Source organism: Membranihabitans marinus (genome assembly GCF_021729155.1).
Lineage (GTDB): Bacteria > Bacteroidota > Bacteroidia > Chitinophagales > Saprospiraceae > Membranihabitans > Membranihabitans marinus.
This window is the reverse complement of the sequence record NZ_JAJQYA010000001.1, coordinates 173,014-230,684: the sequence shown is the minus strand read 5'-3', so window position 1 is coordinate 230,684 and position 57,671 is coordinate 173,014. Positions and strand designations below refer to the sequence as shown.

The 57,671-nt window shown below is 38.3% G+C and carries 39 protein-coding genes (2 of these 39 only partly in view); 15 read left to right on the top strand and 24 right to left on the bottom strand.

Annotated elements, in window-relative coordinates; genetic code table 11:
* The 5 genes from LVD51_RS00820 to LVD51_RS00800 all read right to left on the bottom strand — a co-directional run.
* A protein-coding gene (locus LVD51_RS00820) for a sulfatase-like hydrolase/transferase (RefSeq protein WP_236969268.1) crosses the window boundary here: on the bottom strand, window positions 1-1,459 show its 5' portion. The gene continues 56 nt to the left of window position 1, outside the view; the window shows 1,459 of its 1,515 coding nt (coding positions 1-1,459); its start codon is at window positions 1,457-1,459; its stop codon lies beyond the left edge, outside the window.
* A 25-nt stretch (window positions 1,460-1,484) separates the two neighbouring features.
* Window positions 1,485-2,954: a sulfatase family protein gene (locus LVD51_RS00815; RefSeq protein WP_236969267.1), complete on the bottom strand. Its 1,470-nt coding sequence runs from the start codon at window positions 2,952-2,954 to the stop codon at window positions 1,485-1,487.
* A gap of 313 nt (window positions 2,955-3,267) precedes the next feature.
* The gene (locus LVD51_RS00810; RefSeq protein WP_236969266.1) at window positions 3,268-4,935 is read right to left on the bottom strand and encodes a T9SS type A sorting domain-containing protein; all 1,668 of its coding nucleotides are present in this window, start codon (window positions 4,933-4,935) and stop codon (window positions 3,268-3,270) included.
* A 24-nt stretch (window positions 4,936-4,959) separates the two neighbouring features.
* Entirely contained in the window at window positions 4,960-7,767 is a 2,808-nt protein-coding gene (locus tag LVD51_RS00805) for a TonB-dependent receptor (RefSeq protein WP_236969265.1), read from the bottom strand.
* Between the two features lie 862 nt (window positions 7,768-8,629).
* Window positions 8,630-9,547 (bottom strand): sugar phosphate isomerase/epimerase family protein, encoded by a 918-nt coding sequence (locus tag LVD51_RS00800; protein WP_236969264.1) that lies wholly within the window; start codon window positions 9,545-9,547, stop codon window positions 8,630-8,632.
* 489 nt (window positions 9,548-10,036) lie between these two features.
* On the opposite strand from LVD51_RS00800, the gene LVD51_RS00795 reads away from it, so the two are divergent.
* Entirely contained in the window at window positions 10,037-12,652 is a 2,616-nt protein-coding gene (locus LVD51_RS00795; protein ID WP_236969263.1) for a hypothetical protein, read from the top strand.
* A 172-nt stretch (window positions 12,653-12,824) separates the two neighbouring features.
* Here LVD51_RS00795 and LVD51_RS00790 read toward each other — a convergent pair whose 3' ends face one another.
* From LVD51_RS00790 to LVD51_RS00775, 4 genes are all read right to left on the bottom strand, one after another.
* Window positions 12,825-13,856 carry a dihydrodipicolinate synthase family protein gene (locus LVD51_RS00790; RefSeq protein WP_236969262.1) on the bottom strand — a complete coding sequence of 344 codons (1,032 nt, stop codon included), beginning with the start codon at window positions 13,854-13,856 and terminating at the stop codon, window positions 12,825-12,827.
* Between the two features lie 33 nt (window positions 13,857-13,889).
* A complete protein-coding gene (locus LVD51_RS00785) occupies window positions 13,890-15,626 on the bottom strand; it encodes a SusD/RagB family nutrient-binding outer membrane lipoprotein (protein WP_236969261.1) in 1,737 nt (578 codons plus the stop codon).
* Window positions 15,627-15,637: 11 nt separating this feature from the next.
* Entirely contained in the window at window positions 15,638-19,309 is a 3,672-nt protein-coding gene (locus LVD51_RS00780) for a SusC/RagA family TonB-linked outer membrane protein (protein ID WP_236969260.1), read from the bottom strand.
* 119 nt (window positions 19,310-19,428) lie between these two features.
* Window positions 19,429-20,400, bottom strand: coding sequence for a FecR family protein (locus LVD51_RS00775; protein ID WP_236969259.1), 972 nt, complete (start codon window positions 20,398-20,400; stop codon window positions 19,429-19,431).
* Window positions 20,401-20,772: 372 nt separating this feature from the next.
* Between LVD51_RS00775 and LVD51_RS00770 the strand changes: the two genes are divergently transcribed.
* The gene (locus LVD51_RS00770; protein ID WP_236969258.1) at window positions 20,773-21,315 is read left to right on the top strand and encodes an RNA polymerase sigma factor; all 543 of its coding nucleotides are present in this window, start codon (window positions 20,773-20,775) and stop codon (window positions 21,313-21,315) included.
* Window positions 21,316-21,634: 319 nt separating this feature from the next.
* On the opposite strand, the gene LVD51_RS00765 is transcribed toward LVD51_RS00770, so the two are convergent.
* Window positions 21,635-22,342, bottom strand: coding sequence for a gluconate 2-dehydrogenase subunit 3 family protein (locus LVD51_RS00765; protein WP_236969257.1), 708 nt, complete (start codon window positions 22,340-22,342; stop codon window positions 21,635-21,637).
* Window position 22,343: 1 nt separating this feature from the next.
* Complete coding sequence (locus tag LVD51_RS00760) at window positions 22,344-24,086, bottom strand: GMC family oxidoreductase (protein WP_236969256.1); 1,743 nt, start codon at window positions 24,084-24,086, stop codon at window positions 22,344-22,346.
* 533 nt (window positions 24,087-24,619) lie between these two features.
* Between LVD51_RS00760 and LVD51_RS00755 the strand changes: the two genes are divergently transcribed.
* From LVD51_RS00755 to LVD51_RS00720, 8 genes are all read left to right on the top strand, one after another.
* Window positions 24,620-25,324 (top strand): orotidine 5'-phosphate decarboxylase / HUMPS family protein, encoded by a 705-nt coding sequence (locus tag LVD51_RS00755; protein WP_236969255.1) that lies wholly within the window; start codon window positions 24,620-24,622, stop codon window positions 25,322-25,324.
* Between the two features lie 35 nt (window positions 25,325-25,359).
* Window positions 25,360-26,385, top strand: coding sequence for a zinc-binding dehydrogenase (locus tag LVD51_RS00750; RefSeq protein WP_236969254.1), 1,026 nt, complete (start codon window positions 25,360-25,362; stop codon window positions 26,383-26,385).
* A gap of 2 nt (window positions 26,386-26,387) precedes the next feature.
* Complete coding sequence (locus LVD51_RS00745; RefSeq protein WP_236969253.1) at window positions 26,388-27,185, top strand: SDR family NAD(P)-dependent oxidoreductase; 798 nt, start codon at window positions 26,388-26,390, stop codon at window positions 27,183-27,185.
* A gap of 24 nt (window positions 27,186-27,209) precedes the next feature.
* Window positions 27,210-28,100 (top strand): sugar phosphate isomerase/epimerase family protein, encoded by an 891-nt coding sequence (locus tag LVD51_RS00740; RefSeq protein WP_236969252.1) that lies wholly within the window; start codon window positions 27,210-27,212, stop codon window positions 28,098-28,100.
* A gap of 474 nt (window positions 28,101-28,574) precedes the next feature.
* Window positions 28,575-28,787, top strand: a complete 213-nt coding sequence (locus tag LVD51_RS00735) for a PspC domain-containing protein (protein ID WP_236969251.1) — start codon at window positions 28,575-28,577, stop codon at window positions 28,785-28,787.
* 533 nt (window positions 28,788-29,320) lie between these two features.
* Entirely contained in the window at window positions 29,321-29,635 is a 315-nt protein-coding gene (locus tag LVD51_RS00730) for a DUF3467 domain-containing protein (protein WP_236969250.1), read from the top strand.
* Window positions 29,636-29,655: 20 nt separating this feature from the next.
* Window positions 29,656-30,861 carry a pyridoxal phosphate-dependent aminotransferase gene (locus LVD51_RS00725; RefSeq protein WP_236969249.1) on the top strand — a complete coding sequence of 402 codons (1,206 nt, stop codon included), beginning with the start codon at window positions 29,656-29,658 and terminating at the stop codon, window positions 30,859-30,861.
* 160 nt (window positions 30,862-31,021) lie between these two features.
* The gene (locus tag LVD51_RS00720; RefSeq protein WP_236969248.1) at window positions 31,022-32,662 is read left to right on the top strand and encodes an ABC-F family ATP-binding cassette domain-containing protein; all 1,641 of its coding nucleotides are present in this window, start codon (window positions 31,022-31,024) and stop codon (window positions 32,660-32,662) included.
* Window positions 32,663-32,919: 257 nt separating this feature from the next.
* On the opposite strand, the gene mtaB is transcribed toward LVD51_RS00720, so the two are convergent.
* From mtaB to LVD51_RS00700, 4 genes are all read right to left on the bottom strand, one after another.
* Complete coding sequence (gene mtaB / locus LVD51_RS00715) at window positions 32,920-34,230, bottom strand: tRNA (N(6)-L-threonylcarbamoyladenosine(37)-C(2))-methylthiotransferase MtaB (RefSeq protein ID WP_236969247.1); 1,311 nt, start codon at window positions 34,228-34,230, stop codon at window positions 32,920-32,922.
* A gap of 19 nt (window positions 34,231-34,249) precedes the next feature.
* The gene (locus LVD51_RS00710) at window positions 34,250-34,492 is read right to left on the bottom strand and encodes a ferredoxin (protein WP_236969246.1); all 243 of its coding nucleotides are present in this window, start codon (window positions 34,490-34,492) and stop codon (window positions 34,250-34,252) included.
* A complete protein-coding gene (locus tag LVD51_RS00705; protein WP_236969245.1) occupies window positions 34,485-35,741 on the bottom strand; it encodes a peptidase U32 family protein in 1,257 nt (418 codons plus the stop codon). The genes LVD51_RS00710 and LVD51_RS00705 overlap by 8 nt, the downstream gene beginning before the upstream one ends.
* Window positions 35,742-35,880: 139 nt before the next feature.
* A complete protein-coding gene (locus LVD51_RS00700) occupies window positions 35,881-38,661 on the bottom strand; it encodes an outer membrane beta-barrel protein (RefSeq protein ID WP_236969244.1) in 2,781 nt (926 codons plus the stop codon).
* A 392-nt stretch (window positions 38,662-39,053) separates the two neighbouring features.
* Between LVD51_RS00700 and thrS the strand changes: the two genes are divergently transcribed.
* Together thrS and LVD51_RS00690 are read left to right on the top strand one after the other, a co-directional pair.
* Window positions 39,054-40,985, top strand: a complete 1,932-nt coding sequence (gene thrS / locus LVD51_RS00695) for a threonine--tRNA ligase (RefSeq protein WP_236969243.1) — start codon at window positions 39,054-39,056, stop codon at window positions 40,983-40,985.
* Window positions 40,986-41,178: 193 nt separating this feature from the next.
* A complete protein-coding gene (locus tag LVD51_RS00690; protein WP_236969242.1) occupies window positions 41,179-42,423 on the top strand; it encodes a T9SS type A sorting domain-containing protein in 1,245 nt (414 codons plus the stop codon).
* Window positions 42,424-42,519: 96 nt separating this feature from the next.
* Here LVD51_RS00690 and LVD51_RS00685 read toward each other — a convergent pair whose 3' ends face one another.
* Entirely contained in the window at window positions 42,520-42,846 is a 327-nt protein-coding gene (locus LVD51_RS00685) for a potassium channel family protein (protein ID WP_236969241.1), read from the bottom strand.
* Between the two features lie 436 nt (window positions 42,847-43,282).
* On the opposite strand from LVD51_RS00685, the gene LVD51_RS00680 reads away from it, so the two are divergent.
* On the top strand, window positions 43,283-43,990 hold the full coding sequence (locus LVD51_RS00680) for a DNA alkylation repair protein (RefSeq protein WP_236969240.1): 708 nt from the start codon (window positions 43,283-43,285) through the stop codon (window positions 43,988-43,990).
* 217 nt (window positions 43,991-44,207) lie between these two features.
* Here LVD51_RS00680 and mscL read toward each other — a convergent pair whose 3' ends face one another.
* Window positions 44,208-44,657 carry a large conductance mechanosensitive channel protein MscL gene (mscL, locus tag LVD51_RS00675; RefSeq protein WP_236969239.1) on the bottom strand — a complete coding sequence of 150 codons (450 nt, stop codon included), beginning with the start codon at window positions 44,655-44,657 and terminating at the stop codon, window positions 44,208-44,210.
* 333 nt (window positions 44,658-44,990) lie between these two features.
* Here mscL and LVD51_RS00670 point away from each other — a divergent pair, with 333 nt between their 5' ends.
* A complete protein-coding gene (locus LVD51_RS00670) occupies window positions 44,991-46,268 on the top strand; it encodes a Gfo/Idh/MocA family protein (protein ID WP_236969238.1) in 1,278 nt (425 codons plus the stop codon).
* Between the two features lie 3 nt (window positions 46,269-46,271).
* Window positions 46,272-46,994, top strand: coding sequence for a 3-keto-disaccharide hydrolase (locus tag LVD51_RS00665; protein ID WP_236969237.1), 723 nt, complete (start codon window positions 46,272-46,274; stop codon window positions 46,992-46,994).
* A gap of 157 nt (window positions 46,995-47,151) precedes the next feature.
* Here the strand turns inward: LVD51_RS00665 and LVD51_RS00660 are convergent, their stop codons facing one another.
* The 7 genes from LVD51_RS00660 to LVD51_RS00630 form a co-directional block, all read right to left on the bottom strand.
* A complete protein-coding gene (locus LVD51_RS00660) occupies window positions 47,152-48,525 on the bottom strand; it encodes a purple acid phosphatase family protein (protein WP_236969236.1) in 1,374 nt (457 codons plus the stop codon).
* A gap of 163 nt (window positions 48,526-48,688) precedes the next feature.
* Window positions 48,689-49,786, bottom strand: coding sequence for an acyltransferase family protein (locus LVD51_RS00655; RefSeq protein WP_236969235.1), 1,098 nt, complete (start codon window positions 49,784-49,786; stop codon window positions 48,689-48,691).
* Between the two features lie 303 nt (window positions 49,787-50,089).
* Window positions 50,090-51,313, bottom strand: a complete 1,224-nt coding sequence (locus LVD51_RS00650) for an alkaline phosphatase family protein (RefSeq protein ID WP_236969234.1) — start codon at window positions 51,311-51,313, stop codon at window positions 50,090-50,092.
* A 10-nt stretch (window positions 51,314-51,323) separates the two neighbouring features.
* On the bottom strand, window positions 51,324-52,220 hold the full coding sequence (locus tag LVD51_RS00645; protein ID WP_236969233.1) for a metallophosphoesterase family protein: 897 nt from the start codon (window positions 52,218-52,220) through the stop codon (window positions 51,324-51,326).
* A complete protein-coding gene (locus tag LVD51_RS00640; RefSeq protein WP_236969232.1) occupies window positions 52,220-54,013 on the bottom strand; it encodes a RagB/SusD family nutrient uptake outer membrane protein in 1,794 nt (597 codons plus the stop codon). Before LVD51_RS00640 ends, LVD51_RS00645 begins: the two co-directional genes overlap by 1 nt.
* A gap of 10 nt (window positions 54,014-54,023) precedes the next feature.
* A complete protein-coding gene (locus LVD51_RS00635) occupies window positions 54,024-57,629 on the bottom strand; it encodes a SusC/RagA family TonB-linked outer membrane protein (RefSeq protein WP_236969231.1) in 3,606 nt (1,201 codons plus the stop codon).
* A gap of 12 nt (window positions 57,630-57,641) precedes the next feature.
* Window positions 57,642-57,671 carry the final stretch of a FecR family protein gene (locus tag LVD51_RS00630; protein WP_236969230.1) on the bottom strand. It continues 885 nt past the right edge of the window, so 30 of the gene's 915 nt are visible here — the last part of the coding sequence; its start codon lies beyond the right edge, outside the window; it ends in the stop codon at window positions 57,642-57,644.

The window sequence follows — 57,671 nt, the reverse complement described above, 5'->3', positions numbered from 1 at the left end:
TAAGCGCCTGAAACAATTCATGTTTTAGTGATTGATAAGATTGATCTTCAGCCAAGTTATTCATTTCTTCTGCATCTTTCTCGCAATCGAACAACAAAACCTTATTGATCTTTGGATACACAATTAACTTAAAGCCATCTTTTCGGATCATTCGTTGTACATCGATATAAGCTCCATACATGGCATCGTAATGACTAGGGATGGATTCATTTTGAAGAATATCGGCAAAACTGTGAAATTCCACATAATCCGGTTTTTTAATTTTAGCCAATTCGAGAGAAGTAGCCATAACATCTTGCAAATAGACTTGCTGATTTAGAATTTTTCCTTCTTCGATATCTGGTCCTACGACCAACATTGGAACACGCATACTGTGATCGTACATATTTTGTTTGCCAATTAATCCGTGATGTCCCACCGACAATCCGTGATCAGCAGTAAAGAAAATATAGGTATTATCCATTTCACCGGAAGCTTCCAATTTATCCAATATTAGTCCCATTTGATGATCCAAATGAGATATAATAGCATAGTATTCTTTTATATGACTTTTAACCGCATACTCCGTTCGAGGAAATGGAGCCAATGCTTCATCTCGCAGCCCAGGGCCCACACCAATGCCTTCTTTCCATGGATACTCCGGCAAAAAATTCTTGGGAACCGGTATTTCATCCAATGAATAGAGGTCTAAAAATTCTTGTGGAGACTGCCTAGGATCATGAGGTGCATTGAATGCGATATACATAAAAAATGGATTTTCTTTACCTACTGCATCATCGAGATAATCCAATGCGTCATCACGCAATACTTCACTCCAGTGTTTACCGCCTTGCCAAAATCCCCCAAAACTTGTATCAGAAGCTGACCACGAAATATCTTCTGGCCCCAATGGTCGATTATACCCTATGGGCATAGCTGCCGCAACATCTCCACCATTTTTAATGGCCTCAGCAACTTTTTTACCACCGCCTTTCTTCCCCCATGCATCCCCTGGCATTCCAGGCCTTACATGCCTTACCGTTTGAAAAACATGAGTAGCCGGTGCTTGAACATGCCATTTACCAGACATATAAGTGTTATACCCAGCTGCTTCCATAAGTTTGCCCCAAGTCTGATTGAGAGCAAGACTATCACCTTGTCTCCACCGTTCGTCTTTTTGCTTCGCCCTCCAAATATGTGCGCCTGAAATAATCATAGATCGAGAAGCAACACAGATTGCACCATTCCATCCTCCCATATTATAGGCGTGACTAAACGTCGTTCCTTTAGCTACCAACCGATCTAAATTTGGCGTATGAATAACACGATTCCCCAAGGCTTGTATGGAAGCATAGGTCTGATCATCGGCAAATAAGAATAAAATATTGGGCTGAGAATTTACACTTTCTTCAACTGTAGACTCTGTAGACTGACATCCCCAGCAGAGGCAAAATAAAAAGATATAGAGATAATATTTCATCTTATTTACGTTTTTAAAGTTATTGCTAATAATCCCCACCTTGACTACTGTTTAACACAGATTGATGGCAGGCCTTCCATTTTAGAATTCTATTCTGTTTTTCAATATCAAGATTTAATTCATCCTCTTCCCCATCCAAGTCCGTGATATCGTATAATTTAAAACTTTGACCACCATCCTCACTATATATTTTATACCGCTGATCTACGATAGCCACTTGATCTCTAAGCCAAAAATATATTGGTCCTTTGACATATTCTTGGCCCGACTCCTCCAAAAAGGGCAACCATGTTTGACCATCAAATGGCCTTTGATATTTTTCAATGTCAATATCTAGGATATGGGCTATGGTCACAAAATAATCAGAAGTGGAACACGGTTGATCAATGGTAATACCCCCATCTATTTTATTTGGCCATTCCAATATCCCGGGAACTCTAATCCCACCTTCATACAAACTCCGCTTTCGACCGCGCAACCCATTGGTTATTCCCTGGGTTCTGCCCGAAACTGATTTTCCTTCTGGGCCATTATCACTGGTAAAACTTATGATAGTATTATCACTGATACCACGGCTCTTGAGATAATCCCTCAGTCTTCCGATTTGTTCATCCATGGCGGTAATACTGCCGTAGTAGTGCTGTTGATCTTCTGATAAATCACTGTAAATGGAACGATATTTTTCACCTGTCAATACCGGCAAATGCGGAGTATGAAACCACACTACCGCTAAAAAAGGGGATTGAACATTAATGGAATTACCAATAAATTCAATTGTTCTATCCATAATAACTCTGGAATCATCTCCCTCTAAGTTACCTTCAGCTTTTTGTCCCGGACCAGTCCAATAAGCCGTACCAAAAGGTTGACCTTCTGTAAGTCTTGAACCCACATCGCCTGCAGATGCCGACGGAGTAATCATGGGATTCCAGGTTGGCACCTTTGATTCAGTCACAAAACAAGTGTCGTAACCATGGAGCCACGGGGGTGAAAAATGTTCATCATTCTCCGGCCTTCCCCCTCGATTGGCATCTATTTCGTCCCGGGTAAGAGTTCCCAAATGCCATTTACCAAAATGACCAGTAGCATAACCTTTTTCCTTAACCAATTCAGCAATGGTAACTTCTTCTCTATTTAGATGACCACAATTTGCATAGCAAATACCATATCGCATTGGATGTCGTCCCGTTAAAACACTACCCCTCGTTGGGGAGCAAACAGCCGATCCCGCATAAAATCGAGAAAATACTACACCGTTTGCGGCCATTTTATCGAGATTGGGTGTTTTTAAATAGGGATGACCTTGATAGCCTACATCGCCCCAACCTTGATCATCTGACATTATCAATATAATATTGGGTAATAATGTAGTATCTGCTAACTTAGAAGGAGATAGTAATGAGGTATTGTCAATAAATTTATTGGCGAAGCATTGATAATTCAATGAAAGGAAGACCGACAGCCCAAGATAAATAGACCTGTATTTCCATTTCATCTTCCAAAAGATCAAAAAATTTAGACTAGATCCACGTGACCATACCATAGTTCTATTTTACCTCAAACTTACAAATCCAGTTGATTTTCAACATCAAAAAATATTTCAAGAAATTGATACTCAACTATGGATTTCGTCCTAAAATTACACAATTATATAAACTTTCAAAATATACCATTAGGTAAATATATAGTAATTAAAACTAAATATGCCGTTGACCAAGATCAACGGCATATAATCATTAACAAACTAAAATAAATAATTCTACATTATTAGGAATTAATAACCCTTCATTAAATATCCCAATTTCAATTTATTGAATAATAAGTTTTTCTACCACTATACCCTTATGTGTCTGTAACTGTACAAAGTGCAGACCTGACCTTAAGGAGGCAATATCAATTTTTAAATCATTGCTCTTAATACCCCTTAACGTCAAAACTTCTTTGCCATCCAATTGAAAAATTCTTACTCCTTCTATAGGAAAATCTAACCCTGTAGTCAGCTTTAAATATGCAGATACCGGATTGGGATAAATATTTAATCCAACATCCTGAGCCGTTAGTGCAACGGTATTGGAAGTTGCCAAATCAAGAGCCCGCACAGCACGGGGTGCAAAATAAAAAACACAGGTATCGATATAAGCCAATGATTTTTCTTTCGACATATCGGGATTGTACAAAGAAACCAATTGATGATAACTCGCGCCTCCAAAATTGCTATTCGGTATTCCACTCCAATAATCTACATCCCAAAAATCCCAAGGAGCACTATCTGGATAAGTACCTGAAAATGAACCCGATTGAATTACATTAATTTTGGTATTAAAAGGGAACAAACCCTCAAAATAATCATGACCATTTTGAGTTTCGGGATTACTTCCCGTCGCCCAAATATTATGAGCTTTAGCAGAAGCGTCCTTTGCGGCCTGGGTATACACATCATCAATGCCATCAAAAATATCATTTATACCCAATTCATTCAGTCGTTTCGCTATTAGATAAGAACCTTGCACTTCCACTACTGGCAGAGCATCCATAGCAGTGGGCACCAACAATACACGAGAGTCATAAGGAGCAAATAAATCGGAAGGGACATGAAAAAGAACCATGGGTGGGGTATTTTCATCTATCCAAGACAAATCTCCCATGGCACCAGCCATATTCACTACCATCTGTACTTCTGAAGAATATCCCGGATGATTGATAGTACTCAGACTATCTCCAGCCGGAGGAAAAGCATAACCAGCCGGAGCTACCCCCTTGGTAGTTCCGAAAATATTGCCATTAATGGATGCCGCAACTAAGGGTACAGGATTTCCCATAGCATCGCTACCGATAAATTTATCTTCCGGATAGGAAGTCGTCACTATCTCCACAGCGTCATCCAACGCTGCAGTATTTAGAGCCACATAGCCTCCAGTACCTTGACCCCAAAGTACAATTTTCTCTGGATTGATTCCATATGGATTCCCCATTTCTGCCACGGTTTTCTTAAAATATCGAATACAGGTATGTGCATCTTGAACACCGCGATAGGCGGCATTGATAAGGGAAAAATTTCTAAGAGATTGATCGGGATGTGTTGGTAACCACCCGGATCGATAATCCACTGATGCCACGACATAACCCAATCTTGCTAGTCGTTTGCAAGCAAAAACTACAGACGAATCTCTGGTCGTACCATTGACTCCCCCATTGACTTGAACGGGTAAAAAATTGCCCGCATGAAAATACAGTATCATGGGACGATTTTCATTGTCGTCATTCAATGGCGCATAAATATCTGCCATCAAAGGCAGTTTAAGCGTGTGACCAATTTGAGGGTTGAGAACGGGTAGGGCTGAAAAATTTTGCCCATAAACCACATCTCGAGTTACCGATATTTCACTTTCGTCAAAAATGTATTCCAAGTAACGTTCTTGCCCGTAGACCAAAGTCATCCATAGACTTAATATCAGAGTGATGTATTGCTTTTTCATAATGATGCCGTTTTAATATATCATTTAATTTAATTCATAATTTAAACTGATGTAGGCCAATCGACCTACCCTTGGACCACCATATGCTTGAAATCTACGTTTATCCAATACATTAGTGACCCCTAATTTGATAAGGGTATGCGCCTTAACAAATCTGTAGTTAACTTGTAAATCCAGTAAATCATAGGTGGGGATATAACCGGTAAACTGAGGGGAACCTTCAAAGACATAACCAATGATCCACTTGTAATTAATATTATACCCCAATGGATTGATGTGGTCTCCAATAACGATATCTCGTCCTGAAAACCCAATATTGAACTTATGTTCTGGCGTGTTAAATGCAGGGATAATTGGATCCTCGGTATTGGTTTTCACTAAGTTGTTCCACGAATAATTGCCTTGCAAAGAATAATTCTCTTTAAAAAAGTAATTAATCCCTATCGATGCTCCCTGTGTTTGTACTTCATTTTGTGAATTAGAAGAATAACGCAAAATATCTACTCCTTGAAGCAATCCCGTTGCGGAATTATAATCCAATATTCCTCCAATATTATAACCGATAAAATCTCGATATACACTAAAATAATACCCTGCGTCTATATATATGTTTTTATACAAGGTGGTACGATAACCCAATTCTAGGGTTCTCACCTTTTCAGGCTGAATAGGATCTACATCAAAATACCTTAAAAAAGATTGATTTTGTCCTTCCTCAAAAAACGTGAGCAATGACTCAATGGTTACTAAATTTTGGGCGCCTTCTAGATTGCCCAACAATAGAGCAGGCCCAACATCTAGATATAGATATTGATCGGATAGGGTAGGGTTTCTAATAGCAGAAGAATATGATATCCGGATAAAATTGTTATCTGTGGGCTTGTAGACCAAAGAGGCGGCAGGAGAGAAGAGGTAATCAAAATTTTCATTTTTATCCATTCTCAATGATGCGGATACACGCCATTTGCGATCAAACATCTGATGACTCATTCCACCGTATATTCCGTATTCAAAATTACTGATACTCTCGATTGAATCTTGAAATATCGTCCCCTCAGAATATGGAGTATACAATCTCGCATTGCTTCCTAAGACCCATTCATCAATCCCCCACTTATCTTGAAATTTATATTCACCATGTAAATGATAAAGCACTGATTTGTCGACAAATAAAGTACCTCCATCTACTCGCTTTTGGGAAATCAAGGATTCAAATAATTCATTGTATTCGGCAGTACCTGGTTGAAGATAAGGAGAACCAAAACCAGTATCCTTCTTTTCATCGGCATTGATACGAGCCAAATTATGCCATCGACTTAAGTCATCGTTGTGATCGACTAACCATTGTTCGGCAGCATTGCGATCAAATTCAAAAACTAAATTCCCATTTTCATCTATTTTCCTAATCAATCGGGGATAACCAGCTTGCAACACCGAATCTTGAATAATCTTTGAACTCCAAAATCCTTGATAAGATGCATTCCAACTGGGAGTAGCCCTGGTTTCCTCTAGCATTCTTAAGGCCGTAAAATAAGGATCATAAGACTTTCCAGCATTTTCATGAGTAACATATCCCCTCAGAAAAAAACGGTCTTTTTTTCTCCACTCTACCTTATGCTGAAAGAATCGTATTTCCTTGAGGGCAAATCGATTATCTCCTTGATATATCGTCGTTCCATTGGCAAAAGCAGAACTGAGAACCAGCTCCGATGACTCTTCTTTTTTATCCGGTGACAATCTCCAATAAAGTCCCACATTGGCCTTGGTATTCTTAGTATCGTAATCCACTAGATCTTCCTCCTTATAGCCAGTCCTGTAAAAATTACCCAAGCCTTGAAACTGCCATAGCGGAACAGAAGAAAAATCTCCAGAAGCGGAATATTCATCCCCATAAATATTGACAGCATCATAGCCTCCTGGATTATCAGCAGGCACTCTAGAGTCATCAATGGGATCATAATTATTGGCTACCCAATCATTGGCTCGCAGGACGGCCAAATTTATTTTATATGCAAAATACCCTTGGCCTTCTTTGTTTTTAATGACATCTGCCCATCGCAGTGAAGATTCGAAAAGAGACCGTTCTCCCGCTTTTACACTGGCCGATAAACCATGGTGATAAAATGGGTTTTTTGTTTCTATCGATATTACACCATTAAAAGCATTGGGTCCATAAAAAGCTGATGAGGCTCCGTGAATAATATCAACTTTGAGCACATCTAATTCTGGGGAACCCAAAAAATTGCCCAAAGAAAAATTAAGACCAGGTGATTGATTATCGACTCCATCTATGATCTGAAGGGATCGTACCGGTGAAGTAGAATTAAATCCACGTGTATTAATGACCTTAAATCCCAAACTTGCCGCAGTGAGATCCACCCCTTTAAGATTTCCCAATCCGTCGTAAAAGTTTTCCGAGGTACTTTCTTTTATAGCTCTTAAATCCATGGACTCCACCGTCAGCGGTGCCAATTTTTGCTTTTCCGATATTCTCTGCCCTTGAATCTGTACTACACTTAACTGAATTCCGGCATCTTGGACCATAGCTACCTTAACAGTATTTTCATCTTCGACCATTATTTCCGTCGTCAAATAACCCAAATAGGATACAATAATGGTAACAGGAATTTCATCTACCTTTAACTGAAAATAACCATCTACGTTGGTAAAGTCCCCCCTAGTCGTACCTTTAATGGCTACGTTGGCACCGATTAGAGGTGAACCATCACTCTGATCTGTAACATAACCAGTAATCTGCTGTGCTTCTACGCTGAAACCAACCATACAAAGGATTACCCATAAAATAGAACTAAAATTCTTTATCTCTACCATCTATTCTGTTTTCTACTATAGACCATAGGACTCTACATTCTCATTACGAGTCGTGATCAATAGGAATTAAAATTGTTTGAAACTAATTTTACTGATAACAATCAGCCTATACGGCTGTCTTCAATACCATTTAAGGTTTGTAAAAACAATGTTCTCTGAGTCAATTTTGGGATTTATAAGAAAGCTAGCTTGGAAGTTTAAGCCTATCTTGTCATCGATTTATAGGATTCTTAATAAAATGATACATTTTGCTTTACCTAGTATTTAAACATTAATATAGGGTTTTGTATTTTATAAAACAAATATATTTGTAAATATAATTCCAATTATGAAATTATTATCACATAACAATCCAAAAATTATTTATTCATCCAATAAAATAAACTTGTGATTATAATATGATAAAAACATCACTATTCTTTCTCGTAAAGTCAATGCATTATTACAATCTATACCCAAATTCAAGAAAAAATATTGAATGACCGAGCAAAGTTGCTCCTTAGAGCAACCAAATGTCCTTAATGGACATTTGGCGAGGGAACCGAAGCCACTGGCTTCGGGTGGGTAGGCCACTGTGCCGAGGATATTTAGCCGAAACCTCCGTGTTTCGGTTCCTTCACCCAATCGACGTTAAGTCGATTGGGTACTATATACTGCATTCGGTCATGTCTCTACGTCGAGACGGGTTTGCAACGCAATTCGATAGTGAATTTCATGGAATCTCCTCGCAGCGCATTAACCGCACTACACTTACAAAAACCATTGTAGAATAATGCAAACATTTTCAAAGGTTATTGAATAGAAACCATGGTCTAAATTCAATAACAACTAGTTATAAAATAGAAATTTACCGGCCTAAAATTTATTCAGGAATAATATTAAAAATCTCATCCATTTTTTCATAAATCGTTCTCAATCTCACCTCATCACCTCCAGAAACTTCTGCAGAAGCCCATCCTGAATACCCTATTTTATCCAAAGCATTGATGACAACCGGCCAATTGCAGTCCCCTTCCAAAAGTTCAACCTTAAATCCTTTCCACACCCCTTCTTCCCGTTGCTTTACACGGCTATACTCCTTGACATCGAGTTTCATTATTCTGCGATTAAGGGTTTGGATCCAGTGTTCTGGCCATCCATATCGAACAATATTACCTATATCGAAATACCATCCCACTAGAGGATGATTAAAATCATCTACATATCTAGCCGCCTCTAATGGACTTAAAATAAAGTTGTTCCAAACATTTTCAAAAGCAATTTTCACCCCTGTTTCTTCAGCCACGGGAATCAATTTGCGAATCTCCACCTGTGATCTAATCCATGCCTCTTCATAACTCGTCTCTGCATTCACCACTCCAGGCACGATTAATACCGTATCACCACCGTATAACTTGCAATCCCTCAAAGCTTGCTTACATGATTCAAGACATTTTTCTCTTACCGCTGTATCCGGATGAGACAAGGGATATTTCCAGTGATATGAATTCACTACTCCTGGAATCACCAAGCCCGTCTTTTCCTTGGCATCCAAAATTTCCTTGGCATCCAATCCATTCGGGGAATCCAATTCTACACCGTCAAATCCAATCTCCTTTACAAGTTTAAATTTATCTAAGACCGTATTTCCAGCCTTTATCATTCCATATTTTAAACTCTTCTTAATATTCAGCCCTTGTTTATTGGATATTTCCTCGGACAAATTGTGGGCTGAGACAGATGGCAATCCCAGTGACATTCCCAGGGCTGCGGTGTTCATAACAAATTTTCTTCGATCCATTGAATTCTAGCGATTGTTTACCCAAATCTATAAAACTTTATTCTCAAAATGAGGGAAATGCAATTATAATCTATGCTAGAACTTTATTCCCCCCATTTTGAATTACTTACTTATCATAGATTCACCATATCTAACACTCTCACATTGACACATTCACATTAACTATTCATTTAAATGAGGTCAAGACTCCATGAAGTGACTATCTATAAATTTACCGTCTAAATACGGAAAAAGATCAATAAATATCAACGTGAATTAAATTAAAAAACATGAAACTATCACTTAAAAATATAGTCTTATAATACTCCTCTTAGAGTCTTAATCTATAGACGAGTCTATGTAATCACGATAAATATCGTGCCTATATTTTCGCTACAGTAAAACACAATCAGCTAAGTTATTCCCCTTAAAGTTGCAGAATTCATTCACTCATGCCTTAGACTATCTGTGTGATAGGCAGAGAGTTATTGGTTATGTAAAAAACAAAAAATGAAAAATTTAACTAATTTTATTTTAGTCGTAATAATTATTATTCTGGGCCGACATTCAGTATCGGCTCAACTACAAGGGATAAGCTATACCCTATCCCCCTACGCGGAATACCATTGGCCTGTTAAAAACTCCGGTCTAGACAACGGTATTATGGGTGGAATTCAACTGGGCATAGGTTTTGGCGAATACGTAGAACTGGGCGCCAACTATGCGGAAGGGTTTGGTTTGAGCACTAAATTGGATCAATTTAATTTTGATCCCACTGACGCACAAATATCAAACTATCAAAGTCGAGACGTTAGTTTTAAACGAATGGGTGGTGAATTGAAACTCAATTTATCCAGAGGTGCCCTCCTGCCCTATTTCTCTATAGGGGCTGGTGTTCAATCCATTGGCGCCGATTCTCTTGCCACTAGCGACCAACTATATGTAGTCCCAGGAGTAGGAATAAAATTTTCAGCTGGGGACCGTTACACCATCGGATTTCAAGCTCTGAATTACAACTACAACTACAATTCCAACATATCTCTTCTCAGTCCCTTAGAAAGAGAGTCGTATGGATTAGCTGACCAAAATTTTGACCAAGAAAAAATTTCCAACTGGGCCTTAAGAGCTTCTCTGGCTTTTTATCTCGGCGGAAGAAAACCCGGTCAACTAACTGACATTGATAGAGCCTACCTCGATCAATTTTCTAGTGGATTCCAAGGACTTAGCCTTCCCATAGAATTCCACGTATCCAAGATGGACTTTCACAACGACTTGCCCTATACCGATACTTGGATGGCTGGTGTAAGCACAGGACTTAACTTTGGTCCCCTAATTGGCATACGTGGATTTTATTCCAGAGCCATCGATGACGAGGGTAGTAATTTGGATTTTGATGATTTATCAATGTACGGCGGGGAAGTAAAATTCAAATTAAATGAAGGAAAAGGCATTATCCCTTGGATCACCCTCGGTGGAGGTAACATCCAAGTGGGCGATGAATACACCGGTCTAGCCGACTCCCTTACTTTTGACAAAAATAAAGGATTTGTTCAAGCCGGTCTCGGATTGGAAATTCCCTTTAGCAAGTATGTAAAACTCACCGGCTACGCCAAATCTATTTTGACAACTCAACAAGACATAGAAAATATAAGCCTGCCCGATGAAATCAAATCTTCTTGGAACTACGGTATGAGCCTCAATTTTGTCATGGGCAAGAAGAAAGAAAAAATTGAAGTAGTCAAACAAACAGCTTTTGATGATTACTTAATTACTTCATCAATTGAACAAGAAATAGCCAAAGAAAAATTGATCGCGGAGTACGAAGAAAAATTGGACATACTAGAGTCACAATTGGCTGAAGCGGTAGCCGCCAAAGACTTAGAAGCGGTTAAAGAAATCTCAGAACAAAAATCAAATACTGAAAAAGTCATTGAAGAATTGGACAAAAAATCTTCGGTGGAGGTTGAAAAAGAAATCATTGTTAAAGAAGAGGAAAAAGTTTCCCAAACTACACCAGCTGCGACTCAACCTGTACCGGCAATGCCAACAGCACCAGTCACCCAAGAAATGCCACAAGAAAAGGTTAGAAGTAGTATTCAGATGACTCCTGAAGAATTGAGACTCTTAATCAAGGAAATTATTCAAGGTATGAAAGAACAACAAAGTTCTACCTCAGATGTCAATTCATCCAGTCGATCTATGTCTGATCCTCAAAGAGAAGCCAGAAGAAATGAGATTGAGAACATGCAGAGAAAAATGAGAGAAATAGAGGCCATGGTTGAATATCCTGCTCGAGAGAAAAAGTTGACGGAAATAAGCGAAGACAAATCGTCATTGGATCCTGTAGACGCCGATATATATATGCAGTTGGCTAGATTGGAAAGTAAGATCAATCAACTACTCAACCAACAGAATCTTCCTCCTATGCCCAACAATGTCAATCCTAGTGGCAATCAAGCCAATCCTCCAGTCATTGTTCAACAACCTGTACCAGTAGAATACAATGAAGAACAATTGCAAGAAATCATCGATGTAACCAATAGACGAATGGATGACATGGAATATATGTTGGAGCGCTACCTCAAACAATTAGAAAAATCCACAAAATCAAAACAAGAAAAGGTAGCCAGTGAAAAGCAAGAAAAAATGGTTCCAGCTATGGAAGAAGAGATGATGGATCAAGACAGTAGCAGCAGATGGAGCTTAAATGACAAGGTAAGATACAACGGCATGTCGGGATTTGCTGGATTTGGCCTAGGTGAAAATGCCACTTTCAACCTCGGATATCGAGTACATTACATGATAGGCAAGGAGGGAAGCCCTTTTGAATTTATGCCAGAATCGTTTTTTGGTTTGGGTTCCCCCAGTTCATTTGGAATAAATGCCAACGGCTTATATCACATTCGCATACCATCTATTCCTCCCCATATTAGACCATATGCTGGTCTAGGTGTTGGGCTATTGAAAGCAGCTAAAGGAAGTAGCGAAGACAAGTTATTGGGTGCTTGGAATTTTATTATCGGTACAACACTCGATGTTAATTTCGGTGAAATTTACGTCGATTTTACGGGAAGAAATGCTTTTAAATACAATCAATTAATCGTGGGTTATGTATTCCCTTTTTAATTAAAATTATAATGCTGACTTAGTAAATTGAAAGAGGGAGACAATTTGTCTCCCTTTTTCTTTCATTTTTATAGCAATTAAAAGTCATTCTTATACTCGATTCTAGACTTATACTTCAGTCGATAATCACAGTAAATCATCTTGAATACCAAATGCACTTAGAATAATTCAATTACACCACTGCCAAATCAATCTTAAGATCCTTTGCCAACTTTTGAAGATCCACCCATAAATCCTTCAATCTTTGGATTTCATCTTCAGTAAAAGGTCCTCTATCGCGTCTGGCGTAGTTCTGAATAGGCAGTCCTCGCAAGTTCATAAAACACTTGGCAGATACTGGATATTTCTTGCCGATAATTTTATCGCTTTTCAATAAGAATTCATTGGCCATTGCCACCTCTTTGGCTTTGCGTTTTGAATTGCCATATTTACATATAAATGCGTAAATCTCAGGATAAAAGTTCGCTCCTATAGGAGATAGTCCTTGACCCTTATTTTGGATAGTAAACAATGCATCAGGGGTATGTGCATTATACATACCCATACGAGAATTTTCTATGGTGGCTATTTTGGCTGCTACCTGCTGAGCATCACATGAAGTATCCTTAAGGTAAACAAATCGATCGGTCGCTGTGATTTTCTCAAGAATATCTGTGGACAACAACCTTTTGTACGGACTAGGACATTCATACAGACCGAGAGGTATTCCAGGACTTCCATCTACTATGGCTTTTATGTGTTGCCATAAAGCTTCATCGTCCTTTTCTTTCTCAACCAAAACACTGGTAATCAACACTACTGCATCTACACCAGTATTGTATATTTCCTTGATAAAGGCAATATTTTCATCAACCGAATTAGAAAAACTACCAGTCGACACTACAGGCTTTGAGGTATTTTCGACTACAAACTTAGTGAGCGCAACCCTCTGTTCCGGAGACAATTGATACATCTCACTAGAAGCACAATTGGCGAAGAAGCCAGCTACACCAGCTTCCTCGTACCATTGTATCATCTTTTTTAATGTAGGATAATCTATATTTAGTTTTTCGTCGAAAGGGGTAATCATCACTGCCCACAAGCCTGGAGCCAATGCTTTTCGCTTACCTTTCCCTTCTGTTTCTGATATCAAAAAATTGGGACTAAGCCATGCTGAAGAAATCCCTATACTCGATTGGATTAAAAATTTTCTGCGATTTTGCATTTGACCGTATTTCGTATTAGTTATTATTTCTTTTTACCAAGGCTTACCCGTTCCTTGAAGCAACCACATTTTGGACCATTGATCGTTCTCTGCAGGCTGCAACTTGGATATAGCTGCCTCAACGTTGTCCCCGTTGAGATTGCGTTCATTGTTTCCATAGATAAATCTAACTGGAATTTTATCACCATTTGATCCACTTATAATATTGGATGCCAAATCGGGCATAGCCGTTCTTCGCCAATTTAAATAACCTTCTGGAGTCATCCAAAGACCAACCCACTTTTGTGTCATAATATTTAAATATTGATCGGTTTCTGTACCTGCCTCAAAATCCTCCCTACCTTTGGCTAAAAATTCAGCCCTATCAAAAGATTTCAACTGGTGATTGGTAGAATTGTACACAGAAGTACTTCCGTCTTGGATGTCGAATTGATCCAAACTAGCTTCCATACCAGCAATATAATAATCCACTGCTGAACCATTACTGATCCAACCTTTGTGAAATGCTTCCGCCAACAAAAAATTGACCTCTGTATAAGTCATCAAGATCGATTTCACTAAGGGATGACTATTTTCAGCATACATATCGGCTAAATAAGAAGTATGTGGGTTGGCACCTTGCTCTAAATACATTTTGTCATCTAATGCTTTTACCGCAGCAAAATCCATACTCGGACGTAGGTTCCAAGAATCTGGCTCCTTCATAGCGATATCCAAACCTACATACAAAAAGGTATCAATGCCTTCTTGGTAATTCGGCAAATACCTCTTTACTCTTCCGTCTTCACCAATACCGTATTCACTTCCATTGTCACCGACTACCAACTGTACATCTACTGGTCTGACCCATGTAGTCAATCGAGGATCTTCATTGATTCTCAAGAAATCAACCAATGTTTTGGCTGGTTTTCTACGGTAAAATTCAGATCTATTTGAATATCCTAATGGACCTCCTCTCCATGAGTTATTACTAGCTGTACCCCCATATTCAATGGAAGCATTGTCGTCGGTACTTGTAAAAATCGGATATTGACTAGGGTTATTTACGATTTGAGCAAATTCACTCGCTACATCTAGTCCCAAATCACCGGCTTTATCGGACAATCTCATATAATATCTCAATAAAAGACTGTTGCAAAATTTTTGCCAATTCAAAGCATCTGCACCGTATAGAAGATCAGAGTTTACCAATTCTCCAATCACACCGAGACCGTTCAACATTTGATTGGCCGCTTTAAGATCAGCTATTACACCCAAGAAAATATCCTTTTGTGCATCGTATTTAGGAGTAAAAACACCTTGTTCAGCCATCATTGCTTCAGAATAGGGCATATCTCCCCAAAGTGAAGTATAAAAACCATAGTAAAATGACTTCATTATCAGAGCCGTACCCTGATAGAATTTTTTCAAGTTTTCATCCTCCAAGGTTTCAACGTATTCGTATACGTAGTCCGCATCCTTAAGGGGCTTGTATATACTGGAACCCCAAGACAATTCGCCCCAGATCAAGTTATTGATTTCAAAACCGATATAGTCGCGCTGCAAATACTGAACGGCTTCCAATATCCCCTCCGAATTCCCATAGGCAAATTGTTGCGTATATGCATTCGGTGAATTGGCCAAAATAGAAGAAAACACATATTTGGGATTGATTTTCTCTCCCCCTACGGCATTGGGATTGGTATTTACTTCAGTTAAATCTTCACAAGAAGTAGACAGCAAAAACACCGTTGCCAAATAGAATAAATATTTTAATTTATATAGTTTCATTATATTATAATTTAGAAGTCAACACTTAATTTAATACCGATTGGAGAAGTCCACGGACCACCATTCCATCTATCTACACCTTGAAGAACTGAAGAACTGGTTCTCAAAAACGCCAATTCGGGATCGATGCCAATACCTGCTGCGGTCCAGATAATTAGGTTCTTGGTAAACACAGATACCGAAGCTCCTCTAGAGCCTATCAATTGAGCGACCGAAGTAGGCAATTGATAAGAAATAGCCAACTCTCTCAATTTCACATAGGAAGCATCGTAAATAAACTTATCGGCATGCCCAACATCCCAATATCCACCACCTGGTTCGATGATTTCAAATGAATTCACAAATTGAGTTCCTTCTGCACCAAAATTTTCCACGTATTCACCTTCTGCATTGACATATACACCGGGGAAGAAAACACCGTTGTCGCGACCATTATATGGGAATCCACCCAAGTCAGCTGTTCTTCCTCCAACGTATAAATGATTATATTTTTCTTGATTAGATTTTACTTCTGCAGCAATAGCATCTCTATCGCCGTTGAAATCCAAAGCGCTCAAGATTCCAGTAAAGGTACTTTCTCCTTCTCCTTTACCCCACTTTTCTACTTTGCCAGATCTTGCCAATCGCAACATGGTCATAGAATAAAAATCTCCTCCATTTCTCCAGTCAAAACTGGCCGAAACCGAAATATTTTTATAGGAAATACTGGTTTGACCACCCAATAAAAACTTGTGCAAATAATTACCCACTTTGGTATAGTCATTAGATCGCTGCAATTCACCATTGGCATCCAATAAATTCCATCCAGCATATTCTCCTTCTTCTACCTTAATCGTCTGACGACCGTAAAGATCTCCCAGTGTTTCACCTACTCGAGTGATGGCCTGAATACCTACATTGCTCCAAAACTGAATCTGATCTACACCTTCAGTCAATTCGGTCAACTTACTCTCTTGCCGTGAAATATTTAAATTAACATTCCATTGAAAGTCATCCTTCTTTACTGGAGTAGCAAACAATCCTACTTCCCAGCCCGAATTTTCTACAATACCGGCATTGATCGTCGTCGAATTAAATCCTGTCATTCCGGGGATACCTACACTTAAGATCTGGTTTCTATTTTGAACTGTGTAATAAGTCGCATCCAATCCGAGACGATTGTCCAAGAAAGCCATATCTAATCCTACTTCAAATGAAGTGGCAATCTCCGGCTTTAAATTGGCATTGACCATACTCGAAGGATTGGTATAGTAAACCAAATCACCGTAACTTCCCTGATTCAACCTAGCTTGAATGGCATAAGGATCAGTGTCTTTACCTACTTCAGCCCAGCCTGTTCTCAATTTTGTCACACCCATCCATTCCGGCATTTCGATAAATTCGTTCAACACCAAACTCAATGAAGCCGATGGATAAAAATAAGATCTGTTCTCTATCGGCAATGTACTTGACCAATCATTTCGAGCTGTCAAATCGAGGTAGACCATATCTTTGTAACCGATAGTTGCCATTCCATATACACTGTAAATGGCTTTATTGTAGACACCAGTTTGGTAGTTCAATCCACCGCGCTCTACATTGGACAATGTGTATAGGGCGGGCAATACCAAATTGTCTCCTCCTACGCTCACTAAAGATCTTTTCTGACGCATCAAATTTCCCCCAACTGAAGGTGCGATATAGAAATCTCCCAACTTGGTATTGTATGAAAATAAGAAGTCGGTATTGATTTCCTTGTCGTATTCCGTGTCTTGAAAGTAACCACCTCTTGGACTAGCCACTCGACCGTACAGTGACCACGGATTTAACTCTTCATTCTTCTCGTTTCCACTGATTTGAGAAATTTTAGCCATAAAATTCAATTTAGGAATGATTTCCCAATCCAATTTTATATTTCCAAACCCTCTGTTTCTATCGAATTTCTGAATCTTTTCATTCACTCTAAACCAAGGATTGTTAAAACTTGTATTTACATTGTTTTGCAATTCGTCTTCAACCAACCAATAGTCTTTTAAAGCATTCATATCCACATGGGGAGGTACCATATACAATTCCGTAAATTGATAATCGTTGTGGACTTGAACAGGATAATTATCTGAAAAAGAGTTCGAAAAATTGACATTAGTAGACACGGAAAGATTCGGTGCTAAATTGTACTTAGCGGACAAATTCATCCCCAGTCTTTCCAATTCTGTTTCGGGAGTAGTACCTGTAGCATTCAAATAAGACATTGACAATCTAAAACTTCCCTTGTCATATGACCCATTTATACTCATATCGTTGATATTGGAAACCCCAGTTTGGAAGAAATTTTCCAAGTTATCTGGATGAAAAACCAATGGTGTAGATTCTCCATTGGATCCAAACTGTACCGCACTTTCTCCTTCTTCTGGACCATACCAGTGTTGGTAAGCACCTTCATCAAATATGCCCTGACGTCCAGAGGTAAATCTATTTTGAAGTGGAATATAGCTATAAGGTTGGTTTAAAGTCAAGGCTGTATTTACGGTTACACCCAATCCTTTCTGGGTTGACTTTCCAGATTTAGTAGTGATCAACAATACCCCATTTCCGGCTCTCGACCCGTACAATGCAGCAGCACTTGGCCCTTTAAGTACAGAAACACTTGCGATATCTGCAGGATTGATATCATTCATTATAGTTGGGTCTCCTACAGGAACTCCATCAATGATAACCAATGGATCATCATTACCTGTCAGTGAAGTATTTCCTCGAATTTGCACCCTAGTTTCAGAGTTAATATCGTTGTTGGAACTGCTGATTTTCACCCCTGCTACCCGTCCATTAAGGGCAGACAATGCATTTTCTTGAGGGACTTTTTCTAAATCTTCACTATTTACTTCAGCCACAGAATAACCCAATGATCTTTTATCTCTTTCGATACCCAAGGCCGTAACCACGATTTCGTCTAATGTTTGAGAATCCTCAGCCAAAACTATGGTAAAACTTCCTTTACCAGATACTGGAACTTCTTGAGATACAAAACCAATATAGGAAATAATCAATACCGCATTTTCATCGACGTCTGCAATATTAAAGTTGCCATCAAAGTCAGTAGATGTCCCCTTTGTAGTCCCTTTAACCAATACATTCACGCCGATTAAAGGTTCTCCAGAACGATCGGTTACGGTTCCAGATATATTTAATACAGGCTCAGACAATTTCCTAATTCCACGATTAAATTCATTTTTCGGAAGTTTAGAAACTACTGTTTTACCCGATTTTTTTTCTTGAACATCAATGACGTTGTTCAAGTGTTTTACCATACCTTTCAACGATTGAATCCCCCTATCTGTTTCTTCGTATAAAATCACATAACGCTGATCAAAGATTTTATATTGAAAGGATGTACCGACTAAAATAGATTGCATAGCTTCCTCTACTCCAGAATAATTCTCTGGATTAAAATCCACCTTTACATTGGCTATAGAAGCCTCATCATAACTAAAAAACACCTTGTAATTCACGCTCAATGTCTGCAGGGCTTCAGCCAACAATACGTCATCGGTATGGCTTCTATCGGCGGCATTACCGATAGGCATTTGAATAAATAAGGTCATTAATGACAATACTAAAAACATAAGTTTTTTGCATTTAAAAGACCCCGGGGAAAATTGTAATCCCGGAATTTTCATTTTTCTCGGTAAAAAATTTAATTTCATGGTTGCATAGTTTTAATTTTTCCTTGGTCGAAGTTTTCGATCAAAGATGAATTACATTTTCATTTTCAGTTATTTAAATACGGCTGGGAGGGACGCCAATCATTCCCAGTCGTTTTTTCCTATTTTATATATACTTTCCCTTCCCTATCTTCTAAACTAACACCGAGAATCAACCCCAGTGACTGTTTCACAATGGACCAATCTGTATAGGGCAATCCAGCAGTAATTTTTCTCTGTAATAAGTCCTCATCATCGACCTCAAAACTCAGCCCGAATACCTCGGACAATTGTCTAAATATCTCCCTTACTTCCACACCTTTATATTCCAATGTGCCTTCTTTCCAAGCAGCCAAATTTTGCTCACTAGTTGCTATTCTTTTTAAATCTTTTGATTTCATTGAATAACTCAAGGCTTGGCCAGGACTAAGAAGGATTTCATCAGATGGACCCGGCTTATTTAATTTAAGTCGCACTTCTCCTTCATCGAGCAATACATCAGTCTGATGTCCTCTGTTCTTGATGTTAAACATTGTACCTACAACATTCACTGTCAAGTCATTGGTCAACACTCTAAACGGCAGTTTTTTCTTACTTCTTTGAGCAATCAAACCAGCAACATCAAAATATCCCTCCCCCTCAATTATAACTTCTCTCACCCCAATGTTTCGCCAGTCTTTTTGCCACTTTAGAATAGAATTGGCATTGAGCACGACCTTAGTCCCGTCATCAAGTGTAATATTATTTACTTCTCCGTATCCGGTCTGATATATTTCATATTCAACTTTGGGAGATTGAGGCCAAAAGAAAAGAGAAATTAAAATAAGTACCGATGCCGCGGCCCAATATATCATCCTCCCTTTTATAATATTAGATCGACTGGGTTTTTCATTTATGTTCACCTTCATCTCCTCCCAAGTTAAGGGAGACTTCAGAGGCTGTATTTCCTGCCACTTACCATCCAATTCAGACTTTAATTGATTGAGATTATTCCCATCGAGCAGTAGGTCAAACAACTCCTCATATTCTTGAGAAGAAATTTCCCTGTCGATATACTTATTATATAAAAACTTAATTCGCTCAATCTTATTCATTATTCCCGATTGTGGTATTGAAACGGTTGAAATTCAAAAATAGACTAGTCAAAATTTAAAAAATTAGACACATTGAGCTTAGTTAACATTAATTTTACATTGAAAATCAATCTAATAAGCAAATTTAAGAGGCAAAAAGTCCTATTTTATTATCCAATACCAATACTAAATTACACTATTTGCCCTCTAAAACCTTAGTCAGATCACATTAAAATACTATCCAATTGTTGGAATATTACTAGGTTTTAGCCTTGCTAACCGATTTAAAATCCAGTTAGAAATAACAATTTAGCAACAGTAAGACCTTATGGTGATGTTAAAATTATAGTTTAAATTTACTAGAATTAATAGGATTTAATAAGCGGAAAAGGAATGGAGTCTAAAGTCAATACACCATTAGATATTGAAAAGATATTTCATGATTTCAATGACAAGGTATATGGATTTGTGCTAAAAAACGTTGGGAACGTTGACCTAGCCAAAGACATTACTCAGGAGATTTTTTTAAAGGTCTGCTTACGAAAAGATAGGCTGGCTGAAATAGAAGATGTAAGCAATTACATTTATTTAATGGCGCGCAATTCTATAATAGATCACTTCCGAAAGGCCGCCCACGAAACCGATTATCGAAAAACCCTAAAAGAAGACATTGTCAATCCTGTTGAACAAACAATAAAACAAAAACATTACGCAACCGTACTAGATGATGCTTTAGAATTATTGCCCCCAAGACAAAAAACTATTTTTGTTATGCATCGACAACAAGGGCAATCCTTAAAAGAAATATCCAAGCAACTGGGGATTTCTTATTTCACCGTAAAAAATCACTTGGCAGAAGCGGGTAAAAACTTAAAGAAAGTCATCAATCCTGAAATCATGTATAGTCTTATTGTCATATTCTTTAACTCCTTCTAATAATTGCCCTAATACCATCTATTGAAATTAATATATGAGGAGATAAAATACAAAAACCGCGTTTTCGATGACGAAAACGCGGTTTTTCCATTTTCACTTAAAGTTATTTGTTAAAATACCTCTTTAATATCTAATGCGTTTTTTAATATCGGTTAAGATATGTATATCGATGACCTATGATGTAATTGCAGTAAATCCTATGTAGAAATTATTACTTTCAACTGAATGAATAACCTTCATAGATTACAATTTCTCAGTCTACATAAAGGATATTACCAAATACGTTTATTATTGTCGGTTATAATTCGTATAAATTAATTTACAATTTATAATCCGACCAGTCCATGATTTCATTTCTTGTCGATTGATCGACACATTCTTTCAAGGTCTTTTCATCGTAAGCCAAGTTGTGTTTGTCCAAAACCTCTTGAGGTACCCCATCCCATACATTGGGGACATTACCCATAAAGCCTAGATCTTCTAACCCGGGTTTACTGGTGAAATATCCGGTTAGTACAAGGTCTCTCATGGTTGAGAAAAACTTTACCCCTTGGCTCATCTCTGGCTTGGCATCTTCGGGATAGGCTATATCATCGACAATGGCGATTTGTTGGTCGGCACTAGCATCCTTGAATACTTTGTTGAAGCGAACACTACTTTCGTGATCCAACCACCTCAATCCCCCACTCAATGGCACTTGAAAAGTAGGACGATCCAATGCCATAAAATCGATAAATTCAACAACTCCGGCATTACTCGCAGAGGGATGATCACCGTCGGCAGGCAATATAATATCGGCCAAAACAGTGATAGTCGCCAGATCGTGATCTGAGAAAAACGACTCTTTTACTAGTGCTTTATCACGTACTAACTCTTCGTCTGTACGACCATAGCCCAAATCATTTTCCAAATCTACCTTACTTTGACCAGCATCGGATGAAGTCTTTGGGCTTTCACACCCTGTCAATACCAATCCCGTGGCTGCAGACCCAGCCACCATTAATTTTAAAGTCTTACGTCTATCCATTTTAAATGCTCATTTTCTTTAATTCATCAATCAAATATTCAGAAGATCTCATGGCCAAAGCTAAGATGGTCCATGTTGGATTTTTGTCGGCTTGAGACACAAAAACCCCTCCATCCATTACAAACAAATTGTCTACATCATGGGTCTGACCAAATGAATTGGTCACTGAATCTTTGCTATTATGACCCATTCTAGTCGTTCCGACTTCGTGAATTATTCTTCCAGGTGCTTCCAATCCGTAATTACTCTCTTTACCCGGTTTTTCTCCCATAGGAATTCCACCCATGGTATGAATAATTTCTTCAAATGTATCTTGCATGTGTTTGGCTTGATTGATCTCATCATCAGTCCAATTATAATTAAATCGAAGTACAGGGATTCCGTATTTGTCCACAACGTTGGGATCGATTTCACAATAATTATCTTTTTGAGGGATGGACTCTCCTCTACCCGCAAATCCTATACCTGCTCCCCAAAATCGTTTCACATCTTCTTTTAGGTCCAATCCATATCCACCGGCTTTCTTTTTTTTGCCATCTGGCCCTGGAACCAAACCATTTTTCTTTTCCATGCCCATTCCAAATCCATACAATGGCACATTCATTCCACCACCATACTCAATATGATATCCTCGAGTAAAATCTAAATCCTTTTTATCGTTCAACCACCATGGTGTATATACGTGAATTCCTCGAACCCCATCTTCGTTATAGCGGATTCTATCCATCAAATGAGGCAAGATTGCACTTCTTGAAGCCCCAGTGGAATCGTGAAGGTATTTACCTACCAATCCACTAGAGTTAGCCAATCCGTTGGGATATTTCTCAGATTTTGAATTCAATAGTATTCTGGCCGAACTACAAGCACTGGCAGCCAAAACTACTACCTTGGCTTTGACACTATATTCCTTCATCTCCACTCTATCGACATAAGACACACCGGTTGCTTTTCCATTGTCATCGGTAAGTACTTCCCGCACCATCGCATTGACATAAAGATCTACATTGCCAGTCTCCAAAGCAGGCTGAACCAACACCGAAGAAGATGAAAAATCCGCATAAGCCGTACAAGTTCTATTACACTGTTGGCAATAGAAGCAAACTCCGCGTTTGTTATTTAACTTTTTGGTCAAAACTGATTTTCTGGCTGCAATCACAGGAATACCTATTTTCTTTAAATCCTTCTTTAAATACATTTCATGCAACCTCGGCTTCGGAGGAGGTAAAAAATAGCCATCTGGCTCATTGGGAATATTTTCACGAGTCCCGTAAACTCCGACCATTTTATCGACCCTGTCATAATAAGGAGCTACATCATCGTAGCCAATTGGCCAGTTGTCACCTTTGCCGTCATGATCTTTGCGTTTGAAATCCAATGGTCCAAATCGAAGAGAAATTCGCCCCCAGTGATTCGTCCTTCCCCCTACCATACGAGATCTAAACCAATCAAATTCAGAATTTCCTTTTCTGGTATAGGGCTCACCATTGATCTGCCAGCCCCCATAAGCCATGTCAAAATCGCCGAATGACCGAGTATCGGTACTGGCTCCTCTTCTAGGTGATTCATAAGGCCACTTCATCTGAGTTTGGGTCTCTGGGTCGGCAGGGTCAAAATTGGGACCGGCTTCCAACAATGCCACTTTTAATCCCGCTTCCGCCAAAATCTGAGCGGACATTCCTCCACCTGCACCAGAACCTACGATCAAAACATCGTACTTTTTGGCTTGCTCTTTAATTTGAAACATAGTACTTATTGTATTTTATATTTTAAAATTTTCTTCTGTCTATTTTAATAAATCTATCTAAATGGATTCACTTCTTAATATTAAATTCCAATATCATCAGAATCACCCCAATATATATCTATTCAAACGATCCAATAAAAAAAAAGCACTAGTCCTTATAAAAAAGATAATACTATTTTAACTTATTTCTATTTCTTCATTCAATCTACCTTGAATCGCTAAATAACTTCACTGATATCAAAAAGTAACCACGTAAAAAATCATTAAATTACACATTTTCCCAATAACAAACTTAATATAGAATACTTTGTACTATAAAAAGACAAAATACTACCATCAATGGAAATATTTTACAACACATATTGGCATACAAAACCATGATATTTGCAATCTAATGGGGAGATAGAAATACGGTCACTAATTTTACCAATTTTCAAATCATTTTGACGTTAACTAGTCTAGTTGACCGTTTGAAACGTTCCATATACAATATTGATTTAGGTACAATTCAATAATATAAAATACAAATAAAGATGAAACCAATTGTTCAAATTTCACTTGATTTAACCAATATTGATGAAGCATTAGAAACAGCTGCCATGGCTATGAGAGCTGGTGTAGATTGGCTAGAAGCGGGAACTCCTCTCATCCTAGCAGAAGGACTCCACGGTGTCCGAAAATTGAGAGAAGCATTTCCTGGTGTTCCGATTGTAGCCGATCTAAAAACCATGGATGGCGGATATTTAGAGGCTGAAATGATGGCCAAAGCTGGAGCTACTCACGTAGTAGTCATGGCAAGAGCACACGAAGAGACCATCAAATGTGTTGTTCAAGCGGGTAAAGATTTCGGTGCTGAGGTTATGGGTGACAATCTCGGATGCCCTGACATGGTAGAAGGTGCCAAAAGATTGGAAGATTTGGGTTGCGGATACGTCATTCACCACATCGGCTACGACGAAAGAAGAGGTATCGCCGCCAGAGGTTTGAGAATGCCTAGCCCAATGGATCAATTGAAAGAAGTAGTCAATGCCGTAAATGTACCTGTACAAGCAGTTGGAGGTCTTAGTTTGGAACAAGCTATTCAATGCCCTGAACTAGGTGCCCCTCTAGTAGTACTCGGTGCTCCATTGACCATAGACGCCGATGCCTTTAAAACTGCCGATGGCAATTTGGAAGCATCTTTGCGTATGATTTGTGAAAAAGTACATAGTTATGGCGATGTAAAAGTTGGTCAATAAAAATAATTAAATAAAAACACTTAAATAATAAAGATATGAGTTCACCTGCTGTTGTAAATTTTGCACCAACCAGTGGTTCAGTAGAATTAAGAGAAATAGCCAGACCAGAAATCGGGGATGAAGATGTATTGTTGGCAGTGGCCAATGTAGGCGTCTGTGGTAGTGACCTTCATCAATGGACAGCTGACCACAGTTGGCCGGTAAACTATCCAGTAGTTTTGGGACACGAGTTTGGCGGACATATAGTTGAATTGGGAAGTCGAGTTACTGGCTGGAAAGAAGGGGATAGAGTGGTGAGTGAAACTGCCGCTGTTATCGATACCAACAATCCCATGTCAAGACAAGGTTTATACAACTTAGACCCCACTCGAAAGGGATTTGGCTACGGTGTCAATGGCGCCATGACTAAATATGTAAAAGTACCGGCCAGATGTTTGCACCGCGTACCTGATCATGTACCCTTCGAGCAAGCGTGCTTAACAGAGCCCTGCTGTGTAGCCTTCAATGCCGTAGTAGGCAACGGCCATATCAAGCCGGGTGATCGCGTCATCGTACTAGGACCTGGAACCATCGGCATCCTATGTGCGGCTATGGCCAGACTATGCGGAGCAGAGGTAGCTATTGTGGGTCTAGAAGCCGACAAAGGAAGATTGAATATCGCCAAGCAATATGGCTGTACGCCAATAATTGGTGATGCCACACAATGGGCTATGGAAAGAGATGGACTGGGAGCCGATACCATCATCGATGCGGCTGGAGTAAGCGCTACCTTAAAAGTAGCAATTGATCTAGTTCGCCCCAATGGTAGGATTTCAAAAGTGGGATGGGGTAAAAACCCTATCGGTTTTAGCTTAGATCCATTGGTTCAAAAAAATGTTGCCCTTCAGGGAAGTTTCAGTCACAACTGGCCTATATGGGAAAGATTAATCGCTCTTATGGCCAGCGGACAATTAGACGTAAGACCTATTATAGGTGGCGTTTGGGCTTTTGACGAGTGGGAGACGGCTTTCAATAAAATGCATCACGGAGATGTAGTTAAGAGTGTTTTAAAACCAATATAACTATGCGTTTACAAGACAAAGTAATTATCATTACTGGCTCCACTACCGGTATCGGTAAAGCCATTGCTCAACGATGCGTTCAGGAAGGTGGAAAAGTAGTATTACACGGTAGAGAAAAAGAGGCAGGAGAGAAGGTGTTGGCCGAACTGGGTTCAGACAATGCCATTCTTCACCTAGATGACCTTGCGTCCGAGGGATGTGCCCAAAGGTTGACAAATGCCGCTATAGAAAGCTTTGGTCGACTCGACGCCATAGTGAACAATGCCGCCATGGTTACCTCTTCTGACATTCACACCACCAATGCCGATTTGTTGCATAGGGTTTATGAGGTCAATGCTGTTGCCCCATTCTCTCTTATTCAATCCGGTTTAAAGGAGCTTTCTAAAAACAGAGGTTGTGTTCTGAATATAGGATCGGTAAATGCTTGGGCCGGCGAGCCCAACCTATTGGCCTATAGTATGTCCAAAGGAGCGATGATGACCATGACCAGAAACCTAGGCGACGTACTATTCAGAGATTATGGAGTGCGTGTCAATCAAATCAATCCGGGATGGGTATTGACCGAAAAAGAGATTGAGCGAAAGCGATCGCACAATCTTTCGGAAGACTGGTACAAAGAACTTCCTCGAATGTATGCTCCTGCAGGTAGAATAATCTATCCAGAGGAAATTGCCGCAGCTGTCATATATTGGTTGTCAGACGAAAGCGGTCCTATTACTGCTCAATGTGTAGAATTGGAACAATACCCAATGATTGGGAGAAATGCTCCTAAAGATGAATCGACGATTCCCAATAAATAGTTTTAGAATTTAAAATATAATAATATGCCGAAGTTAGCCGCTTTTCCAAAAGCCTTTATGCAAGAATTATGCAAAGATGGCACCATGAAAGTATCCGAATGGATAGAATTAGCCGTCCAACTAGAAATTGACGGTCTAGAGTGGTATGCTGGATTTTTGGAAATGAAAGACAAGTCGAATTGGTCAGAATTTAGAAAACAAGTGGAAGGCCATGGCAAAACCATTCCCATGATGTGTTGCTCTCCAGATTTCACACATCCAGATCCTGGTTTTAGAGCCAAAGAAATAGAAAAACAAAAGCAGTGGATCGATATGACCTATGCCTTGGGGGGGTCTTATTGCAGAGTCCTTTCTGGACAACGCAGACCTGTATTGACTGTTGAAGAAGGCATCAACTACACCGTTGAATGCATTGAAGCTTGCCTTCCATATGCCGAGGAACGCAATATCACCTTGATCATAGAGAACCATTACAAAGATGACTTTTGGGAATATCCTGAATTTGCTCAGAAAATGGAGATTTTCTGTCCCCTAGTCGACAGAATTCACCACCCCAATTTCGGAGTAAACTACGATCCTTCTAACACTTATTTGGCAGCGGAAGATCCTTTAGAGTTATTGTACAAAGTATCGGATAGGGTAGTGACCATGCACGCTAGTGATCGCTATTTAAAAGAGGGGACTCTCGACGATTTAAGAAAAGAAGAAGGTGGAGCTACTGGTTACGCCAAAAGATTGAGCCACGGTGAAATAGGAAAAGGTCTGAATGACTACGATGCTATTTTTACAGAGTTGGCAAGGGTAGGATTCGATAGCTGGATCAGTATTGAAGACGGTGTGGACGGCATGGATCAACTCGCCCGAAGTGTTGCTTTCCTTCAAAAGAAGATTAAACAATATTGGCCTGAGAACTAATAAGAATTACGTTTATAATTGACGGAAATCGTATAATACCAAATGTATTTCGTATAAAATATGGGGTGATCATTATTGGTCACCCTTTTTTTATTCTATATAATTTACAGAATAGTAAAATGCCTATGTAATTAGGATGTGAGGGGAAATTAGCGATTCTAATATTTTGTAATTTATATTTGGAAATCCCCCTTAATTTCTAATATTTTCATTCCTCACATTCTCCAACACAACAGGATGAAACAATGGCTACATTTCAGTATTACATCCACTATGACTAACACATAGACTTATCTTACAAATACAATCTAAATATTTCACCATGGTCTTAATATTGTAAAAACTCCTTATAATTCAAGAAATGTCACTGGTATTGAGAGTAAAATATTAATAGAATAAAACAAATTGATTAAATTATTATTGTAAATTAGGCAGTGATATAATATTGTGACCATCTACAACGTTAATACAAGCATGAAGTGGAGAGATGTATTTGAAAAACCCGCCTTCGGAGTATGTTCAGCCATATCTGATTATTTTGGCTTTGCAGTAGACAAAGTCAGAATATACTTTGTCTACTTGTCACTACTTACCTTTGGATCTCCTATTATTATATACCTATTTTTGGCATTTTGGATCCATTGGAAAAAATATTTCCAAGGTCGTAGGCCATTACATTATTTATAGCCAGTGTAATTTTTTCCCTAAATCATAAATCAACCTGTATTTCTTGACCATAGGACAAGGTATCCATACGCGTAATCAGCGAGGACGTCGATCCTTTTATAGTGTGAACTAATGGTTGGTATTTTTGTCGACTGCTCAATAGACAAGCATACTCGGGAAAGCATATGCACATTAAGCCTAAACAGCCTGCAAATAATACAATAAATTGTAAAATTTTAAACTTCATATATTGCGGTTTTTGAGATGGTATTGCAAATATATGACAATATTTTATAATTTAAAAAATATTGATTAACAATATATTACGTCAAATATGATGAAGTTTTACTGTAATCAAAAAGATGTTACCCCATTTTGAAACTCAAGTACAAAATGAGAGATTAACATATGAAGGATTAACATATTAATAATATGAATGTAATACTATTGATTACACATAAAAACTACTAAGTCTTGCGAAAAACTCATAAAAGCTAAAAAATTTTATATTCCTAGGAATATTTCAAGTAATTTTGACCCCAAATATTTGCAGAATGGATGACAATAAGAAGGCACAGAATCAAATGAATATAGAAATTACGGAAGAAATAGCCGATGGCATATATGCCAATCTAGCTATTATCTCACATTCTAATCAAGAATTTGTGGTAGATTTTGTGCGAATGATGCCCAACATACCCAAGGCCAAAGTAAAGAGTAGAATTATCCTCAGCCCACAACACGCCAAAAGATTATTATTGGCACTAGAGGAAAACCTTAAGAAATACGAGGCCCAGCATGGCAATATCAACGAAGGTGGAACCAATATGCCACCAATGAATTTCAACATTCCCAATGCGCAAGCATAAGCCACTTAAAAGCAGGTAAAATGAATAGAGTATCACAGCGGAGCCTGAATGCTTACCAATCTCCTATACGCAAACTTTCCGCTTTTGCCGATCAAGCAAAAGCAGAGGGAGTAACTATATTTCATCTCAATATAGGCCAACCCGATGTAGCATCGCCTATACATCCAAAAACGAGTTTGGAAAATTGGTCTAAAGATTATTTGCCCTATGGCAAATCGGAAGGAGAAGACAAGGTTCGCAAAAAATTTCAAGCCTATTATGCGGAGTGGGGAATATCGCTTCGAGAAGAAGATATCTTAGTAACTACTGGTGCCAGTGAAGCCCTTTCATTGACCCTTTATGCCATCATGGATCAAGGCGATGAACTTATTGTTCAAGAACCCTTTTATGCCAACTATAATGGAATAAGTAAAATGGCAGGCGTGTCTATACGTCCTATTTACACTCCATTTGAAGAAGGATTTCCCGTGCCCGATGTACAGAAATTCGAAGAGGTAGTCAATGAACACACTCGTGCTTTGTTGTTGTGCAACCCCAACAATCCTACCGGTAAGGTATATTCTAAAAAAATGCTAATCGAATTGGCTGAACTCGTACTTAAATACGATTTATACCTTATAGTAGATGAAGTATATCGTGAGTTTTGCTATGAGGAAGACTTCTATTCGGTCTTGCATTTAGAACACATCAGAGATCGAGTTATAGTATTGGACTCCATCAGCAAAAGGTATAATGCATGTGGAGCTCGGGTTGGTTGTATCGTAACCCACAATCGATTGGTACAAGAACAAATATTAAAATATGCTCAGCTTCGCCTAAGTCCACCTATGTTGGCTCAAGAATATGCCGAGCAAATTATCAATCCAGGCCCGGAATATTCCAATCGCATCTTATCTATCTATAAGGAACGTCGTAACTACGTCATCAGTCGATTAGAAAAAATTCCAGGTGTAACCATCAATCACCCGGAAGGCGCTTTTTATATTTTCGCCAAATTTCCGGTAGATAGTGCAGAACATTTTTGCAAGTGGTTACTCACCGATTTTAGATCTAACAACAATACCGTGATGCTAGCTCCTGGAAATGGTTTTTACTCTACAGAAGGGTTGGGTCACGATGAGCTGAGAATAGCTTATGTTTTAGAATTGGAACAATTAAAACTGGCCATGGATTGTCTTGAAAAAGCGTTGGTATCATACCCCATGTCGGCTGTTACCGTTTCATAAAACATAGATAAAGACCAGTCTTAAATAAGCTTTATCCTATTATTGCTACTATTCCACATGAATATAGCGGCTTTGCTATAGATTCATTCGATGGTAATATAATATGTGAGGGAAATGCTGTACTTTCGCATTTTATTTAGATCCATAGAAAGATTTTACCATGATCACTGTTAAGAATATCACTTTAAATTTTGGAACAAGAGTACTGTTTGAAGACGTCAATGTCCAGTTTAGTACCGGTAATTGTTACGGCGTTATCGGAGCCAATGGGGCAGGAAAGTCTACATTTCTTAAGATAATTAGCGGAGAGGTAGAATCGACACGAGGATCAGTGGAAATTTCTCCAGGATCTAGAATGGCGGTTCTAAAACAAGATCATTTTCAATTTGATGACCATTCCGTTATCGACACGGTAATGATGGGCCACCAGCCTTTATGGGAAATCACCCAAGAAAGAGCAGCTATTTATAGCAAAGCGGATTTCTCCGAGGCCGATGGTATGAGAGCCGGAGAATTGGAAGTAGAATTCGGAGAAATGGGAGGCTATGAAGCCGAAAGTGATGCGGGAAGTTTATTGAGTAGTTTAGGGGTAAAGGAAGAATTTCACAACAGTTTGATGAAAGACATCCCATCCATTCTCAAAGTAAGAGTTTTATTGGCTCAAGCACTTTTTGGCAATCCAGATATATTATTACTCGATGAGCCTACCAACGGATTGGATATTGAAACCATTACTTGGTTAGAAGACTTTTTGGCCGACTACCCTCATATCGTATTAGTAGTGAGTCACGATAGACACTTTCTCGATGCAGTATGTACCCATGTTGCCGATGTGGATCGCAAAAAGGTAAAAGTATTTAGCGGTAACTATACATTCTGGTATGAAAGTTCAAAACTGATGGCCAGACAAATTGCCGATAAAAACAAGAAAGTAGAAGACAAACGTAAAGCCATGATGGAGTTTATTGCGCGATTTAGTGCTAATGCATCTAAATCACGTCAAGCAACTTCGCGTAAGAAAGCCTTAGAAAAATTAACCATAGAAGATATTGAACCCAGTCATCGCAAATATCCTGGTATTATTTTTCAACCATTGAGAGAACCGGGTAATCAAATCCTCAACGTTAGTAATCTATCTAAAGAAGTCGATGGTCGGATCTTGTTCAAGGATGTAAGCTTTTCCGTAAACAAGGGTGACAAAATCGCTTTCTACAGCCGCGATCCATTAGCTGTTACTCAATTTTTTGAGATATTAGATGGCAATGTAACTCCAGATACAGGAGAAGCCGAGTGGGGTGTAACCATAACACCAGCCTACCTCCCACAGGAAAACGGTGAATTTTTCAACGAAGAACTCAATCTCATGGATTGGTTGAGACAGTGGGTACCACCTCATGTAACCGATGTAGACGAACCATTCCTAAGGGGTTTTCTCGGTAAAATGTTGTTCAGTGGAGAGGAGATCTTTAAAAAGACCAGTGTATTAAGTGGGGGTGAAAAAGTAAGATGTATGCTCAGTAGAATGATGCTACAAAATCCCAACTGTATCGTATTGGATCAACCGACCAATCACTTGGATCTAGAAAGTATTCAGGCATTTAATGAGCAATGCATGGAATACAAAGGAGTAGTGCTTCTTTCGTCCCATGATCATACTTTTATGCAAACCGTTGCCAACAGGATCATCGAATTGACACCGAACGGCATTATCGATAGACTTACCACTGTGGATGAATATCTAGCAGACGATAGAGTAAAAGCCTTGAGAATGGAAATGTACGGCGATGCCGAAACCGTATAGATCAAAGTAATTCTTCATTAGTTTTTAACGATAGTAGAGACATTATAGGATTTCATACTTCGATAGCGAGGCGACTCGTAAATGAAATTAATGTCCTACCATAGTGATTACCCCGTAATTCGTTAGGGTTTTAGCCACTGGCTCCGGTTTTGTATTAATATAATCCACGACAGGAGACGCAAAATCTTGCGCCTCTACTAAAAGACCTGACCCTAATGTAATTCGTTAGGGTTTAGCCAATGGCTCCGATTCCTTCACTAAATATATAGATTGTCCTCGCTGAGGACTACTTCATTCATGGTATTAATAGAATATTCATGGTCGGACAATTTAACCTTAATATAATTATCCGTCCAGCCAGCTACTTGGCCTTCTACTTTGTCCGACTCAATAAGGACTTTGCGTTTTTCACCAATATGTCGATGATAGAATGTCTTTTTCTTTTCGTCACTCAGGAATCGAAGCATTTCATTGCGCTTACGACGCTTATTCATATCGACGACATCGCCCATGTCATAAGCTAAAGTGTTGGGTCTTTCTGAATATGTAAACACGTGTAAATAACTGATGTCCAAGGATTCAATGAAATTATAGGTTTCCATGAAATCTTCATCGGTTTCGCCTGGAAAACCCACGATAACATCCACTCCAATACAGGCGTGGGGCATGGTAGATTTAATATCGGCCACACGTTGAGCATAGAGTTCTCGCTTATATCGGCGCTTCATTTGGGCTAACTGTTTGTTGTTCCCTGACTGCAAAGGCATGTGAAAATGGGGCATAAAATGCTTAGACTGAGCCACAAAATCAATGATTTCACCATTGCATAGATTGGGCTCAATAGAAGAAATACGGAATCTTTCGATTTCATCAATTTCATCCAATTCTTTAATAAGATCGATGAAGAGAGCTTCTTTTTTGGGACGTATACCCTCAATCACTTCAGTTCCATTGCCAAAATCACCAATATTTACTCCGGTAAGGACGATTTCCTTAATACCTTGCTGCCCTATGTTAATGGCATTTTTCAACACCTGCTCTACAGTATCACTTCTACTTCGACCTCTGGCTTGGGGGATGGTACAGAAGGTACACTTGTAATCGCAGCCATCTTGTATCTTTAAGAAAGATCGCGTTCTGTCTCCAAACGAAAATGCATTGTTAAAAGTAGTTAGGGTTTGAACATTAGAGCAGTGAACCATGCCTTTGGACTTGGCACCGTCTAATTGATCGATATAATCCAACATTTGAAATTTCTCAGCAGCGCCCAATACCAAGTCTACTCCATCTATTTCTGCGATCTCTTTGGGCTTTAATTGGGCATAGCATCCTGTGACAATGATTCTACCATCGGGATTGTTTCGAAGTATTTTGCGTACAATTTGCCGACATTTTTTATCTGCAAAATCGGTTACCGAGCATGTGTTTAAGACATATATATCTGCACTATCGTTAAAATCTATAGCCGAATACCCCTTGTCCTCAAACATTCGTTTCAAGGATGAAGATTCAGAGAAATTTAATTTACAGCCTAAAGTATGAAAGGCTACCGTTCGAGGACTTGCCATAATATGAATTTATGTAGAACTACTCTCTTACTTGAATAATATTAACAGGACAGGCGTTTGCTGCTTTTTTATTTTCTTCAATTTCTGAAGGTTGCACTTTTACCGTCCAAAAACCTTTTTTTTCTTTTCCCCCGAGCAATACACTCTTGCCGTCTTTTTTGGACATCCGCCATCTTTCTGGCGCAAATTCTACGCAGTAGTGACATCCTATACATTTATCTCGTTGATGAATGATGGTTACATTGGCTTTGCCCTTAGACATGAACGGCGTCTTTTACTTCAGTAGCGACGAGTTTGTAAAGTTTGTCGGAAGGACGTACTACTTCGCTCACTTGAAAAGAACACATCTCTCCTTTTTTAGCGGAAGATATCGGTCCATTGGCACCATGTAACTCCAAAACTTCGGTTTCTATCACTCCAGTAGTAGGGCCAGTGATTAGAACCTTGTCTCCTACACTGAGGGAATGGGTTTCAATTTTGAATTCAGCCACACCAATTTTTGAAAAATAATTGGAACCACGGCCAAGGAATATCTTCTTCTGTGTAGCTTTTGATCCAGGGGCATCCGTCCATTCACCGAGTTCTTGACCGAGATAATATCCACCCCAAAAACCGCGATTGTATACGGTCTTTATATTTTCCATCCATTGTTCGGTTTTCTCTTTCGTATAACTACCTTCATAATAGCTGTCAATAGCTTCCCGATAATTGGATACCACGGTTTTCACATAATCAGCGGCCTTGCCTCTGCCTTCTATTTTCAATACTTCCACTCCTGCTTCAATGACTTGATCTAGAAAATCTATGGTGCATAGATCTTTAGGAGACATGATGTATTCATTGTCGATTTCTAATTCATGACCATCTTCCAAATCAATGACTTTATAGGAACGTCTGCAGTTTTGAACACAAGCTCCTCTGTTGGCTGAAGCATTGGCCGTATGTAGACTTAGGAAGCATTTTCCAGAAACCGCCATACACAATGCACCGTGGCCAAAGAGTTCGAGTTCTACAAGATTTCCAGAAGGCCCCTTGATTTCATCTCTTTTGATCTCGTCAGATATTTTTTTGACCTGAGTCAAACTCAATTCTCTTGACAATACCATTACATCGGCAAAATGAGAATAGAATCTCACGGTTTCAGCATTGGTAATATTCAATTGAGTAGAAATATGGACTTCCATTTTTTGACTACTCGCATAGGAAATTACTGCCTGGTCAGATGCAATAATTGCTGTTATACCACAATTTTTGGCCTCATCAACGATGCGTTTCATTAGTGAAATATCGTGGTCGTAAATGATGGTATTCAGCGTTATATATGTACGCACATTATGCTCGTTAGCTATTCGGGCGATTTCCGATAAATCATCCAAGGTGAAATTCATCGTGGCTCTCGCCCGCATATTCAATTGCTCGATACCAAAATATATCGAGTCTGCACCTCCTTGAATGGCAGCCATAAAACATTCAAAGTTTCCGGCTGGTGCCATTAATTCCAACTTCTTCATATCCTTCTAATCTGTTTAAAAATCACAAAATTAGGCAATTAAGACCAATAATGTGTTATATTCTTTTAGAAAGAAATTCTAAGTAGCTGTTTTTAAGCCACTTTTATTCATATTTTCATTAATACAGCCTGCTTTCGTATTATCTATATCCACCACGTCTTCCACCAGGTCCTCTTGGGCCACCTCGCTCAGGTGCTTTGTTGCCTTCGCTGAAGTCGTATATAAAGGACAACATAAAATATTGCTGCAAGGTAGATTCTTGTCGATCGATGATAGAATTGAAATTCACATAGCGATATACCGATATATTTTGATTCAATAAATCATACACACTTAGGCGAATCGTACCTTTTTTATTGGGCAATACCTTTTTGTTCAGTGCCATATGCCACAATACTGTACTCTTCTGGAATCCCGGTGCAACTTGAGGATTGTATCGGTATGAAATATCGTTATTGATATCGATCTGCCAAGGCAAGTGGAAGGTGAAATTACCCGTTAGATTATGGGTCGTAATGTTGACCTCTCTATAGTTGGTATTGTCGTAAGTCGTGGAATTGAAATTCAAGTTGTAACTCGGTGAAAAGTCTACAAAGTCTTTGAAATTGTAATTGAATTTAACCGTAGATCCCACAGAGAAATTATTTGAAAATCCAGATTCTGAGTTAATAAGGAATGGAGATTTTGAAACTCCTGAATACACTCTTACATCCATATTGATCTTGTGATCGTCAATATTTAAAGGTCTCGCTAAACCGGCAGATAGATAAGCCGTCTTAGAATTTTCGTCAAAATTTATAGGCTGTCGAATGGTTACAGCATCTGCATTGGTCTGTGTAGTCGTAATAATGGGGTCGGTTTCCAATGTAGCTCTCGCAAACATATTGTAACGCCATTTGCCTTGGTAGGAAAATTTAGAGAAATACAAATTATGTGATCGACTCGGATCTAGATTGGGATTTCCCAAAGTAATATTTAGTGGATTGGTATTGTTGGTTATTGGATGAAGTTGATCGATGTCGGGAACATCATATCCATATCGGTAACTAAATCTCCACCCGTCCAGTACCAATCTAAATCTAGGAGATAAAAATCTATAGCTTTCCTCAAAATTATCCAATTCTTTGCCAAAGGAATTATTGAAGTCTAGAATGTTGTATTCCGTGGTCAAACTAATTTGCAACTTGTCTTTTTGATATCTAAAACCCCCTTCCAATTCATAAGCTTGTTCGTCTCTCTCAAAGTCATTGCTCAATAAATCCACTTGTTCCCAATTGGTTTGATTGCTAAATTGTTGTTCAGTATTTATGTTGTTGACTTTTAATGTCGGCTCATAGCCCGCGCCCAATTCCAAAAAGAAGTCTTTAAATAAAGGCTCGGAATAGCCAATGCTAATATCGAAACTCTGTGTATTGGTGTACTGAGTCCGCAGTTGATCAAAAAATACCACTGAATCAACAGCGTTTTCGAAATAACGACGCTCAAAATTGGAAAGTAAATCATTGTCGCCTTTGTTTTTAGAGAATGAACCTCTAAGAGAAAGGTTTCGTCCGTCTTGGTTTAGTCTTTTATTGTAGTAAAACCGAGTACTAAAATTAGTGTTAGCGGAGGTTGGATATTCTTCAGTGTTAAAGGTTTGGGTATAATTGTTCTGATCGTTAAAAGAAGTACTTTCAGAATTGATCCCCGGTTGTTTGCCATCAGAATGACTTAAGTTTATATTGAAATTTAGTCTTGCAGTACTATCAATTTCCCATCGAAGACCACCACCAACATTATGTCCTTGGGTATTTTTTTGACTGGTACTTTCCGACTCATAAAAGAAAATGGAGTCTGGATTGATAATCTGTTCTTTGTATGATAAGTCCTCAGTTTCTATTTGATTATCGGAATAGAAATATTGGAAGTTGGCTCTAGCTTTGCCCCAAGTCGCGTTTAAATTGGTTCCACCCAATAGAGATTTGGGAAAACCAGTGTCGCCTGTTCCGAAATCGATTCCATTAATAGAAGATGAACCACCACGTGATCTGCTTTGATTGAACCCTCCCATACTCAAAACCTCTTCCATGGATAGGTTGGTTTTTTTCAAGTTGTTATAGTAGCCCAAAAGACTAATTTGATATTTACCTCTAAATGAATTGACAATCCCTCCGACCTCAAATCTATCTTTGTTTCCAGCACCGGCATATAATTTTCCAAATGCCTTCATTTTCGCTTCCTTCTTGAGTTTGAGATTGATTACTTTGTTGACTTCATCATCGGCCAATAGTTGCTGAGGATCTTCTTCTCTGTCGTCACTTATTTGAACCTTGGCTATCATACTGCTGGTCAAATTTCTAAGGGCTACCCTGGGGTCTCCACCAAAAAACTCATTGCCATCTACTCTTACTTTAGTCACAGCACGTCCATCAACGGTTATGTTGCCATCGTTGTCCACTACTACACCCGGCAGTTTTTTGACCAATTCTTCTACCGTGGCACCATCCCTTGTTTTAAAGGAAGCTGCATTGAATTCAATGGTATCTTTTTTAAATACTATTGGAGGTCTTTCCGCTTCTATCAAAATTTCTTCCAATTGATTGGAGGATGTTTCCATTGACACCTTGCCCATATTCTTCACAGGAGGATCGGATAATGTGAAATTTTCTTTTACCGGTTCATATCCCAAAAATGAAATAATCATTCTCAATTCTTGATTTAACGGCAATCGTTTCATTTCAAAAGATCCGTCGTCATTGGTCAAAGCATAGTCAATGATGGTTGTGTCTAATGCTTTGTAAACGGTTACGGTGGCGAATCCTAAAGGCTCCTTGGTATCTTTAGCCAAGAGAATCCCATTAATCTCTCCTCTATTTTGACCATAGAGGATATTGGATAAAAACAGGAGTGTCAATGATAGACAAAATGTAAACTTCTGCATGCGATTGGTTTTTTATATAGATGCATGATTATCACATTCGTTTAAAGAAGTTGAAGAAGAATTTTTTAAACAATGTAAATACATTTCACTGTGTATTGGTATTTAATGCGATTTGTATAATAATACATTGGATTATGATTAAATAGAAGTAGAATTAAGTATTTTAGTTGGTCATTGATGCCTTTTAACAGGATAGATTTTTTTCATTTTTTATTATGCCAATGTCTATTTTTTTATTTTTTACTTTCATCCATGATGTGGATGAGATTTAAATAGTTTGAGTAGACTTTATTAAATTTTGTGGTTATTCTGAAATACATGGGATTTTACCCTTAAATCTGAACTGCAAATCCTATTTTTGCATGATTATTTTTTAAGTAGATCTGAGATATATGATACAATTGACATTTCCCGATGGTAGTATTCGGGAGTATGAAGCAGGCATTAGTGGTCTGGATGTAGCCAAATCCATAAGTGAAGGGTTGGCGAGGAATGTGCTTTCTGTTTCCTTTAATGGACAAACCCAAGATACCGGTTTGCCTATCGAAACCAATGGTACAATTGTATTTAATACCTGGAATGAAGATGAGGGAAAATCTACTTTTTGGCATTCTTCTGCCCATTTATTTGCTGAAGCAGTTGAAGCACTCTATCCCGGGGTTAAATTTGGAATCGGACCAGCTATCGACCAAGGGTTTTATTACGATATCGATCTTGGGGAAGAATCTCTGTCTTTGGATGATTTGCCAGCGATTGAGAAAAAAATGTTGGAACTGGCTAGACAGAAAAATGAATATGTCAGAAAAGAAGTAAGCAAAGCCGATGCTATTAAGTATTTTGAGGAAAAGGGTGATGAGTATAAATTGGAATTAATAGACGGTCTCGAAGATGGTCAAATAACTTTTTACACTCAAGGAGGATTCACCGATCTATGTAAAGGTCCACATATACCCAACACCGGAAGTATCAAGGCCGTAAAGTTACTTAAAGTAGCTGGTGCCTACTGGAGGGGTGATGAAAAAAGAAAGATGTTGACTCGGGTATACGGCATAAGTTTTCCCAAACAAAAAGAATTAACTCAACATTTGGCTCTGTTGGAAGAAGCCAAAAAACGCGATCATCGCAAGCTGGGAGCGGAGTTGGAATTGTTTATGTTTTCTGATCGAGTGGGCGCTGGCCTTCCTATTTGGTTGCCCAAAGGTCAAGCCATCAGAGAGCGTTTGCAAAAGTTCTTAAAAGACGAACAAGAGAAAAGGGGGTATAAGATGGTGACTACTCCTCATATAGGTAAAAAGGAATTGTATGTGACTTCTGGTCATTATGCCAAATACGGAGAAGATAGTTTCCAGCCTATAAAAACTCCTAAAGACAATGAAGAGTTTTTATTGAAACCGATGAATTGTCCTCACCATTGTGAAATATTCAATAATAGACCTCATTCCTATAAAGAATTGCCTATTCGAATCGCAGAGTTTGGTACTGTGTATCGATATGAGCAAAGTGGTGAATTACATGGATTGTCCCGGGTAAGGGGATTTACCCAAGATGATGCCCACATATTTTGTACTAGAGACCAGTTGAAAGAAGAATTTTTAAATGTATTGGATTTAACCAAGGTAGTCTTGGATAAAATGGGCTTTTATGAATTTACAGCTCAAATATCTTTAAGAGATCCCGCCACACCTGAAAAATATCTCGGCTCTACTGAGAATTGGGATGCTGCCGAACAAGCCATCATTGATGCAACAGAGGAAGTGGGATTGAAAACAGTAACAGAGATCGGTGAAGCAGCCTTTTACGGTCCCAAGTTGGATTTTATGATAAAAGATGCTATCGGTAGATCTTGGCAGTTGGGTACCATCCAAGTGGATTATAATTTGCCTGAGCGATTTGAATTGGAATACATTGGATCGGACAATCAATCTCATCGACCGGTAATGATTCACAGGGCGCCTTTTGGCAGTATGGAACGCTTTATGTCTATATTGATTGAGCACACTGCTGGGAAATTCCCTCTTTGGTTGACCCCAGAGCAATTTGTGGTGATTCCCGTGTCTGAAGTCTTTAATGATTACGGTCAATCTGTAGTAAATGAATTGGCTAAAAAAGATATTACTGGTAAGGTAGATTTTAGAAATGAAACCATCGGTAAAAAAATCAGAGAGGCTGAAATGCAGAAAATCCCCATTATGCTTATCATTGGTGAAAAAGAGCAAGAAGAAAAAGCGGTTTCCGTACGGATGCAGGGAAAAGGAGATATCGGTAGCATGACCTTAGGAGAATTTGTAGAATTTTTCGAAGTAGAAAAAGAAAAAGGGGAGTAGAATGTCTATCATTCTATGTTTAATGCTATAATTGAAATAAGTATATATATACAATTGATATATTATTGTTTATCATATATGACTTAAATCAATACTAGAATAAAATTTCTAATGTTTTTCGGTTGAGTGAAGGCAACTGCAATATGGCTTATTTCAGGGCTTGAATATTAATTAGATCATAATTTTACTTCTTATGTCGTATTGGATACAGGGTTTAATAGCCATATCAAATGTCAGTGTCAAAAGGTTTTCTGTTTTGATGTGGATATCATTGTGTGCATCCGCCCTCTATGGACAAGGTGTAGAAATTAGGAATTTTATTTTTGGTCATAGTTTGATCGATCATCGACCACCAAAAATTGAAACACCTAGTGATGAGACCACTGTTCCTCATTGGATTGGAAAATTGGCGCAACAAGGAGGGCATCAATACGCAGCTGGAGGGCAGTATGGATTTCTTCCTCAACATGCACAATTACCCCCTATGTCACAGTGGGGATATGATGAGGTCCCAGGATTGTGGGATTCCGATATCGAATCTTTTGCTCAGGCAAATATCAATACTATTTTAATGACAGCGGGAAATTTCATGCAATGGCAAGATCCCGATCTAGATTATCCTACCGACCCTGGAGTGTCTCCGATATCGGCTACTCAAGATATTGTCGACTGGGTGGAGAATCAAAGTGATTCCATTCATTTTTATATTTATGAGAATTGGCCCGATATGGCGGGATATTTAAACAATGGATTTCCGCCATCAGAATCGGAGTGGTTGGCCTATGATGAGTATACCAATGGGAGTTTTCACGATTGGTGGATTAAGTATCACGACGCTCTATTGGAAAGTAGATCAGCATCCTCTATTTTTATGATTCCTGTAGGTCCTATAATTCACCGTATTCGTAAAGAAATACTGAAGGATGATGTGGCCTTTACATCGTTATATGAAGATGATGCACCTCATGGGCGGGCTAATCTCTATTTTTTGGCTGGATTAGTTTCCTATATGGCTATTTATGAAGAGAAACCAGTGCTTGATTTTAATTTTTCAGATATTATTCACCCCGTGATTCAACAAAATTATGAAGCTATTATAGGTTTAGCTTGGTCTGCATTATTGGACTTTAAAACTGATGATGGCAAGAGCAGAGTTTTTAAATCTGATGTTTTGTCCAGTGAAACTCCGGTCACTTTTAAAGATGAAATTGATATTTTTCCCAATCCAAGTCGGGATATAGTATATATTCAAAGCAAGTATAACGGATTAAAATTAGATATATACGATGTTACCGGTCGTTTAATATTGCGTAGAGAATATTCTAAAAATACCATTGAATTGAAGGTCTCCAATTGGCCTCAAGGAATGTATTTTGTAAAGATAAAGGATGAAAAAGGACAACATAGAGGTTTCAAAAAATTCTTAGTGATACATTAGCAATCCTTTTAGTAGAAATTCTAATTACCTATTGATAAGAGCAGGAAAATCATTTTTGGTATTACTACAATTTGTAGATGAGGGAGTTGATTTATTTTAATCCGTTTTCTGTGAATTTTTCTGGTCAGTTTTCATATTGGTATAGTGATTGAAAACCGTATTGACAAAGCCCAAAATGACACCAACGCCAATGAGTATATAGAAAATGGTGAATATCTTGCCCATATCGGTTTGAGGAGAGTAATCACCATAGCCAATGGTGGTTAGCGTGATTATAGAAAAATAAATAGAATCAATCCAACTCCATCCTTCAATATAATGATAGGCTATTCCACCCAATCCTATGATAATGGTTGTAGTAATTAAGAGGTCTTGGTAATCTTTATCCCTTAGAAAAGTTCTTAGCGTTTTAAATAGAAACATAATTTATGTTTTAGGATCATCGTAGGCGTACTTATCTAATATCGTATAAATCTTATAAAAAAGCGATTCTAACTTATATTAATGACTTAGCTTTCTATTATTTAACGTTTTAAGAAATAATTAAATAATAGCCCCATGAAATATTTGAATTTCCCTAAAGTCATTAGGATATTTTGTTGTAAATATATTTTATATGATTTAAATATTTTAGCATCAATGGATTAATGTATAATTCACCATAATAAAATCAGTATATTTTTATTAATATTCAAAATTAGTGAATAAAGTTCTGATGTAAAATAACAATGTAATATATAAATGATGGAGCAAAATTACCCAATAGGCAACCAATGTTCGTAAATCGACCTTTGGTTTAACCGGAAATAAATTATCAGAAATTCATTAAAGCGATTATTTTTAGGGAAAAGAATAGGTTATGCAGATGGTATTAGAATCGATAAGAGAACAACTCCACACCTGGAGCAGTGAAAAAGGGAAGAAAAAAACAGCCTATTATTTTAAGAGCGACATCAAAACATTTGGAGTTAAAGCTCCATTAATCCATGGTCTAAGTGTGGAAATCTATGAATCATTAAAAACTGAAGACAGATTGACCATCTATGATATTTGTACCCAACTCATGGCTACAGGATATATCGAGGAAGCCATTATCGCAGCAGATATTGCCTTTTATATGAGAAAAGATTATGTCGTTGAAGACTTTGAAATATTTCAGAAATGGGTGGAAGAAAATATTGACAATTGGGCTACATGCGACTCTTTGTGTACTCGGGCTATCGGTTCATTTTTGCTTAAATATCCCGATTACATTCACCGGCTCGATACTTGGGCCAAATCAGAAAATTTATGGATGAGGAGGGCAGCAGCTGTATCTCTTATTCTTCCTTCTCGAAAAAATATATATTTCGCAAAATGTATTCAGCTGGCCGATATCTTGCGCAATGACGAAGAGGACATGGTCCAAAAAGGTTATGGGTGGATGTTAAAAGGCTATAGTAAACACAGAGAGAAAGAAGTTTTCGAATATGTGATGACACACAAAAATACCATGCCCCGTACCGCACTTCGCTATGCCATTGAAAAAATGCCACTAGATTTGCGCAAACTCGCCATGGCAAAATAATCCTAATCCAGAGAGGTGAAATGATTAGAAATTCATATTACCTCCCTTTAAAGACTCCCAAATACCTTATCTCAAATGTTGATAGGTCAAATCCTCAATAAATAAAATCAGAAATCAATAGTTAATTGGAAACACTCTTAAATTCTAGGATTTAACGATATAATAGACCGATACTCATAATAAAAAAGGGAGGAATTATCCTCCCTTTTTCCAATATTTACTTTTTCAAGGAATCGCGTATTTCTAACAATACATCCAATTCTGATGGTCCTGCAGGGGCAGGAGCTGGTGCTTCTTCCTCTTTCTTCAATTTATTAATTGCTCGAACGATAACCCATAAAGCCAAAGCTACAATGATAAAAGCAATGACGGCATTTATAAAACTTCCGTAAGCTAGAGCAACCCCACCGGCATCTCGCAACTCTTGTAGTGATGTTATGTCACCAACACTGGCAACTCCTTCAGGCAATGTCTCAGGAGCTCTGAGCACAAAAAACAAATTGGCAAAATCAGGCATTTTAAAAATGGAAGCTACTATAGGTGTAACTACATCACTCACCAATGATTTAACCACAGTACCAAAGGCGGCACCTAAAACGATACCAATGGCCATATCGACCATATTTCCCTTTATTGCAAAATCTTTGAAGTCTTTAACCATTCCCATACTATTATATTTAATTGTTTATACAATAAAATAAATATATAGGATTATCCTTACAACACCAAGACAAATCCCAGTATACATCGTGAAATATTCCCTAGATAAGAACAAAAGACTATAAAATTATATAAATCTTCACATGTTTACTTCATAAGAGATTAAGCAAATTCATGGTCACAACAATGAAAAAACAATTTCTAGCCATAATAATTTAAACTGCAAATAGGCTTTAAAATATGTTTGCGCTCACACATTTTAAAAATGTACTCACAATAAATTTTCTTCCAGTCAATATTTTATTAAATTCATGGGATTAATACAAGCAAAAAATAATGTATGGATACCACAAGACGCCATTTTATTAAATCTTCTGGTGCGATGGCCATCGGAAGTTCTATATTACCCAATATTGATTTATTTCAATCCAGCAAAACCAAAATATTAAAAGTAGGATTAATCGGCTGCGGTGGACGAGGCACTGGAGCAGCTGCTCAGGCAATGAATGCCGATCCCAATGTGGAATTAACGGCTATGGGAGATATTTTCTTAGACAAGCTGGAGACGGCTTACGAAGCATTGAAAGAGGAAAACCCTGAGAAATTAAAAGTTTCAGACAGTCATAAATTTATTGGATTTGATGCCTATCAAAAAGTAATTGATTCTGGCGTAGACGTAGTTATCCTTACCACTCCACCTTGCTTTCGACCTGATCATCTAGCCGCTTCTATTAAGGCCGGCAAGCATGTTTTTTGTGAAAAGCCCGTTGCCATTGATGCTCCAGGAGTGCGCAAAGTATTGGCAGCTGCAAGAGATGCCGAAGCCAAAAAGCTGTCTATTGTCTGTGGATTCTGCTTTAGATATGACGTATCCAACCGAGCTATATACGAAAGAATTTTAGCCGGTGATGTCGGTGAAATCAGAAGTGTAACCACTACTCGTTATGGTGGAGAATTATGGTCTAAACCCAGAAAACCAGAATGGACAGATATGGAATATCATCTGCGAAATTGGTTGTATTACGACTGGTTATCTGGTGACTTTATAAGTGAACAATCCGTTCACAGTCTTGATCTATTGGCCTGGGCTATGGGAGATAAAACCCCAATAAAAGCCATCGGCACTGGAGGAAGACAAAAAAGAACCGATCCAATTTACGGCAATGTATTTGACCATTTTGCCATTGAATACGATTACGAAAACGATGTAAAAGGATATTTATTTACTCGACAACAATCCAAATGTACTGGCAAGAACACCGTAGATGTTTTTGGATCTGAAGGATATGCACACATTGCCTTGGGTAGAAAATGGGAAATATCGGGAAAAAATTCATGGTCTTATAGTGGTGAACGCAACAATATGTACCAGACCCAGCACGACGAATTATTTCAAGCCATAAGGAATAACCAACCCATTAACAACGGGACTTGGATGGCCAATAGCTCGATGTTGGCAGTACTCGGTCGTATGGTGGGGTATAGTGGAAGCGAAATAACTTGGGAAGAAGCCATAAATTCTGAAATTAGCCTAGGACCCAAAATAGAAGATTACTCATGGGATCTTAAAGTTCCCCATCATCCTATAGCCATTCCGGGTCAAACTAAAGTATTGTAAATTATGGTATATAAAATATTCATTACCAGTATAATCTTAGCCAGTTTTATACAAATAGCTGAATCCCAGACTGAATTATTTCAATTTGGAGAAGTTCTGCCTCTCAACTCCAGCCTTGACCTACAGCCTATAGAGAAAGAAACCATCTCTTGGTTCAATGTCAATACCACACCAGCAACTTGGCGTTTGGAAGACAGTATCCTCATATGTAGTGGTGATCCAATAGGTGTAGTTAGAAGCCAACGACACTTTGAAAACTATATCCTCCATGTCGAGTGGAAGCATATGGAAGCCGGTGGCAACTCAGGTATGTTTATGTGGAGCAATGCCGAACCAGGTAAAAATAGATTGCCAGATGGGGTTGAAGTACAGATGCTAGAATTGGATTGGGTTGAAATCAATACCAAAGACGGTGTCCGACCTCCTATAGCCTATGTTCACGGTGAATTGTTTGGTGTAGGTGGGGTTGAAACCCTGCCTGACAATCCTCGTGGAAGGCGAAGCAAATCCATAGAAAATCGATGTAAACCCAAAGGCGAATGGAATACCTATGATGTAGTATGTGTAGATGGGGTAATAAAGCTATCGGTCAACGGAAAATTTGTCAATGGAATTGCCCAATCTTCTCAACGCAAAGGTTATATGTGTCTTGAAAGTGAGGGTGCAGAAATTCATTTTAAAAATCTAACAGTCATTGAGTTACCCAGTGGAAATACCATGAAGTAAGGAATTAATACTAAAAGCAAGGACCGATATAAAGAATTCAACCATCGGTATAAATAAAAGAGAGGGCATAAATTATAAAATTTATGCCCTCTCTTTTATTTATATCAGTAAGTCAGCTAAAAAAACTACTGTTTATAATCCGACAAATCTTCTCATTTTATTGATCTTGACTTTTCTTGGCTTTGTATTCCTTCAACCGATCGTTAAACTCTTTCCAATCCTTGTCCTCAAATCGCTCTTGGTATCTCATAGGTGGATATAGGGCCTCCTCAAGCTCGGCATTGGCCGCATGATCGATAAATAACTTTTGATGATCTCTTTTTATAAGCTCAAACTCGTCGTATAATTCACCAGAAGTAGTATAGGATGCATAGTGAATGGTGTCGGCAGAAACATCGATTAACTGATACAATTGACGACTTGCTGCGCCACGGTCCATCCAATCTCCTAGTGACAGATTATACATTTTGGGTCCACTCACAGAAACTACATAAACCGGACCATCGATATTTCTATTCTTTAATCCTACAGGTACATTACCCCCTCTTCCATAGGCGTGGTCATGTCCTTGCAGTACTAAGTCCACATCGTATTTTTCAAACATCGGCTTTAGAAGATTTCTCAATTCTTCATTATCTCGTCCATAACCAGAAGAATATACTGGATGGTGCATTGTAACGATGGTCCATTTTTGATCATTATTGGCCAATACGGAATCCAACCATTTTGGTTGTGGAGAATTTTCTGGATCAGCGAATAAGCCTTGGGTATTGAAAGAAATAAATCGACAACCTTGATAATCTACAAAATACACAGATTCTTTCAAACCTTTGGGACCGTTCATAGGATTTTCAAAAGTAGGTTGCCATAGAGGAGTCAACTTGCGATTATCGTTTTCATCTTTGTAATATTCATGATTTCCAGGTGTAGCTATACTGGGAATCATTCCGTACAACCATCCTCCGGCATAAAACCACTCTCCCCATTCATTATCATTTACACCACGATTCACCAAATCACCAGCATGGATCATGAAATTTACTTTTTTACCATGAAGATTGGCCTGGCGAATGGTTCGTGACCACATTGACTTTAGGTCGTTTTGTGCATCACCAAAATACAAGAATGAAAATGGTGCCACCTCATCGGAAGGGGTAGTGGTTTGAAACCATTCACTCCATCGTTCTTCACTACCGACTCGGTAAGCATATAAAGTATTGGGTTCTAAATCATCCATGACCAATGAAAAATAGTTGGCCTTCACCCCTGCTTCATCATAGGGAGTAATCTTAGCTTTGTATGACTTCTTATCTCTTACAAAATCTGGATTCCCATCGGCTTTGGCGATTTCCACTATGCCCTCACTCACAGAACCATCTGTCCTCCAAGTTACAGCCAAGTTAGCATCAGCATCACCAAAAGTTAGTATTATTCTGTCTGGATATTCAGTAGGTAAAAATTCTTGTGCTGTGGCTATATAGCCCGTTAAAATACAGCTTAATAAAAGCGCAATGGTTTTAGAAATCCTCATCTTATTATTTTCAATTATTGTAAAATACATACATTCAAATATATACAATAACCATAGATATAGATCTATATAAAATTACGAATTAATGATATTTTAATAACCATTTACCCTCATAGCTAAAGACTTAGAATATTAAACTTATAGAATAATGCAATTGTCTCCCCTAAACCTTGACAAAAGTTTTATTTTTATACATATACCACAATAAAGCATATAATATTAAAAATCCACCAGTAGCTTTAATGAGGGGGTAAAAAGCAGGAACAAACGACTCTAAACCAAAAAGAACATCATCTGCAATGTCTGAAAATGAAATCACATGAGACAGTACGTATGCTGTTATTGCATTCATCCCGATAACTTTTAGCGGAAATATCCATTTATTATAGCCCTTCACATCAATAACATAATAGAAAATAGCCAACAATACAAAGCAAATCCCTGAAAGGAATAACACAAATGAACTCGTCCATAATTTCTTGACTATAGGATGCCATATACCCCATATTAAGCCCAATGCAATACCTGCTATTCCAATAAGGAATAAATATTGAGCCACCTTCGGCCTAGGTAAAGAGGAACGGATTAACTCACCGGCAAACATTCCAGACAAAGTAGTAGCTGTAAAACCAAATCCTGTCAATAACCATGTATATTGCGTGCCATCGTCCCAACCTCCCATGATGAGTCTATCAAAATAAATTGCAAAATTTTGATCGGGTCGTAGTACACTGCGTCCAAATTCGGGTACGCTGGGCAACGTTAATATAACCGCATATATCAAGAGACAAAGCGCAAACATAATATACCTAGCCTTGGGTTTCAAATGTAAATATGCCAGAGATGATGCGACATAGCCCACGGCAATGGCCTGTAGCGTATTGCTGAATATTTTAAAAGTATTGCTATCCCATGCCAATAAATTTCCCTGTACGATCCAGCCCAATATAAACAGTATCACAAATCGCCGCAACAACCGTTGGTATACGGGCTTTAAATCTGACGATCCATCCTTAATTCTCGAAAGTGAATAGGGAATCACTGCACCCACAACAAATAAAAACAACGGCATAACTATATCATAAAAATGAAATCCATACCATTCTGGATGGGTAAATTGCCTCGCCAAAAAAGCGGTTAATGGAGTGTCGACTCCTCTGTTTAAATATCGAAAAAATTGATCACAGAAAATGATCATTAACATATCAAATCCACGTAGTGCGTCAATGGAAGATATTCTTTGGTAGGGTTTAGCGGTCAAGGCATTGGCTTTTTATTACAAAAAAATGGATATCAAAACTATGGAATTAAATATACGCATTTGTTTCGTAAGTTGAATTTATGTTTGCGCAAACACAGAGCCATGGCCATAAATCCATATTTGAAAATAATACCTACCAAGGTCTATATTATAGTGAAAAAATCAAATAGAATTATCCCTCATTGATGCACTATTTGTGAATAATCATTCTGCTAAAGTGAAGTAATTTGAAGTAAAACCAATTTTTACCTATTATAAAATACGCACACTGAAATTTTCATCTTAAACGATAAGTCAAATATTTTAAGGCTGCACCCAATAATTTAAATATTGATGGTCGGTTTCCAACACCACTTTGTAAAAAGACGAGGGTATCTCATCAATTGGAATCGCAACTTGCTCATCATTAAGATTAACTTCATCAGCCAACAGATATAAATCCGGCTTACCCTCTTTATACTTATTCTCAGTAGACAACCAAACCTTCCCCTTACCGGCATCACCATAAGATTTCCATGTTAAAAGTAATTCAGTTTTAGATTTGTCAACTTTCAGATGACTAGCTTCAACAGGACCAATAAATGGAACTCCATCTACTTCCATTTTTACTGCCTTAGGTATAGTCAAATTCATAAAGCGAGCAATAGATGGATAAATATCCACTACGCCCAACACTTGTTGATGACCATATGAATTGATATTTTTATAATTTGTAACCACCCAAGTCGATCGTTCACGTTCAGACTGACCACCGTGATCCTTACCTGTTTTGGCATCGCGACCATGGTCAGTCGTTACCACGATTAACCAATCCTCATTGTAATCTTTCATTCGCTGCTTCACGGACTGCCAAATCAATCCAATTTGACGATCCATGACTTTTATAGATTCAATAAACTCAGGAGAATCACCGAAAGCATGCCCCATGTCATCGGTATACTGTAGATAAACCCAAGTAAGATCATGACCATTTTTGCGAATCTTATTCGCTGCCTCCCTAGCTACTTTCTCATCGATTTGTTGAATATAGGTAGGATCGCTGTGTGGATAATGGACGGTATCCAATTCCAAACCATCATAATAATCATCCAACAATAAACCATTGTTCGCCTGCAAACCTTCACCTATCAACTTGGTTCTATTGTCCAACCATGTTGAATAAACCGCAGCAGTCAAACTTGGATTATTGTGTTTGAGCAATCGAAACAAAGTCCAATAATGGTAATTAGGATCGACAATACTATTGCCCCATACATTGTGTTTATTGGCCCATGTACCCGTTATCAGACTATTGTACCCCACCGCCGAAATAGTTGGTGTCACTGAATATCCATCAGCATCGCCACCCACATAAGCAGGTAAAAATCGCCCTTGATCTGCTATCTCATCCAAATATGGTGTAGATACTTTTTGAATTACATCTCTCGAAATACCATCAGCTATAATAAATACCGTTTTTCGCACCGCTTCTTGAGCCCACAAAGCATTGACATGGAGAACTAATAGGATACAAGTTAGAATTTTCATGAAAAATATTTTAAAAAGTATGGGGATAATAGGTGTTTACAAAATGTCCATCGTTGTACAACTCCAAAATAGCAAATCCTGGAGGAGTTTGAAGATAATACCCTGGGCCGGCAGATTCATTATCGCCTTTGCCCCACCAATATCCACTTAAGGCCCCGTTACAAAAATAATATATGCCGTTGTACCTGGTTACATCCAACATATGCTGATGTCCACTTAAACAAAATTTCACCTTGTCTCGATGCTTATAAAACAATGCAGTCAATTTTTTGAAATCACCATGCTGGCCGCCCACATAATGGTGGGTCACTCCCAATATGGGATAATGAGACATAATAACCACTGGTGTGTTGGCGGGCCAGGTTTCGAGTAAGTCCACCAACCAATTCCATTGTTCAGAGTCCAAGGTTACATTTTCATTATTGCTGTCTAAAATAATAAAATGCCAGCCTTTTTTCTCAAACCAATAATAGCGATTAGGTATTTTAAGTCTACTTACGGCATAAGCCTTTCCATACATCGCATCGTACTTGGAAGGTGCAGCCCACCACATATCGTGGTTGCCCAAACAACTGTAGATTTCAAAATCAGATATTTCTGCAGACCATTCATCCCATTTCAGCCATTGATCGAGCACTCGTTGTTTTCCCACATCGGCATATGAAGCATCGTGGATGGAATCACCTCCATTTAAGAAAAAATCAATGGAATGATTTCCTATGTCCCGTATACATTGTTTTGCCCGATGAGGTACATTGTCTTCAGGCCGGATATGCACATCGGTCACATGACAAACTTTTAAAATCGGCTTGTTCTTTTTTTTATAGAGATCTGAAATAGCCATACCTCCTGAAAAAGACGAAGCCAAGACCATACCAGACTGGGTTAACATATGTCTTCTATCCATTACCATCCAAACATTTGCTCCAAGTTATTATTTAACAATACCTGAGGTTGTGGAATAGGTCGGTAATAATACTGTGGTTTTAGAAATTGACGTTCCGTACTTTCCGTAATAATAGGCCCACCGTTGACACCATTTTCTAAATAGACTGTACCTGATCCATCTTGAATGGTACTCACCCGATAATATATAAGAGTTTGTCCCAAAGCATTTTTTTCTTTTTCATCCTCAAAAGGAATGTCATTGTCTTTGCTTATCAATTCTATATCTGGGTATCCATCGCCAGACATATCATATTTACCTAAGCCTGGGAAGTACATTCCCTTAGGGATGTCAGCAAACAACTCACCTACTTCCCATCGATTGATATCATCAAACCGTTGTCCTTCAAACACTAATTCCACTCGACGCTCTCTTCTTATCTCCAAAATAACTCCAGTATTAGCTCCACTTACATTGGGGTATCTCGCACTAATTATTGGATCAATATCAGCATTTGCTTCAACAAGATTTAAATCTGGCAATCCTGCCCGACTGCGAATCTGATTTATAGTACGATCCAAAATAGACTGGTTGATTGTATTAATCTCGGCATGGGCTTCGGCCACCATAAGCAATACTTCTGCATATCGAAGTACGGGAAAGTCATAACTTTGGTTGAATAACTCATCTACTGAATTGCCATAGCCCTTAATTTGATGATAGCCTGTAAAGTTTTTATTTAACCGCTGAATATAGCGACTGCCTTTATTTTCCCAACCGGGATAGGACAAACTGGCCAACATTCTAGGATCTCTATTTTGAAATTCCTCGACAAAAGTCATTTCATCAAAATTGGGTAGATCGGTAAATCGACTCCCATCAATCATTAGATAAGTGTGAACTAAATTTCTCGTAGGACTTTGTTCATAATCGGTAAAGATAGAGGTCACATTACTACCATGCCCTAAATCTGTATCAAAAATATGGGGTAAGATAATCTCTGGATTACTTTGCAAATCCTGACTATTAAACAAATCGAAATAATCAGTTTCTGGATTGCCCGTATTGTGAATTTGAAATTCATTACTATCCATAATGGCTGATCCTATTTCAATAGCTTTTTGAAAAAATGTATTGGATGTAGACTCCAATTTAAGCTCAGTGTGATATTTTCTCCATGAACCTTCATATAGTGCTATTCGAGTGTATTCAGTGGCTATGGCCCATTTTCCAGGAGAACCCGATGGCACATCGGCCTTTACGTTTTTATATGCAAAATCCAAGTCGGCCATAATACTATCTACCACCAATACTCTTGGATCACGTGGCTTGTTCAACCCCTCAACATCACTGGTATTTAATGTAGTGGAATACCAAGGCACATCGGAATACCGCTTTACCTTACTATAATAAAAAATAGCTCTATAATATCTAGCCAAACCGATGTAATGATTCTTGACCACTGGGTCCACCTCGGCTTTATCTACATTATCCAAAAAATAGTTAATATCCCTAAGTCGTCCCCAAGACCACCCACCAGTGATGGTTTCAGCAGAAGGACTACCTGTCATTAAGATCTTGATCTCTACTGCACCAGTAGTCGCCGTATTATCCGTCCCTTGTTCAGACTGATAAGTATATTTATCGGGAAGGGAGATTAAACCATCGATATAAAGCTTCAAATCTTCTTCCGATTTAAAAAAGGCTTCAGGAGAAATCGCGGTTTGCGGATATTTATTTAAAAAATCTTTGTCACAGCTCATCAGTGACAGCATCAGTATTAATGATATGATAAGTTGATTTAAATATTTCATTTCAATTAGTTTAGAAGTTAATATTAAGACCGATAGATATTTTACGTTGGATAGGATAAATATTCCCAGCCAAAATTTCCACTGCCTCGGGATCCAAAAAGTATTTTATCGGTGAAAATTCATATATGTTTTCTCCAGTGATGTACAATTTAAATCTTGAAATTTTTAACTGATCTGTCCACTCTTGTGGCAATGTATAGCCTATTGACAAATTTTTCACACGCAGATAAGCTCCGTTTTGCATATAACCCGTCTGAGAAATATCCAAACCAGTTCCATAGTTATTGTCGGCCAACCACGATTGGATGATTGGGAAACTTGCATCGGTATTTGCATCGGCTAATCCGGCGTCGATATAAGACTGAGAATGCTGACTTCTAAGATTCTCGGAATCCGCTGATCCTCTGTAATAATCAAGATTCCACGGATAAACATTGCCATAGGGTTGTTGGTATGGTCCCCAATACAAGAATCGTCTCGGATAGTAATCTCGTTTTAAAACACCTTGCAAAAACAATGAAAAATCGATGTTGTTCCAAGACAAATTCATTTCAGTACCTATTCGATATCTCGAAGAACTGTTGCCAATCTTCACATAATCCTTAGGATCATCGGTTGATGTTCCTCTTTCTATTTTTCCGTTGCCGTCTTGATCAACATATTTTGGCCAGCCTGGTACAATAGATAATGCTCCCCATGGAACGATATCTGTTTCATCCAATTGCTCAATCTCGGCTTCTGATTCAAACAAACCATCGTTAACCAAGCCCCATATCTCACCAACTTCTTGACCTTCTCGCCAATTGGAGAATGAATTAAGATCATTTTTAAACTTAGTAATCCACGATCGAGAATCAGACATAATAAATTTAAATCCATAATCCAATGGTTTATTACCTATATCAATAGCATCTCTATAAGTCAGAGCCACTTCCCATCCTTTGGTTTCCAAATCGGCGGTATTTTGTTGGGGAACTGAAGTACCCAGTACCGCTGGCAATTCTTGTCCTGCTGTCAACATTCCGATGGTTTTTCTATTGTAAACATCGAATACCGCTTGCAATTTGCCCTCAAAAAACCCAGCGTCTAATCCAAAATTTAGGGTAGTAACTCGCTCCCATGTATAATTGTATGGATCGATCTGCAATGAAGGGGCTCCACCTGAAATAACAATGGACTGCTTTCCATCTACTATATAAGGCGATGTTCCCGTAGACAAAGTCTGAATATAATTGAAATTACCCACGGCTTGATTACCCAAATCTCCATATGACAATCTCAACTTTAAATGATGACGATCCGTCAACCAACTGCTCACAAAATCTTCTTGAGAAACAACCCATGCTGCAGATACTGATGGAAAGAAACCCCATCGGCTGTTCTCTGGAAACCTTGATGATCCATCGTAGCGACCATTTACTTCCACCATATATTTATCTAACAAATTATAATTGAGTCGTCCAAATAGACTTTGTGTCGCATAAGAACTATAATATGCGTTGATCTTAGGATCACCACTAGTCAAGGCCAAGTATGGTAGGGTGGAAGAAATGAGATTGTCTCGATATCCGTATAAATAACTATAGGTATAATCTTCTTGATTGGCACCTGCCAATACAGTAAAGGTATGGTTCCCCATGGTCTTGGTATAACTACCATATAGATCCACAATGGTATTGTGTAGTGTTCCTGAGGTTTCACTGACATAACCATTTCCTCCCTCAGTTCGAACATCATCTGGTCCGTAACCAATCTGATACTTTGTTCCAATGGCATTATAAGACCACAATTCTTTCTTAATACTCAATCGGCTATTTAAAACCAAGGCATCATCAAAAAAACTAGCTTTTACCCCTGTGATATTTTGAAAACCAAACACTTCATTGTTATTATGTCCGCCATCGATCAATCGAGCAGCAAATTTACCAGCATCAGTGTTGGCCCAAGTGCCATCGGGATTTTCAACCACATCAGTTGGATATAAATCATATAACTCTACAATATTGGTCAAAGGATTGATACGCTCTGTTTGATACAATGAGGCATTGTTATTTAGATTTAACCAAGGCAATGGTGTAAAATCCAATTTTCCTCGAATCCCGTATCTATTATAATAATCGTCCGCCAGTTTATTTAATCCATTTTCAGTAGACCAATCACCAGATAGATAGTAATTTATAGACTTTCCATTTTCAGTTCGAAGTCCACCACTAAAAGAAAGGTTATGATTTTGGGACACACTTGAATTATGTAAAAAATAATCATACCAATTGTTATCTCCCATATATGCCCATTTCGTTGGATCTGAAGGATCTAATCGGATATCTTCTATGCTTGGATCATCTGAGCGTTCTTTGGCCCATCGAAAATGTTCATCGGAATAATTCACATAATCCCAAGGCGTATTATCTGTCGATGTTTCTTTAACTCGACTAAAAATATAGGGATCAGTAATAGGTTCTGGCAGTACCGTAGGTTTACCCCAAGCCACAAAACTATTATACGATATGGAATTCTTCCCATCCTTACCCGATTTGGTGGTCAATAAAATCACGCCAAAGGCAGCTCGAGCACCGTAAATAGCCGCAGAGGCAGCATCTTTCAATACCGAAAAAGACTCAATATCATTGGGGTTTATTCTTAACAAGTCGTCATAGGCTGAAGCGACTCCATCGATAATCAATAATGGATTCCCTCCATTAATAGAAGTAAATCCCCTAATATTAATGGTAGGTTTGGCTCCAGGTTGACCACCCGCATAATTGATATTGAGACCTGGACTCATCCCTTGCAATCCTTGCATGACATTGGCTACTGGTCGTTCCTGAATTTCTTTGGCATCGATATAATCAACCGCACCCGAAACATTGACCTTTTTTTGACTTCCATATCCCACAACAATTACTTCATCGAGGGTCTGAGCATCCGTCTTGAGAACCACATTTACTTCTTTGCGTCCATTAACCGTTTCCTCATGACTAATGTAACCGATATAAGAAAATTCTAAGACATCGTTTTCATTGACATTGGGTAATTCATAATATCCATTAAAATCAGTAGCTGTACCGATATCCTTTCCTTTAACCCGTACATTTACCCCGATTAATGGAATCTGATCTTCATCCAAGACCAGCCCGTGAACGGAAGTTTCAAAATTTACAAATTCCATCCAATCATTGGATAATTCTGCCAGCATCGATAAACGTTGTACTATACTTCCTTTTCCAAATTCGGTGTTCCTACTTTCCACAGGTTCTGTCATTTTACTACTCATCTGCTGTAATATCGATACCCCCTCTTCACCTTCCTTATAGAGAATAACAAATTGATTTTTAAATACCTGAAATTTCAATTCAGTTGATCGCAACAAAAAATCCAATTCCTCTTCTACCGAGGTCTTATCTTCGGATTCATATTTTACTTTGACATCATTAACCAAAGTCCGATCATAAGTAAAATACACTTGATATTTTCTGCTTAGTATATCAATTGCATCTAGGAGGGTAATTTCTTGCAATTGCAATAATGTTGTAGCTTTCCCTATTGAAAGACAACAAATGATACAGAACCACAGTAAGGCTAAATTCCTAATAACTCTTGTAAATAATTGATTCATAACATTTATAATTTAATCTAATTTCAATTCATATCCTTTATC

What these genes read in the sequence shown, in the direction of transcription:
- LVD51_RS00815 (WP_236969267.1), bottom strand. Translation starts at nt 2,954, where the DNA reads ATGAAATGGAAATACAGGTCTATTTATCTTGGGCTGTCGGTCTTCCTT.
- LVD51_RS00810 (WP_236969266.1), bottom strand. Translation starts at nt 4,935, where the DNA reads ATGAAAAAGCAATACATCACTCTGATATTAAGTCTATGGATGACTTTG.
- LVD51_RS00805 (WP_236969265.1), bottom strand. Translation starts at nt 7,767, where the DNA reads ATGGTAGAGATAAAGAATTTTAGTTCTATTTTATGGGTAATCCTTTGT.
- LVD51_RS00800 (WP_236969264.1), bottom strand. Translation starts at nt 9,547, where the DNA reads ATGGATCGAAGAAAATTTGTTATGAACACCGCAGCCCTGGGAATGTCA.
- LVD51_RS00795 (WP_236969263.1), top strand. Translation starts at nt 10,037, where the DNA reads ATGAAAAATTTAACTAATTTTATTTTAGTCGTAATAATTATTATTCTG.
- LVD51_RS00790 (WP_236969262.1), bottom strand. Translation starts at nt 13,856, where the DNA reads ATGCAAAATCGCAGAAAATTTTTAATCCAATCGAGTATAGGGATTTCT.
- LVD51_RS00785 (WP_236969261.1), bottom strand. Translation starts at nt 15,626, where the DNA reads ATGAAACTATATAAATTAAAATATTTATTCTATTTGGCAACGGTGTTT.
- LVD51_RS00780 (WP_236969260.1), bottom strand. Translation starts at nt 19,309, where the DNA reads ATGAAATTAAATTTTTTACCGAGAAAAATGAAAATTCCGGGATTACAA.
- LVD51_RS00775 (WP_236969259.1), bottom strand. Translation starts at nt 20,400, where the DNA reads ATGAATAAGATTGAGCGAATTAAGTTTTTATATAATAAGTATATCGAC.
- LVD51_RS00770 (WP_236969258.1), top strand. Translation starts at nt 20,773, where the DNA reads ATGGAGTCTAAAGTCAATACACCATTAGATATTGAAAAGATATTTCAT.
- LVD51_RS00765 (WP_236969257.1), bottom strand. Translation starts at nt 22,342, where the DNA reads ATGGATAGACGTAAGACTTTAAAATTAATGGTGGCTGGGTCTGCAGCC.
- LVD51_RS00760 (WP_236969256.1), bottom strand. Translation starts at nt 24,086, where the DNA reads ATGTTTCAAATTAAAGAGCAAGCCAAAAAGTACGATGTTTTGATCGTA.
- LVD51_RS00755 (WP_236969255.1), top strand. Translation starts at nt 24,620, where the DNA reads ATGAAACCAATTGTTCAAATTTCACTTGATTTAACCAATATTGATGAA.
- LVD51_RS00750 (WP_236969254.1), top strand. Translation starts at nt 25,360, where the DNA reads ATGAGTTCACCTGCTGTTGTAAATTTTGCACCAACCAGTGGTTCAGTA.
- LVD51_RS00745 (WP_236969253.1), top strand. Translation starts at nt 26,388, where the DNA reads ATGCGTTTACAAGACAAAGTAATTATCATTACTGGCTCCACTACCGGT.
- LVD51_RS00740 (WP_236969252.1), top strand. Translation starts at nt 27,210, where the DNA reads ATGCCGAAGTTAGCCGCTTTTCCAAAAGCCTTTATGCAAGAATTATGC.
- LVD51_RS00735 (WP_236969251.1), top strand. Translation starts at nt 28,575, where the DNA reads ATGAAGTGGAGAGATGTATTTGAAAAACCCGCCTTCGGAGTATGTTCA.
- LVD51_RS00730 (WP_236969250.1), top strand. Translation starts at nt 29,321, where the DNA reads ATGGATGACAATAAGAAGGCACAGAATCAAATGAATATAGAAATTACG.
- LVD51_RS00725 (WP_236969249.1), top strand. Translation starts at nt 29,656, where the DNA reads ATGAATAGAGTATCACAGCGGAGCCTGAATGCTTACCAATCTCCTATA.
- LVD51_RS00720 (WP_236969248.1), top strand. Translation starts at nt 31,022, where the DNA reads ATGATCACTGTTAAGAATATCACTTTAAATTTTGGAACAAGAGTACTG.
- mtaB (WP_236969247.1), bottom strand. Translation starts at nt 34,230, where the DNA reads ATGGCAAGTCCTCGAACGGTAGCCTTTCATACTTTAGGCTGTAAATTA.
- LVD51_RS00710 (WP_236969246.1), bottom strand. Translation starts at nt 34,492, where the DNA reads ATGTCTAAGGGCAAAGCCAATGTAACCATCATTCATCAACGAGATAAA.
- LVD51_RS00705 (WP_236969245.1), bottom strand. Translation starts at nt 35,741, where the DNA reads ATGAAGAAGTTGGAATTAATGGCACCAGCCGGAAACTTTGAATGTTTT.
- LVD51_RS00700 (WP_236969244.1), bottom strand. Translation starts at nt 38,661, where the DNA reads ATGCAGAAGTTTACATTTTGTCTATCATTGACACTCCTGTTTTTATCC.
- thrS (WP_236969243.1), top strand. Translation starts at nt 39,054, where the DNA reads ATGATACAATTGACATTTCCCGATGGTAGTATTCGGGAGTATGAAGCA.
- LVD51_RS00690 (WP_236969242.1), top strand. Translation starts at nt 41,179, where the DNA reads ATGTCGTATTGGATACAGGGTTTAATAGCCATATCAAATGTCAGTGTC.
- LVD51_RS00685 (WP_236969241.1), bottom strand. Translation starts at nt 42,846, where the DNA reads ATGTTTCTATTTAAAACGCTAAGAACTTTTCTAAGGGATAAAGATTAC.
- LVD51_RS00680 (WP_236969240.1), top strand. Translation starts at nt 43,283, where the DNA reads ATGCAGATGGTATTAGAATCGATAAGAGAACAACTCCACACCTGGAGC.
- mscL (WP_236969239.1), bottom strand. Translation starts at nt 44,657, where the DNA reads ATGGGAATGGTTAAAGACTTCAAAGATTTTGCAATAAAGGGAAATATG.
- LVD51_RS00670 (WP_236969238.1), top strand. Translation starts at nt 44,991, where the DNA reads ATGGATACCACAAGACGCCATTTTATTAAATCTTCTGGTGCGATGGCC.
- LVD51_RS00665 (WP_236969237.1), top strand. Translation starts at nt 46,272, where the DNA reads ATGGTATATAAAATATTCATTACCAGTATAATCTTAGCCAGTTTTATA.
- LVD51_RS00660 (WP_236969236.1), bottom strand. Translation starts at nt 48,525, where the DNA reads ATGAGGATTTCTAAAACCATTGCGCTTTTATTAAGCTGTATTTTAACG.
- LVD51_RS00650 (WP_236969234.1), bottom strand. Translation starts at nt 51,313, where the DNA reads ATGAAAATTCTAACTTGTATCCTATTAGTTCTCCATGTCAATGCTTTG.
- LVD51_RS00645 (WP_236969233.1), bottom strand. Translation starts at nt 52,220, where the DNA reads ATGGATAGAAGACATATGTTAACCCAGTCTGGTATGGTCTTGGCTTCG.
- LVD51_RS00640 (WP_236969232.1), bottom strand. Translation starts at nt 54,013, where the DNA reads ATGAAATATTTAAATCAACTTATCATATCATTAATACTGATGCTGTCA.
- LVD51_RS00635 (WP_236969231.1), bottom strand. Translation starts at nt 57,629, where the DNA reads ATGAATCAATTATTTACAAGAGTTATTAGGAATTTAGCCTTACTGTGG.